The organism is Nonomuraea sp. B208, from assembly GCF_057536035.1.
In genome coordinates this window covers 1-55,913 of sequence record NZ_BAAJOU010000023.1, presented here as the reverse complement: position 1 = coordinate 55,913, position 55,913 = coordinate 1, and the positions used below count along the sequence as shown (strand labels likewise).

General features: G+C 71.8%; 53 protein-coding genes (1 of these 53 running past the window's edge). 34 read left to right on the top strand and 19 right to left on the bottom strand.

The features are described 5' to 3' along the window. Positions 1-2,124 carry the 5' portion of a glycoside hydrolase family 18 protein gene (locus AC27IY_RS24085; protein WP_487179243.1) on the bottom strand. 96 nt of this gene lie to the left of the window's left edge, so the window shows 2,124 of its 2,220 coding nt (coding positions 1-2,124); the start codon lies at positions 2,122-2,124; its stop codon lies beyond the left edge, outside the window. A gap of 202 nt (positions 2,125-2,326) precedes the next feature. Further along, positions 2,327-3,580, bottom strand: coding sequence for an SGNH/GDSL hydrolase family protein (locus AC27IY_RS24080; RefSeq protein WP_487179242.1), 1,254 nt, complete (start codon positions 3,578-3,580; stop codon positions 2,327-2,329). A 468-nt stretch (positions 3,581-4,048) separates the two neighbouring features. Here AC27IY_RS24080 and AC27IY_RS24075 point away from each other — a divergent pair, with 468 nt between their 5' ends. Beyond that, positions 4,049-5,740 (top strand): carbohydrate binding domain-containing protein, encoded by a 1,692-nt coding sequence (locus AC27IY_RS24075; protein WP_487179241.1) that lies wholly within the window; start codon positions 4,049-4,051, stop codon positions 5,738-5,740. Between the two features lie 133 nt (positions 5,741-5,873). Then, positions 5,874-7,058, top strand: a complete 1,185-nt coding sequence (locus AC27IY_RS24070; RefSeq protein WP_487179240.1) for a DUF2786 domain-containing protein — start codon at positions 5,874-5,876, stop codon at positions 7,056-7,058. A 103-nt stretch (positions 7,059-7,161) separates the two neighbouring features. Here the strand turns inward: AC27IY_RS24070 and AC27IY_RS24065 are convergent, their stop codons facing one another. After that, positions 7,162-7,332, bottom strand: coding sequence for a hypothetical protein (locus tag AC27IY_RS24065; protein ID WP_487179239.1), 171 nt, complete (start codon positions 7,330-7,332; stop codon positions 7,162-7,164). A gap of 118 nt (positions 7,333-7,450) precedes the next feature. On the opposite strand from AC27IY_RS24065, the gene AC27IY_RS24060 reads away from it, so the two are divergent. Continuing rightward, positions 7,451-8,128 carry a TetR/AcrR family transcriptional regulator gene (locus tag AC27IY_RS24060; RefSeq protein WP_487179238.1) on the top strand — a complete coding sequence of 226 codons (678 nt, stop codon included), beginning with the start codon at positions 7,451-7,453 and terminating at the stop codon, positions 8,126-8,128. Here the strand turns inward: AC27IY_RS24060 and AC27IY_RS24055 are convergent. Both AC27IY_RS24055 and AC27IY_RS24050 read right to left on the bottom strand, forming a co-directional pair. Continuing rightward, the gene (locus tag AC27IY_RS24055) at positions 8,114-8,719 is read right to left on the bottom strand and encodes a GNAT family N-acetyltransferase (protein ID WP_487179237.1); all 606 of its coding nucleotides are present in this window, start codon (positions 8,717-8,719) and stop codon (positions 8,114-8,116) included. The genes AC27IY_RS24060 and AC27IY_RS24055 overlap by 15 nt on opposite strands. After that, a complete protein-coding gene (locus AC27IY_RS24050) occupies positions 8,716-9,393 on the bottom strand; it encodes an NUDIX domain-containing protein (RefSeq protein ID WP_487179236.1) in 678 nt (225 codons plus the stop codon). The genes AC27IY_RS24055 and AC27IY_RS24050 overlap by 4 nt, the downstream gene beginning before the upstream one ends. 130 nt (positions 9,394-9,523) lie before the next feature. Between AC27IY_RS24050 and AC27IY_RS24045 the strand changes: the two genes are divergently transcribed. Continuing rightward, positions 9,524-10,273 (top strand): DeoR/GlpR family DNA-binding transcription regulator, encoded by a 750-nt coding sequence (locus AC27IY_RS24045; protein WP_449944184.1) that lies wholly within the window; start codon positions 9,524-9,526, stop codon positions 10,271-10,273. Positions 10,274-10,347: 74 nt separating this feature from the next. Here AC27IY_RS24045 and AC27IY_RS24040 read toward each other — a convergent pair whose 3' ends face one another. Then, on the bottom strand, positions 10,348-12,126 hold the full coding sequence (locus AC27IY_RS24040) for an acetolactate synthase large subunit (protein ID WP_487179235.1): 1,779 nt from the start codon (positions 12,124-12,126) through the stop codon (positions 10,348-10,350). Between the two features lie 275 nt (positions 12,127-12,401). Then, complete coding sequence (locus AC27IY_RS24035) at positions 12,402-12,956, bottom strand: hypothetical protein (RefSeq protein ID WP_487179234.1); 555 nt, start codon at positions 12,954-12,956, stop codon at positions 12,402-12,404. Between the two features lie 204 nt (positions 12,957-13,160). On the opposite strand from AC27IY_RS24035, the gene AC27IY_RS24030 reads away from it, so the two are divergent. Beyond that, positions 13,161-13,691: a hypothetical protein gene (locus AC27IY_RS24030; protein WP_423472778.1), complete on the top strand. Its 531-nt coding sequence runs from the start codon at positions 13,161-13,163 to the stop codon at positions 13,689-13,691. Positions 13,692-13,715: 24 nt separating this feature from the next. Here the strand turns inward: AC27IY_RS24030 and AC27IY_RS24025 are convergent, their stop codons facing one another. After that, positions 13,716-14,234 (bottom strand): DUF6624 domain-containing protein, encoded by a 519-nt coding sequence (locus AC27IY_RS24025; RefSeq protein ID WP_449944174.1) that lies wholly within the window; start codon positions 14,232-14,234, stop codon positions 13,716-13,718. A gap of 16 nt (positions 14,235-14,250) precedes the next feature. Continuing rightward, on the bottom strand, positions 14,251-15,264 hold the full coding sequence (locus AC27IY_RS24020; protein ID WP_487179233.1) for a LacI family DNA-binding transcriptional regulator: 1,014 nt from the start codon (positions 15,262-15,264) through the stop codon (positions 14,251-14,253). Positions 15,265-15,489: 225 nt separating this feature from the next. Here AC27IY_RS24020 and AC27IY_RS24015 point away from each other — a divergent pair, with 225 nt between their 5' ends. The 4 genes from AC27IY_RS24015 to AC27IY_RS24000 are packed head-to-tail and all read left to right on the top strand — an operon-like array spanning position 15,490 to position 20,782. Next, a complete protein-coding gene (locus tag AC27IY_RS24015; RefSeq protein WP_487179232.1) occupies positions 15,490-16,563 on the top strand; it encodes a sugar ABC transporter substrate-binding protein in 1,074 nt (357 codons plus the stop codon). Further along, positions 16,553-18,061, top strand: a complete 1,509-nt coding sequence (locus AC27IY_RS24010) for a sugar ABC transporter ATP-binding protein (protein WP_487179231.1) — start codon at positions 16,553-16,555, stop codon at positions 18,059-18,061. The genes AC27IY_RS24015 and AC27IY_RS24010 overlap by 11 nt, the downstream gene beginning before the upstream one ends. Beyond that, positions 18,054-19,040 (top strand): ABC transporter permease, encoded by a 987-nt coding sequence (locus AC27IY_RS24005; protein ID WP_344204050.1) that lies wholly within the window; start codon positions 18,054-18,056, stop codon positions 19,038-19,040. The genes AC27IY_RS24010 and AC27IY_RS24005 overlap by 8 nt, the downstream gene beginning before the upstream one ends. After that, on the top strand, positions 19,040-20,782 hold the full coding sequence (locus AC27IY_RS24000; protein WP_487179230.1) for a CocE/NonD family hydrolase: 1,743 nt from the start codon (positions 19,040-19,042) through the stop codon (positions 20,780-20,782). The genes AC27IY_RS24005 and AC27IY_RS24000 overlap by 1 nt, the downstream gene beginning before the upstream one ends. A gap of 71 nt (positions 20,783-20,853) precedes the next feature. Here the strand turns inward: AC27IY_RS24000 and AC27IY_RS23995 are convergent, their stop codons facing one another. Beyond that, positions 20,854-21,831 carry an acyl-CoA desaturase gene (locus tag AC27IY_RS23995; protein WP_487179229.1) on the bottom strand — a complete coding sequence of 326 codons (978 nt, stop codon included), beginning with the start codon at positions 21,829-21,831 and terminating at the stop codon, positions 20,854-20,856. A 210-nt stretch (positions 21,832-22,041) separates the two neighbouring features. Between AC27IY_RS23995 and AC27IY_RS23990 the strand changes: the two genes are divergently transcribed. From AC27IY_RS23990 to AC27IY_RS23930, 13 genes are all read left to right on the top strand, one after another. Continuing rightward, on the top strand, positions 22,042-23,331 hold the full coding sequence (locus AC27IY_RS23990; RefSeq protein WP_487179228.1) for a cytochrome P450: 1,290 nt from the start codon (positions 22,042-22,044) through the stop codon (positions 23,329-23,331). Positions 23,332-23,333: 2 nt separating this feature from the next. Continuing rightward, positions 23,334-24,914: a peroxidase family protein gene (locus AC27IY_RS23985; protein ID WP_487179227.1), complete on the top strand. Its 1,581-nt coding sequence runs from the start codon at positions 23,334-23,336 to the stop codon at positions 24,912-24,914. After that, positions 24,911-27,034, top strand: a complete 2,124-nt coding sequence (locus AC27IY_RS23980) for a hypothetical protein (RefSeq protein ID WP_487179226.1) — start codon at positions 24,911-24,913, stop codon at positions 27,032-27,034. The genes AC27IY_RS23985 and AC27IY_RS23980 overlap by 4 nt, the downstream gene beginning before the upstream one ends. Before the next feature lie 10 nt (positions 27,035-27,044). Beyond that, entirely contained in the window at positions 27,045-27,269 is a 225-nt protein-coding gene (locus AC27IY_RS23975; RefSeq protein ID WP_487179225.1) for a hypothetical protein, read from the top strand. Positions 27,270-27,364: 95 nt separating this feature from the next. Next, on the top strand, positions 27,365-27,700 hold the full coding sequence (locus tag AC27IY_RS23970) for a PadR family transcriptional regulator (RefSeq protein ID WP_344204064.1): 336 nt from the start codon (positions 27,365-27,367) through the stop codon (positions 27,698-27,700). After that, a complete protein-coding gene (locus tag AC27IY_RS23965) occupies positions 27,697-28,095 on the top strand; it encodes a DUF1048 domain-containing protein (protein ID WP_423444758.1) in 399 nt (132 codons plus the stop codon). Before AC27IY_RS23970 ends, AC27IY_RS23965 begins: the two co-directional genes overlap by 4 nt. After that, on the top strand, positions 28,095-28,859 hold the full coding sequence (locus tag AC27IY_RS23960; protein ID WP_487179224.1) for an ABC transporter ATP-binding protein: 765 nt from the start codon (positions 28,095-28,097) through the stop codon (positions 28,857-28,859). Before AC27IY_RS23965 ends, AC27IY_RS23960 begins: the two co-directional genes overlap by 1 nt. A 9-nt stretch (positions 28,860-28,868) precedes the next feature. Then, positions 28,869-29,633, top strand: a complete 765-nt coding sequence (locus AC27IY_RS23955) for an ABC transporter permease (protein WP_423444762.1) — start codon at positions 28,869-28,871, stop codon at positions 29,631-29,633. 63 nt (positions 29,634-29,696) lie between these two features. After that, positions 29,697-30,926 (top strand): cytochrome P450, encoded by a 1,230-nt coding sequence (locus tag AC27IY_RS23950; RefSeq protein ID WP_449944145.1) that lies wholly within the window; start codon positions 29,697-29,699, stop codon positions 30,924-30,926. Between the two features lie 7 nt (positions 30,927-30,933). Then, complete coding sequence (locus tag AC27IY_RS23945; protein ID WP_344204074.1) at positions 30,934-31,203, top strand: metal-sensitive transcriptional regulator; 270 nt, start codon at positions 30,934-30,936, stop codon at positions 31,201-31,203. A gap of 72 nt (positions 31,204-31,275) precedes the next feature. Further along, entirely contained in the window at positions 31,276-32,589 is a 1,314-nt protein-coding gene (locus AC27IY_RS23940) for an MBL fold metallo-hydrolase (protein ID WP_487179223.1), read from the top strand. A gap of 12 nt (positions 32,590-32,601) precedes the next feature. After that, positions 32,602-33,174, top strand: a complete 573-nt coding sequence (locus AC27IY_RS23935; protein ID WP_487179222.1) for a rhodanese-like domain-containing protein — start codon at positions 32,602-32,604, stop codon at positions 33,172-33,174. Between the two features lie 120 nt (positions 33,175-33,294). After that, on the top strand, positions 33,295-34,173 hold the full coding sequence (locus tag AC27IY_RS23930; protein WP_487179221.1) for a GerMN domain-containing protein: 879 nt from the start codon (positions 33,295-33,297) through the stop codon (positions 34,171-34,173). A 29-nt stretch (positions 34,174-34,202) separates the two neighbouring features. Here AC27IY_RS23930 and AC27IY_RS23925 read toward each other — a convergent pair whose 3' ends face one another. Then, the gene (locus AC27IY_RS23925) at positions 34,203-34,844 is read right to left on the bottom strand and encodes a DUF305 domain-containing protein (RefSeq protein ID WP_487179220.1); all 642 of its coding nucleotides are present in this window, start codon (positions 34,842-34,844) and stop codon (positions 34,203-34,205) included. Between the two features lie 143 nt (positions 34,845-34,987). On the opposite strand from AC27IY_RS23925, the gene AC27IY_RS23920 reads away from it, so the two are divergent. Both AC27IY_RS23920 and AC27IY_RS23915 read left to right on the top strand, forming a co-directional pair. Next, the gene (locus AC27IY_RS23920) at positions 34,988-35,920 is read left to right on the top strand and encodes a ferritin family protein (RefSeq protein WP_487179219.1); all 933 of its coding nucleotides are present in this window, start codon (positions 34,988-34,990) and stop codon (positions 35,918-35,920) included. Between the two features lie 21 nt (positions 35,921-35,941). After that, the gene (locus tag AC27IY_RS23915) at positions 35,942-36,424 is read left to right on the top strand and encodes a DUF2231 domain-containing protein (RefSeq protein WP_487179218.1); all 483 of its coding nucleotides are present in this window, start codon (positions 35,942-35,944) and stop codon (positions 36,422-36,424) included. A gap of 16 nt (positions 36,425-36,440) precedes the next feature. On the opposite strand, the gene nhaA is transcribed toward AC27IY_RS23915, so the two are convergent. Then, entirely contained in the window at positions 36,441-37,733 is a 1,293-nt protein-coding gene (gene nhaA / locus AC27IY_RS23910; protein ID WP_487179217.1) for a Na+/H+ antiporter NhaA, read from the bottom strand. 257 nt (positions 37,734-37,990) lie between these two features. On the opposite strand from nhaA, the gene AC27IY_RS23905 reads away from it, so the two are divergent. Continuing rightward, a complete protein-coding gene (locus tag AC27IY_RS23905; RefSeq protein WP_487179216.1) occupies positions 37,991-38,896 on the top strand; it encodes a universal stress protein in 906 nt (301 codons plus the stop codon). A gap of 171 nt (positions 38,897-39,067) precedes the next feature. Here AC27IY_RS23905 and AC27IY_RS23900 read toward each other — a convergent pair whose 3' ends face one another. Further along, positions 39,068-41,602, bottom strand: coding sequence for a DUF262 domain-containing protein (locus AC27IY_RS23900; protein WP_487179215.1), 2,535 nt, complete (start codon positions 41,600-41,602; stop codon positions 39,068-39,070). 111 nt (positions 41,603-41,713) lie between these two features. Next, entirely contained in the window at positions 41,714-42,310 is a 597-nt protein-coding gene (locus tag AC27IY_RS23895) for a TetR/AcrR family transcriptional regulator (RefSeq protein WP_487179214.1), read from the bottom strand. Between the two features lie 88 nt (positions 42,311-42,398). Between AC27IY_RS23895 and AC27IY_RS23890 the strand changes: the two genes are divergently transcribed. Continuing rightward, a complete protein-coding gene (locus AC27IY_RS23890) occupies positions 42,399-42,806 on the top strand; it encodes a VOC family protein (protein ID WP_487179213.1) in 408 nt (135 codons plus the stop codon). Between the two features lie 81 nt (positions 42,807-42,887). Further along, a complete protein-coding gene (locus AC27IY_RS23885; RefSeq protein ID WP_487179212.1) occupies positions 42,888-43,937 on the top strand; it encodes a zinc-dependent alcohol dehydrogenase family protein in 1,050 nt (349 codons plus the stop codon). Positions 43,938-44,019: 82 nt separating this feature from the next. Here AC27IY_RS23885 and AC27IY_RS23880 read toward each other — a convergent pair whose 3' ends face one another. Further along, positions 44,020-44,865, bottom strand: a complete 846-nt coding sequence (locus tag AC27IY_RS23880; protein ID WP_423444833.1) for an alpha/beta fold hydrolase — start codon at positions 44,863-44,865, stop codon at positions 44,020-44,022. A gap of 65 nt (positions 44,866-44,930) precedes the next feature. On the opposite strand from AC27IY_RS23880, the gene AC27IY_RS23875 reads away from it, so the two are divergent. Continuing rightward, positions 44,931-45,470 carry a helix-turn-helix domain-containing protein gene (locus tag AC27IY_RS23875; protein ID WP_371249163.1) on the top strand — a complete coding sequence of 180 codons (540 nt, stop codon included), beginning with the start codon at positions 44,931-44,933 and terminating at the stop codon, positions 45,468-45,470. Positions 45,471-45,482: 12 nt separating this feature from the next. Here the strand turns inward: AC27IY_RS23875 and AC27IY_RS23870 are convergent, their stop codons facing one another. Both AC27IY_RS23870 and AC27IY_RS23865 read right to left on the bottom strand, forming a co-directional pair. Further along, positions 45,483-46,421: a hypothetical protein gene (locus AC27IY_RS23870; protein WP_487179211.1), complete on the bottom strand. Its 939-nt coding sequence runs from the start codon at positions 46,419-46,421 to the stop codon at positions 45,483-45,485. A 542-nt stretch (positions 46,422-46,963) separates the two neighbouring features. Then, the gene (locus AC27IY_RS23865) at positions 46,964-47,590 is read right to left on the bottom strand and encodes a LysE family translocator (RefSeq protein ID WP_487179210.1); all 627 of its coding nucleotides are present in this window, start codon (positions 47,588-47,590) and stop codon (positions 46,964-46,966) included. 58 nt (positions 47,591-47,648) lie between these two features. Between AC27IY_RS23865 and AC27IY_RS23860 the strand changes: the two genes are divergently transcribed. Continuing rightward, positions 47,649-49,010: an aminotransferase-like domain-containing protein gene (locus AC27IY_RS23860; protein ID WP_487179209.1), complete on the top strand. Its 1,362-nt coding sequence runs from the start codon at positions 47,649-47,651 to the stop codon at positions 49,008-49,010. 145 nt (positions 49,011-49,155) lie between these two features. Here the strand turns inward: AC27IY_RS23860 and AC27IY_RS23855 are convergent, their stop codons facing one another. Next, positions 49,156-49,794, bottom strand: coding sequence for a class I SAM-dependent methyltransferase (locus AC27IY_RS23855; RefSeq protein ID WP_487179208.1), 639 nt, complete (start codon positions 49,792-49,794; stop codon positions 49,156-49,158). 157 nt (positions 49,795-49,951) lie between these two features. Here AC27IY_RS23855 and AC27IY_RS23850 point away from each other — a divergent pair, with 157 nt between their 5' ends. The 5 genes from AC27IY_RS23850 to AC27IY_RS23830 all read left to right on the top strand — a co-directional run bounded on the left by AC27IY_RS23850 (position 49,952) and on the right by AC27IY_RS23830 (position 55,445). After that, positions 49,952-51,229 carry a hypothetical protein gene (locus tag AC27IY_RS23850; protein ID WP_487179207.1) on the top strand — a complete coding sequence of 426 codons (1,278 nt, stop codon included), beginning with the start codon at positions 49,952-49,954 and terminating at the stop codon, positions 51,227-51,229. A 315-nt stretch (positions 51,230-51,544) separates the two neighbouring features. Next, entirely contained in the window at positions 51,545-52,570 is a 1,026-nt protein-coding gene (locus tag AC27IY_RS23845; protein ID WP_487179206.1) for an ABC transporter substrate-binding protein, read from the top strand. Next, entirely contained in the window at positions 52,567-53,667 is a 1,101-nt protein-coding gene (locus AC27IY_RS23840) for a FecCD family ABC transporter permease (RefSeq protein ID WP_364458474.1), read from the top strand. The genes AC27IY_RS23845 and AC27IY_RS23840 overlap by 4 nt, the downstream gene beginning before the upstream one ends. Further along, entirely contained in the window at positions 53,664-54,407 is a 744-nt protein-coding gene (locus AC27IY_RS23835) for an ABC transporter ATP-binding protein (RefSeq protein WP_487179205.1), read from the top strand. Before AC27IY_RS23840 ends, AC27IY_RS23835 begins: the two co-directional genes overlap by 4 nt. Before the next feature lie 24 nt (positions 54,408-54,431). Continuing rightward, positions 54,432-55,445, top strand: coding sequence for an NAD-dependent epimerase/dehydratase family protein (locus tag AC27IY_RS23830; protein WP_487179204.1), 1,014 nt, complete (start codon positions 54,432-54,434; stop codon positions 55,443-55,445). Here AC27IY_RS23830 and AC27IY_RS23825 read toward each other — a convergent pair. After that, the coding region (locus AC27IY_RS23825) for a cytochrome P450 (protein WP_487179203.1) at positions 55,435-55,913 on the bottom strand (479 nt) is incomplete at its 5' end. The genes AC27IY_RS23830 and AC27IY_RS23825 overlap by 11 nt on opposite strands.

Sequence of the window (55,913 nt, the reverse complement as noted above, 5' to 3'; positions counted from 1 at the left end):
GGTCGGCAGCTTCAGCGCCTCCGAGGTCGCGGTGGCCCAGCCGTCGGCGTCCGCGGTCACCGTCACGTACCGGCCGGCGGAGAAGGTGAAGCGCCCGCGCACGGTGGCGGCCACCGGCTGCCCGCTCTCCTTGTCCACGACGCGCAGCCGCACCTTGGCCGCGCCCGCCTCCAGCGTCACCGCCATCGACTCCACGACCATGGGACGCAGGTCGGTGGCCGCGGTCGTCACGGTCACCGGATCGGAGGCGGGCCCGCGGCGCCCGGCCACGTCCACGGGCACGATCCGGTACCGGTAGGTGGTGCCGGGCAGCAGGCCGGTGTCGGTGTGGCTGAGCCCGCGCGCCTTCCCCGCGAGCGTGCCGGGGCCGGGGGTGAAGCCGGGTTCGGTCGACCGGTGCACCTCGTAGAAGTCGACCTCGGTGTCGTCGTACGCCCGCCCGTACGTCAGATCGACCGTGGCGTGGTCGAACGCGACCGCCTCCGGCGGCGAGGCCACGCCCGTGGGCGGCCGGGAGTCGGCGGGCGGCTCGGGCCAGCGCGCCGAGGGGCCCCAGACCGTGGGCAGCTCGCGGTAGGAGTCGTAGTGGTGCAGCGCGATCCCGGCGAAGGCCGGGCTGCCCGAGAACGCCTGGCCGACCTTCGCCAGCTCCGCCTCCAGCGCGTCCCTGCCCTCCTCGCGGAAGGTGATGGTGGCCGGGTCGCCGCTCGTCGCGATGTCGAGGGTCTCCACCCCGACGACCACGGAGAGCGGCTTGCCGATCCGCTCGGCGTAGGCCAGCTCGCCGGCCGCCTGGGCGATGATGCCGGCGCTGCCGTCCGCCTGGTCGCGGTAGTCCATGATCGCGATGTAGTCGCTGAGGTCCTGGACGTGCTCGGCCAGGGTGCGGGTGGTCCCGCCGTACGTGATGTCCGTGCAGCAGGCGGAGGTGTCCAGCCAGCGCGGCACGGCGGGGCCGAACAGCAGGGGCTGCCCCGACGCGTCACGCCGCGCGATCATCGCGCGGAGCGTGTCCAGCCACTGGATCTGCAGGTCGGGCTTCGAGCTGGTGAACCACGGCAGGATGTACGGCTCGATGTCGACGTTGATCCCGTCGAACCGCTCGGCCGGTTTCGACGACAGGTTGTAGTCGAGGACGCGCTCCATCTCCCCCACGGCGCGGTCGCGGTAGCGGGAGAGCGTCCCCAGATAGGGCGGGCGCGTCCCGCCGGCCACGGTGGCGTGCACCTTCATGCCCCGGCCGTGCGCCCAGGCCACGAGGTCGCGCAGCTCCGGGCGCGCGTCCTTGATGATGTCCCGCCCCATGTACGTGTCCACGCCCAGGTACATGGTCGAACCGGGCGGGAGGACCGTCTCCAGCAGGCGGCGCGACCCCGGGTTGAGCACCAGGTTGTAGCTGGCCTTCTCCCAGATCCACATCGCCCGGTCCTGCCGGTGCGGCTCCGGGCGGCTCTTCTTCGCCGCGCCGAGGGCGACGTACCGGGTGGCCGACCTGGTGACGTGGCCGCGCGCGTCGGTGGCCTCCGCCTCCAGGCTCGCCATGACGTCGCCGTACCTGGCGGGGTTCACCAGCGTGACGTACCGGCCCGCGGCCCCACTGGCGCGCTGCCAGGGGCCGCCGTTGACGCGGACCCGTACCGAGCGCACGTCCGTCCCGGCGACGCGCACCCGGACGGGCGTGGGCCGGGTGAGGCGCGCCTCGTCGGCCGGCTCGGTGATCTCCACCTCCGGCTTCGCGGCCCGGGGGTTGTCCACGCGCAGGGTGAGCGGCGGCGACCAGGTGCCGTACCGCGTCTGCGCGACCGTCGCCTTCGCGTAGACCTCGATCTCGCCGTCCATCTCGCCGACGTCGAGGTCGTGGGTCCAGGTCCCGGTGTCGTCGGCGTCCGGGTCGCTGACCCTGGCCCGCTCGATGCGCTCCCCGTTCACCACGAGGGACACGTCGTACGCGCCGGTGAAGCGCCCGGCCAGCCGTACGACGCCGGGTCCCGACTCCGAGGAGTCGATGGTCACCGACGGCGGGTCGGCCGCGCGGGCGACGCCCGGGACGGCCCCGACGAGCGGCACGGCGAGCGGCACGGCGAGCACGAGCGCGCCGACGGTTCTCCACAACGCTGCGGGCACGGAAGCCACCTCCTTTGGGAATGAATTGGTGCCGGAAACCGCCTGTTCCCGGCACCCGATTCACGAGATGGCCGAAACGATAGCCCCGAAAGTGTTGGGGAAAAATGGCATGTATTCCGTCCCCGGGGGGACGAGCCCGGTCCGATCGCCTGCCCCGCGACGCGTCCGGCTCCGTACAGCCGGACGCGAAGCGGAGGAGGCCTCAGGAGATGGTGAGCGTGCCGTTCGCGTTACGGGCGCACGTGACGATCGTGCGCGGCGCCGCGGCGACCGCGCCGGCCAGGCACTGGCCGAGGACCGTGTGGCCCGCGGCGTTGGGGTGCCACGACTCCTGGCAGGTCTGGAAGTAGGTGACGCAGGTGTTCGCCGCCCGCTGGATGCCGATCTTGTCCCAGCCGGACAGGCTGGTGATGAACGTGCCGGACGGCCCGTCCTGCACCCGGACCGGCGTGGCGAGCGCACCCGCCGGGCTGCCGGGGTTCTCGCAGAGCCTGGCCCCGTCGAAAGCCCGCTGGACGTCCAGCACGCGCAGGTCGGCGGCCGGGCGTTCGGCTGCCAGCGTGGTGTACGCGTTCCTGACCAGGGAGCCGAGGTTCTGGGAGAACACGTGCCCGGGGGCGAGGCTCGCCCGGTGGATGGGGCACCCGGCGGCGTAGCGCTCGGCGCCGAGGGCGCGGAACTTGTCGCGGGTGTCGTCGCGGCCGTCCTCCTCGTGGTACTGCTGGGCGAGCTCGGGCGGCAGCGGATTGGTGTAGGTCTGCAGGATCACCTGGTGGGCGCCGTCGGCGTCGACCTGGGCGAGGGTGTCGAGGATCTGGCGCAGGGCCGCGGTGGTCTCGGCGGTGGCGGCGGCGACCTCGGCGTCGGTGGCCAGGTCCGCGGCGGTGCAGGGCTTCTGCGGCACCTCGCCCTTCAGATAGGCCCAGAACTCCCACCAGCCCGTCCAGGCGTCGGCGATGAAGCGGTTGGCGCACAGCGTGGCCACGTCGCCGAAGGTGAACTGGGTGTTGTTGGAGCCGAGGCCGACGAGCACGACGTCGATGTCGTGCGTCTGGGCGACGGCGCGCAGCTGGTCGAGCTGCGAGGCGACGGCGCGGCCCTCGGCCCGGGCGCTGGAGGGGGCAGCGATGTCGGCGGGCTGGGCGCCGGAGCACGCGAGGTTGAAGCGTTGCTGGATGCCCGGGAGCGACGCCGTGAACACCGAGGCGTTCGCCGACCGGTGACAGAAGTAGGCGTTGCTGTTGGCCGCCGACCAGCCGGGGAAGGCCTGCGCCGTGCCGGAGGCGTCGACGACGGGCAGGTAGTCCCCCGCGCCCTCCCCGCTGACGAAGCTGTCGCCGAGCACGACGGCGGCGGTGGGCAGAGCCGCCTGCGCCGGCCCGCTCTGCATGACCTGGATGCCCGCCGCGCTCACCAGGAGCATGACTACCGCGGCGGCACGCTGAAGTAACCCCATAACCACCTCATTTCCTACTAAATGCGTACGAAATACGCATGGATGGATCACAACATGCCGCACCGGCGGCGTCAACATGACCGTATTCTTTTCGCAATATTCTGAAAGATTGCGAAGCCAGTTCCACTCACCGAGGAGACTTCGGCCTTGCTCCCGCGCCTTCGGAGCCATGAAAGGTGCCCGCAAGAACTGCAGCGCCATATCTGGATAAATCGTCATATTGTACGCATACCCCGACATTTACCCCGGGTAAGGCTGCAAAGTATTGCACGACCCTTGATCGCCGAGTAACTTCCAGGCAACACCGAGGAAATCCGAACGCGGAGGTTCTGATGGTGCCCCTCCCCCACGGTGATGCCAGAGCGCCGCCGGCACGGCCACGAGCAGCCTCGAAAGCAGAACGGGCCGGGTGTTGGCCCACCCAGCCCGTTGATGGGACCCCATCCTCACGTTTCTGGAGATCCCCGTATGAAACTCTACAAAGCATTCGCCGCCACCGCATTAGCGGCGGCGAGCGGCATCGCCGTGCCCGTGCTGAACCAAGCCCCCGCCCACGCCGCCTCCGGCGTCGGCGTGATCGCCAACCTGTGGAACTGGAACTGGAACTCGGTGGCCAGGGAATGCACCGAAGTGCTCGGCCCGGCCGGGTACGGCGCGGTGCAGGTGTCACCGCCCCAGGACTCGATGACCAAGGGCGGCACGGTCTGGTGGGACATCTACCAGCCCGCCCGCTACGAGCTGACCAGCAAGTTCGGCGACGAGGCCGCGTTCAGGCGCATGGTCGACACCTGCAGAGGCGCCGGCGTGAAGGTCCAGGTGGACACGGTCGTCAACCACATGACCGGCCAGGGCGCCACCAGCTACGGCGGCTACACCTTCAGCAAGTACGACTACCCGGGCCTCTACTCCTCCCAGGACTTCCACCAGCCCACCTGCCAGATCAACCAGGGCGACTACCGCAACGACGCCTGGCGGGTCCAGAACTGCGAGCTGGTGAGCCTGTCGGATCTGAACACCGGGTCCGAGTACGTCCGGGGCAAGATCGCCGGCTACATGAACAAGCTGACCTCGCTCGGCGTGTCCGGCTTCCGCATCGACGCCGCCAAGCACATCAACCCCGGCGACCTGGCCGCCATCAAGGCCAAGCTCGTCGGCTCGCCCTACATCCACCAGGAGGTCATCCAAGGCGACCAGGAGGCCGTCCAGCCGAGCCAGTACACCGGCGTCGGCGACGTCGACGAGTTCGTCTACGGCCGTAAGCTGCGGGAACAGTTCACCGGCCAGATCAAGAACCTCCGCACCTTCGGGGAGAGCTGGGGTCTGTCGGCGCCCAGCGACAAGGCCGTGGTGTTCGTCGACAACCACGACACCGAGCGGGGCGGCTCCACGCTCACCTACAGGAGCGGCGACACGTACAGGCTGGCCAACCTCTTCATGCTCGCCTGGCCGTTCGGCACCCCCCAGGTGTACGCCTCCTACACCTGGAACAACAGCGAGGCGGGCCCGCCCTCGGCGGGCGGCGGATACGTCACCGACGTCAACTGCTCCAACGGCCAGTGGACCTGCTTCGACCGGCAGGTCTCCGGCATGGTGGGCTTCTACAACGCCGTCAAGGGCGCCGGCGTCGCCAACTGGACCGACAACGGGAACAACCTGATCGCCTTCAGCCGCGGCGACAAGGGCTGGGTCGCCATCAACAACGAGGGCGGCGCCGTCACCCAGACCTTCACCACCGGCCTGCCCGCCGGCACGTACCCGAACGTGGCGGGCACCGGCACCGTGACGGTCGACTCCAGCGGCAGGGCGACGGTCACCGTGCCCGCCAAGAGCGCGGTCGCCCTCCACACCGGCTCAACCCCCCAGCCGAACGACAAGCAGGCCACCGTCTACTACAGGACAGGCTGGGCCACGGCCAACATCCACTATGGCATCAACGGCACCTGGACCACCGTGCCAGGAGTGCCGATGGAAACGGCCTGCACCGGCTGGAAGAAGAAGACCATCACCCTCGCCAACGCCACCAGCCTCAAAGCCGCCTTCAACAACGGCTCAGGCACCTGGGACAACAACAACGGCAACGACTACACCCTCAGCACGGGCACCTCCACCGTCAAGGACGGCATCGTCACCGCCAACGCGCCCAACCCCTGCGGGAGCTGATGCCCCGTGCTGCCCCCGTCCCGCCTGTTCCACGACGGGCGGGACGGCGACGGCCCGGGCGCCCGCTCCGCCCTCTGCATCGGCTCCGTCGCGGTAGAGTCCTGGCGGACTTTCTTCGAGGTGGGCGGCACGGGTGAGCAAGGCCAATGAGCTGATCGGCGCGGCGATGGAGGCCCTTGCCGCCGAGGATCAGGCGGCCTTCGACGCCGCCGCCGCCTTCCTGGCCGACCGCGACGACGCCGATCGCGTGCTAGTGGAGGCCATTACCGGAGCGATCTCGACGCTGTGGCGCAACGGCTGGCAGCCGGCCGACGTGGTCAGGGTCGCGGCCAGGCGGCTGACCGACTGGCATGGGCGGGCGGCGGCCGACCTCATCGCCTGGGAGATGCGGGCCTACGCGCCGGCCACCGTGGACGAGCGCTGGCGCGACCAGCTCGCCCGCCTGGAGGCCACGGTGTGGTGGAAGGGCGGCTACCTGGCGGCGCGGCAGGCGCGCGACCGGGCCGGCCGGCTGGTGACCGTCTCCGGCGTGCTGGAACTGCTGGCCTTGCTGACCGGGCTGCCCCGGCTGGAGACGTTGAGCCCGCCGCCCGGGGCCGCCCGCCGTACGGTCCGGGCACGCGCGCACGCGGTCAGTGAGAAGACGCTCACGCGGGTGCGGGCGCTGCTCGCCAAGGCGGAGTCGACCGCGTACGAGGCCGAGGCGGAGACGTTCATGTCGGCGGCGCAGAGCTTGATGGCGAAGTACAGCATCGACGCGGCGATGCTGGACGCGCAGCCGGGCGGCGGTGACGCCCCGGCGGGCATCCGGATCGGCATCGACGCGCCGTACGAGCAGCCCAAGGCCGTGCTGCTCAACCTGGTCGCCGAGGCCAACCGGTGCCGGGTGATCTGGTCGCAGGAGCTGGGGTTCGCCACCGTGATGGGGTTCCGGGCGGATCTGTCCTGGGTGGAGATGCTGTTCACCTCGCTGCTGGTGCAGGCGCAGACCTCGCTGGTGAACTCGGGCACCAAGAAGCACGGCAACGGCCGGTCGCGGAACAAGACGTTCCGCCAGTCGTTCCTGTCGGCGTTCGCCTCCAGAATCGGGGAGCGGCTCGCCGAGGCCACGGCCGACGCGGTCGCACAGGAGAGCGCCAGCCGTGGCACCGACCTGGTGCCGGTGCTGGCGGCCCGCGAGCAGGAGGTGGAGCAGGCGGTCGAGCGCCTGTTCCCGAACCTGGTCTCGCACGCGATCCGCACGTCCTGGGACCGGGAGGGCTGGGCGGCGGGCCGTACCGCCGCCGACCAGGCCAGCCTTGAGGCACGGGAGCGATGACGCGCCGGATGAGGTGATCGTCCAGTGGCGGCCGCCGTCAGGTGCTTCCGGCCGCTGCGTGTCGTCGATATTCGCCCGGCGGCAGAGGCCGGGCCGATGAGCCCTACTTCTGCCACCCGTTGGTGGTCAGGCTCGGGTCGGTGGCCGCGTTCAGCAGCCGCCGGGCCCAACCGTAGGTCATCGGCAGCCAGTTGAAGTCGTGATCCGGTCCGACGATGCCGGCCAGCTCGATCAGCTTCATCATCTCCACCACGGCGGCGAGCGGCTTGGCCACGTGCCACGCGCTGCACATCCGTTCCGGGGCGACAGTGCCGGTCGGGGGCCGTACGGGGAGTCACAGACGCCCCGGCGCCACCAGCGTTGCGGAGCATGTGCTCTGCTAAGCTCCGAGGATGGCCCGGCCGCGCACCCATGATCTCGATCAGTTGCTGGACGTCGCCGAGCGGCTGGTGGCCGACCACGGCCCCGAGCGGTTCACCGTGCGAGGGCTCGCGGCCGCCTCCGGAGTGTCGAACGGAGCCATCTATCACGCGTTCGGCTCCCTGCCCGTGCTGCTCGGGCGGCTGTGGCTGAGGGCCGCGGAAGAGTTCCTCGACCTGCAGACCGAGCTCGCCGACGCCGCGTACGAAGCCGGCGGCCCCGGCGCGGCGACCGAGGCGGTGGTGGCCGCGGCGGGGACGCCCGCGGTGTTCGCCGACCGCCGGCCCGCCGCGGCCCGGATGCTCATCTCGGTACGCCGCGACCAGCTCCTCGGTCCCGAGGTGCCCGAGGAGCTGACCGAGGCGATGTTCGCCCTGGACAAACGGCTGGTGGCGCTGCTGATCCGCCTGTCGCAGGGGCTCTGGGGCCGCGCCGACGGGGCCGGCGTCGAGGTGATCACGGTGTGCGTGGTCGACCTCCCGACGGCGCTGTTCCGCCGTACCCTGACCGCCCCGACCGCCGACGGCAGGCCCGTGATCACGGAGGACTGCCGTGAACGCCTGCGCGCCGCGGTCCGCGCGGTCCTCACCCTCCCCCCTCCTCCGCCGAAGACGCGGCCGGCCCCGGCGAAGCCGTCACCGCCCCGCTGAACCAGGCGGGTACGGCCGGCGGTCGCGCCGGCGGGCCGCGCTCAGGCGGTACAGCACATGGCGGCGGAGCCGGTGACCGGGCGGCAGGACCGGATGGTCGAAGTCGCCGGCGGTGTCGTGGATCATGCCGAGGCGTTCCATGACGGCGCTGGAGCGCGTGTTGACCGTCGCGGTGAAGGAGACCACCTCCTCCAGGCCGAGCCGGTCGAAGGCGAAGTCGAGCGCGGCGGTGGCGGCTTCGGTGGCGTACCCGTGACCCCAGGCCCGGCGGCTCAGCCGCCAGGCGATCTCGACGGCCGGCAGGAACGGCGCCTCGAACGCGGGCCGGTGCAGCCCGGTGAAGCCGATGAACTCGCCGGTCTCCTGGAGCTCCAGCGCCCAGCGTCCCCAGCCCTGACTGGCGATCGCGTCGTCACTGGCGGCCGCGAACGCGTCGCTCTCGGCGCCGCTGAGCGTGGCGGGGAAGTGTTCCATGACGGACGGGTCGGCGTTGAGCGTGGCGAAGGGCTCCAGGTCGGAGGGGCGCCAGGGGCGCAGCAGCAGCCGCTCGGTGCGCAGCTCGGCCGGCGGCAGGAGGGTGGGAAGGTTCACCGGGACAGATCCTCCGTCTCAGGGGAGAAGGGGCCGTGCAGCGCGGCCCACTGCAGCAGCATGATGGTCTTGGCGTCGGCGATGCCGCCGTCGCGGACGAGGCGGAGCGCATGGTCGAAGCCGAGCTCGACGACCTCGATGTCCTCGCCCTCCTCGGCGATCCCGCCGCCGCGCGAGGCGCGGGTGGTGGAGTCGTAGGGGGCGGCGTAGAAGTGCAGGCGTTCGGTGACCGAGCCGGGGCTCATGTAGACGGTGAAGACGTGCTCGACCTCGCCGATCGCGTGGCCGGTCTCCTCCGCGGCCTCGCGGCGGATGGCCTCCTCCGGGCTCTCGCCGTCGAGCAGTCCGGCGGCGGTCTCCAGCAGCATTCCGTCGGCGTGCCCGTTGACGTAGGCGGGGTAGCGGAACTGGCGAGTCAGCAGGACGGTACGGCGGGCGACGTCGTACAGCAGGACCGTCGCGCCGTTGCCGCGGTCGTAGGTCTCCCGTTCCTGCGTGCTCCAGCGGCCGTCGGCGTGCCGGTAGTCGAAGGTGGTGGTGCGCAGCACGTACCAGTTGCAGGACAGCAGCCGCACGTCGCGCACCCGGACCCGGGGGTTGCCGGTGAGGTCGCGTCCCACCTGGTCCAGGCCGGTGCGACCGCGCCGGTCCGGTGTGTCGAGTCCCGCGGTCACGATGCCGTGCCGGCGGGGCCGCGCCGAGGACGGGCAGGGCCGTCTCCCGACCGGCGAGGGCTTGCGATAGGAATCATCACGTGGCGGAACTATAATGGGAAAAAGTCGGAACGAGCAAGGAGAAACGTGCATGCTGGCCGCGCAACGCAGGGACCTGCTGCTGACCCGCCTCCAGAGGGACGGCCGGATCATCGCCAAGGACCTCGCCGCCGAGCTCGGCCTGTCGGAGGACAGCATCCGTCGTGACCTGCGCGACCTGGCCGCCGCCGGCCTGTGCCAGCGCGTGTACGGCGGCGCGCTGCCCGCCTCCCCCGCGATCGCCGACTACGCCACCCGCCAGGGCGTCGAGGTTCCCGGCAAGCAGCGCGTGGCCGCGGCCGCTGCCGCGCTCGTCGAGCCCGGCAGCACCGCGATCCTCGACGGCGGCACCACGGCCCTCGCGGTCGCCCGCGCGCTCCCGCTCGACCTGCGCGCCACCGTCGTCACCCACAGCCCGACGGTGGCCGGCGCCCTGGCCGGCCACCACGACGTGGAGGTCTACCTGATCGGCGGGCGCTTGTTCAAGCACTCGATGGTGGCCTGCGGCGCGGCGGCGGTGGAGGCGGCCCGCGCGGTCAACGCCGACCTCTTCCTGCTCGGCGTGACGGGTGTACATCCCGAGACCGGGCTGACCACGGACGACGCCGACGAGGCCGCGATGAAGCGCGCCCTCGCGCGGCAGGCCGCCGACACCTATGTGCTGGCCAGTTCGGAGAAGATCGGCGCGGCGTCCCGGTTCGCCGTCCTGCCGCTGACGGAGGTGGCCGGCGTCGTCACCGACGCCGACCCGGGCAACGCCACCGTGCGGGCGCTCGGCGTGCCGGTCATCGAGGCCACCTGACCGCCGCGACTCAGCCGTCCCGCATGATCCTGCACGTTTTCTTTCCTTCGTCGTACGGGCGCCGCAGCATGCGACTATTCATCCCCGTTCTCCCACTTCGGCGCCATGTCCCGGGCGATCTTGATGTCGTCGTTGCTCGTACCTGCCGGGACCATCGGCCACACCAGGGCGTCCTGGTGGACGACGAAGTCGATCACGACGGGGACATCGGTGATCTCCATGGCCTTCCTGATCACGTCGTCCACGTCCTCCGGGCGCTCGCACCGCAGGCCCACACAGCCGAAGGCGTCCGCCAGCTTGACGAAGTCCGGGATGCGGCGCGTCGCCCGCAGGTCGGTGTTGGAGTAACGCTGGTCGTAGAAGAGCGTCTGCCACTGGCGGACCATGCCGAGGTTGCCGTTGTTGATGACGGCGACCTTGATCGGCACACCTTCCAGGGCGCAGGTGGCGAGCTCCTGGTTGGTCATCTGGAAGCAGCCGTCGCCGTCGATGGCCCAGACCGTGCTCTCCGGGCGGCCCATCTTCGCGCCCATCGCGGCCGGGACGGCGAAGCCCATCGTGCCGGCGCCGCCGGAGTTGATGAACGTGCCGGGGTTCTCGTAGTCGATGAACTGCGAGGCCCACATCTGGTGCTGGCCGACACCGGCCACGTAGTAGGCGTCAGGACCGACGATCGCGCTCAGCCGCTCCATCACGTATTGAGGGGCCAGCGAGCCGTCCTCGAACGTCTCATAACCCAGCGGGTAGGTCTCCTTGTAGCCGTTGAGCAGCCGCCACCACTCGTCATGGTCGCCCGCCTGGACGGCCGCGATGAGGTCGATCAGGACCTCCTTGCAGTCGCCCACGATCGGCACGTCGGCGTGGCGGTTCTTGGAGATCTCGGCCGGGTCGATGTCGGCGTGCACGACCTTCGCGTACGGCGCGAACGTCGACAGGTCACCGGTGACCCGCTCGTCGAACCGCACGCCCAAGCCGATGATCAGATCGGACTGCTGCAGCGCGCCCACGGCCCCGACGGTGCCGTGCATGCCGGGCATGCCCATGTGCTGCGGATGGCCGTCGGGGAACGTGCCACGGGCCATCAGCGTGGTCACGACCGGGATGTTCGTCAGCTCGGCGAACCGCAGCAACTCGGCCGAGGCCCGCGCCTTGTGGACGCCGCCGCCGACGTACAGGACCGGCCGCCGCGACTCGGCGATCAGCTTGGCCGCCTGGCGGATCTGCCTGATGTGCGGCTTGGTGACCGGCCGGTAGCCGGGCAACCGCATGACCGGCGGCCACGAGAAGACCGTCTCGGACGGTAACGCGTCCTTGGTGATGTCCACCAGGACGGGGCCGGGGCGGCCGGTGGAGGCGATGTGGAACGCCTCCATGATCGTACGGGCGATGTCAGCGGGATCGGTCACCAGGAAGTTGTGCTTGGTGATCGGCAGCGTGATGCCGGAGATGTCGGCCTCCTGGAAGGAGTCCGTGCCGATCATCGGCGCGGCCACCTGCCCCGTGATCGCCACGATCGGCACGGAGTCCATGAAGGCGTCGGCGATCGGCGTCACCAGGTTCGTCGCGCCGGGGCCACTGGTCGCCATGCACACCCCGACCTTGCCGGTGGCCTGCGCGTATCCCTCGGCCGCGTGCCCGGCGCCCTGCTCGTGCCTGACGAGCACGTGCCGGACCTTGACCGAGTCGTAGAGGGGATCGTAGGCGGGCAGGATGTTGCCGCCGGGGATCCCGAACACGGTGTCCACTCCCATCTGTTCCAAAGCCCTGACCAGGGCCTGTGCACCTGTCATCCGTTCGGTCATCGACTCGTTCCTCAAGTGGCTGCTCGATCGCGGGCATAAAAAAAGCCCCATCCCACCGGAGCGGTGGGCCTGGGGCGGCGCGCAGGTCGTCGTGCTTCGCTATCGGCCTGTGCGCCGGCGAAGTACTACGAGGAGTTCACTGCGAAGCATGGCCCACACCATAGCCGCTCCGAACGCCTCAACGTCAACTGCGTCATGGCATAAGCACAGCTTGGGGGTCAGCCAAAAAAGACAGGGCTACGTATGAGCGGGCGCCGTCCGGCACGCTGGACCCATGACGCGAACGATCGGCCTGTTGGGCGGCATGAGCTGGGAATCCTCCTCGATCAGGGCCGGAGGTCGGTGAACGTGAGGACGGTCGGGCCGGTGCTGCCGCCGTAGCCCGGCGCGAGGCAGTCGAGGAGCGGCCTGATCGGGTTGTGGAGGGTGACGCCTTCGGAGGTCACGGTGTCGCCGGCGAACCTGCCCGCCGTGACGGTGCCGACGACGGCGAAGGCCGACTGGCCGGCGACCAGGTTGAGCGTGAGGGTGTAGCTGATCGTCGAGGTCTCGCCGGTGTTCCAGGTCACTGTCTCGGTCGCGGGCATGGAGCCGGAGAGGCAGCCCAGGCTCCCGTGGCCGGAGATCGTCGAGGCGCCTGAGGAGATGTCCGGGTCGCTCGACACGCAGGCCGGGTAGGTTCCGGTGCCTGTCATGGTCACGGCCTGCTCGGCCAGGCGTAGCTTCGGCGAGAAGGCCAGGGTGTTGGTCCCGCCGATCGAGCAGATGACGTCCTGGGCGATCGCGTGCGCGGGGCCGGCGATCGCCAGGCCCAGCGGGCAGAGCAGCGCGAGGACGGCGGCACACACCGCGGTCCTGACAGAGGTGATTCTGGTGGGCATACGGCGTCCCTTTCGCGACGAGGCGGAGCAGGCGCTGAAGGATCGGTTCTCCCCTGACCCCCACCAGGACAGTAGATATCACTCAGCGTGTTGACAAGGTACGAATCTGCAACCTTCATGGCCATATCGAGGAGCCGACGATGAAGGCTGTCATGTCTTCGTAGCCGCAATGGTTCCGTTCATCCCCCGGCAGGGAGAGCCCCGGTGACCTTACGTTCCTCTCGGCAGAGCCGAAGCATCCGCGTCCTGACGGCCCTCCTGGCCGTCGCCGCCCTCGTCATGGTCGTCCGTCCCGCCCAAGCAGCCGTGCCCACGCAGTGCCAGGGAAGCGAGACCGTCACGTACAGCCCGGGGGTCACCTTCACGCCGCAGAACATCGAGATCACGGTGAGCGGCCGGTTCAGCTCCTGTCTCGGCGGCACGGGCCAGGTGACGAGCGGGACGTACGGGGAGCAGTTCACCATCTTCGTCGGCTGCACCGACCTCTTCGACGGGTTCGAGGGGCAGCGGGTCGTCGAGTGGAACACCGGTGACAGCAGCGTCATCGAAGGCACCGGCAGCAGCACCGCCGCGGCCGGCCAGGTCGTCACCACGTTCACCGGCACCGTCGCGCAGGGCCGCTTCCAGGGCGCGTCCGCGGTGCAGACGGTCACGCTCGTGCAGCCGGGGTTGCTGCAGTGCCTCACCACCGGCTTCACCAGGGCGACCGGGCTGACGACGCTCACCATCGGCTGAGCCGCCATGCCCCGCCGGCTGTTCTCAGCCCTGCTCGTACCGGCGCATGTGCCGGTCGTACTCGGCGTGCGGCTCCAGCCCCACCTCGGCGCGGCGCTCGTCAAGGTGCCCGGGATCCTCGATGGGGTGCGGGCCGAACCCGCCTTCGGCGGTCTGCCGGTACTGCGTGCCGTACACCTGAGGACGCCCCTCGCCCACGCGGACGCGGTCGACCAGGTACGCGAGGTGCCGCGGAGCCGCCTGCCCCCGGGCGACGGCGTCGCGCAGCAGCGGCAGGCAGCGGCGCTGGAAGTCGCGATCGTGGTCGGCGTGCTGAGCCAGCAGCCAGGCCGCCTGAGCGGCGTTCTCACCGACGAGGTCGTGTCCGGGCCAGCCGTGCTCGTCGATGACCCGCTTGAGGAACGCGGTGTTGTCGGCGTCCACCCGCTCCCACTCCTCGCGCAGCTCCGCCGTCAGTGGCTCCCCCACCGGGAGGCTCAGCCGCACCTGCTGGTCGCGTTCCATCCGCGCCAGCAGCTCGTCGCGTAACTCCGGATCGAGCACATCCTCTCCTCTCGGATCAGCCGCGTACGGTGGAGGCCCGCACGATCACCTCCGGCGCGAACAGGACCTGCCGGTGCCGGTGCTGTTCGCCGATGTCGATCTCCTCGAGCAGGAGTTCGGCGGCCACCCGCCCCAGCTCCCGGCGCGGCTGCCGGATCGAGCTGAGCGGTACGGTGGCCGCCGCCGCGTAGTCGATGTCGTCGTAGCCGATGATGGCGATGTCGTCCGGGACGCGCAGGCCGAGCGTGGACAGGCCCTGCATCATGCCGAGGGCGAGGGTGTCGTTGGCGCAGAACAGGGCGGTGGGCCTGGCGCGCCGGGGCAGGGCGGCCAGGTGTTCGGCGGCGTGCCGCCCGGAGGCGAAGCTGAGCGAGGGCACCTGGATCAGCTCCAGGGACGCGCCGTCGCCGGCGTCCGCCACGGCCGCGGCGGCTCCCTTGTGCCGTCCGGCCACCTGGCTGCTGCCGCTGGGACCGCCGACGAAGGCGAGCTTCCGGTGTCCCTGCCCGAGCAGGTGCTCGGCCGCCATCCTGCCGCCCAGGTGGTCGTCCACCGCGGCCGCGCAGCGGTGCAGGTTGGCGGAGACGTGGGCGAGCAGCACCGCGGGGGTGCCGCGCTCGATGAGCTGGTCGAGCCGGTCGTTCTCCCCGTCCACGGGCGTGATCAGGATGCCCTGGACGCGTTGTTCCTCCAGATGGTCGAGGTAGCGGCGCTCGCGCGGGCCGTCGTGGTCGCTGTTGCACAGGGTGACCATCATGCCGTTGGCCTCGGCCACGGTCTGCACCCCTGCCGCGACGTCGGTGCAGAAGGGGTTGGTGACGTCGGGGACGACCAGCCCCATCGTCCGGGTGCGGCCGGAGCGCAGCGCGCGGGCGGACTCGTTGCGGACGAAGCCGAGCTCGTTCATGGCGCTGAGCACCCGCTGCCGGGTGGCCGGCGCGACCGCGTGCGGCCGGTTCAGGACGTTGCTGACCGTGCCGATCGACACGCTGGCCAGCTGTGCGACCTCCTTGATGCTCGCTATCGCCACGGCCCCTCACAGCTGCGCATCGGACAACACAGGATCTTGAGCGGCAGAAGCCTACTACACGCCTCGCCGATGCTTTGAAACGTAATAACGACCCCCTGCTCCCCGCAACATCTTCGTGACCTGGAAATCCTCCTGTAACCCTTGACGCGCTCTTCACGGCAAACCTAGCCTCTCCTGCCAGGCGGTTTAAAACGTTTCATACCCCCAGCCGCCTGAGGAGGCACAGTGAACGGCTCTTGGAAGCGAGCCGGCCGCTTCGGCGCGGCCCTCGCCCTCGTCCTCGCCGGGGCTCTCGCCTGCGGCGACAACGCCACGAGCACCCCGGAACAGCCCGCGTCGGCCGGCACCGGGACGACCACCGCCGCACCTCCCAGCCCCCCGGCCGGAGTGGTGGAGTTCCAGCAGGCGGAGCCGGGCAGCGGCAAGGGCATCACGATCGGCTTCACCCAGCTCTCGCTCGCCTCCGGGTTCCCCCAGGACGTGCAGAAGGGCGTCGAGGAGCAGGCGAAACGGGCCGGCGCGGAGCTGATCACCTGTGACTCCAAGATGGACGCGGCGAAGGCTCTGGACTGTGCCAACCTGTTCAAAACCCGCGGCGCCCAGGGTCTCATAACGTTTCAAGCGGACACCAACGCCGCTCCCCGCATCTGCGCCGCGGGACCGGCCGTGCCAGTGCTCGCGGTGGACATCTCGCAGAAGCCGTGCGAGACGTCGTTCGTCGGCGCCGCCAACGCCTACGCGGGCCAGCTGATCGGCTACGAGCTCGGCAAGCACTTCAAGGAGAAGTTCGACTGCAAGTACGACGCCTTCGTCTCGCTGGAGGCGCTGCAGGTCGGCGAGGTCAACGAGCAGCGCATGGGCGGCATCCGGCAGGGCTTCGCGAGCGTCTGCGGCGAGGTGCGGAACCTGCGCAAACTGGACGCCGGCGGCGCGGGCGGTGACGTCGCGCAGAAGCTCATGACCGACACCCTCACGGCGCTGCCCGGCCGGCACCACATCATCCTGGTCGGCATCAACGAGGACGGCATCCTCGGCGCGCTGGCCGCGGCCCGCGCGCAGAACCGTACGAACGACCTCTACCTGGGCGTGCAGAACTTCAACCCCAAGAACTGCGTCATCTACCAGCACCCCAACTGGATCGGCAGCGTCGCCTACTTCCCCGAGCGTTACGGCGAGATCCTGGTCCCCAACCTGATCAAGGCCGTCAAGGGCGAGAAGCTCCCGGCGCAGCTCCTCGTCCCGCACCTGGTGATCAACAAGGCCAACGCCAAGCAGAACTACCCCGACTATGCCTGCTGAGCAGCCCCCCTTCCTGCGGGCGCGCGGCATCCGCAAGTCGTTCGGCGCGGTCGAGGTCCTGCACGGAGTGGACCTCGCCGTCGCCCCCGGCACGGTGCTGGCGCTGCTCGGCGAGAACGGCGCGGGCAAGTCCACCCTGGTGCGCATCCTCGCCGGCGACCTGCAGGCCGACGCCGGCGAGATCGCCCTGGACGGAACGCCCACCGGCATCAGGGACGTCGCGGCCGCCCGCGCCCTCGGCATCAAGCTCATCTACCAGGAGATCAGCGACGCTCCCCCGCTGAGCGTGGCGGAGAACATCGTCCTCGGGGCCTGGCCCGCCCGCGGCGGCCTCGTCAGGAGCCGCGAGAGCCGGGCCCGCGCCCGCGACGTGCTCGACATGCTGGGCGTGGACCTGCCGCTGGAGGCCGCCGTGGGCACCCTGCGGCTCGGCGAGCGGCAGCTCGTCGAGATCGCCCGCGCGCTCACCGGGCAGGGCCGCTGCCTGATCTTCGACGAGCCCACCGCGGCGCTGTCGGACGCCGAGACCGAGCGGCTGTTCGAGGTGATCGACGGGCTGCGCCGGCGCGGGGTCGCGATCATGTACATCACTCACCGGCTGGACGAGGTGTTCCGCATCGCCGACGAGGTGGCCGTGCTGCGCGACGGCCACATCACGCTGCACGAGCAGGTCGCCGACGTGGGCAAGGACCTGGTCATCGAGGCGATGGTCGGCCGCGCGGTGCACCACCAGACCCGCGAGGAGCGCGAGGCTCCCGCCGGCGAGCCTCTGGTGTCCCTGCGGGGCGCGGCGAGCGGTGGCGCGTACCAGGGCGTCGACCTCGCCGTACGCCCCGGCGAGATCGTCGCCCTGTACGGCAAGGTCGGCTCGGGCGCCTCGGAGGTGGCCGAGACCGTCTTCGGCATGCGGTCGCTGGAGGCGGGCACGCTGGACGTCGGCGGCCGTACGGTCCGCTTCCGCCATTCGGCCGACGCCATCGCCGCCGGCGTGGGCTGCCTGCCGGGCGACCGGCAGCGGGAGGCGATGTTCCGCTCCCGCTCGGTGGCCGAGAACCTGGCCGCCCCGAGCTGGCGTGGCCTGGCCCGCGCGGGCTTCCTGAGCAGCGGCGGTGAGGCGTCGGCCTACCGGCGCTGGCACGACAAGCTGCGCATCCGCTCCACCAGCGACCCCGGCCAGCAGATCTGGACGCTGTCGGGCGGCAACCAGCAGAAGGTGGTGCTCGGCCGCTGGCTGGAGCACGGATCGAAGGTCATGGTCCTGGTCGAGCCGACCAGGGGCGTGGACGTGGGCGCCCGGCAGGAGATCTACCGGGCCGTGCGCGCCCTCGCCGAGCAGGGCAGCGCGGTGATGGTGGCGACCTCCGACTACGAGGACGTCGTCGAGCTGGCGGACCGCGCGGTCGTCATGGTACGCGGCAGAACCGTGGCCGAGTTCACCGGAGCCGCCATCGGGGTGGAGGCCCTGACCGGGGCGGCAGGAGGAGTGATCGATGAGTGAGACGCTGACCGCGCAGGCCCCGGCGCCGGAGGCGGCCAGGCCGAAGACCAGGCGGCGGGCGCCCGAGACGCTCGCGCTGCTGGTCTTCCTCGTGGCGGAGGTCATCTTCTTCTCCGTGAAGTCCCCCTATTTCCTGAACTGGGACAACTGGGGGAACATCCTGACCGCGGTGTCGATCACCGGCGTGCTCGCGATGGCCGGCACGCTGGTGATGGTCGGCGGCCAGTTCGACCTGTCGGTCGGGTCCGGCGTGGCGTTCGTCGGGATCGTGCTGGTGCAGGCCGCGCCGGTGCTCGGCATCTGGCCGGCGCTGGGGCTGGCGGTGCTGGCCGGGCTCGGCATCGGGCTGCTCAACGGTTTCCTCGTCACCGTGGTCGGGGTCAACGCGCTGATCACGACGCTGGGCATGCTCGGCATCTTCCGCGGCCTCACGCTCGTCATCGGCAAGGGGCAGAGCATCTTCATCGAGGGCTTCGACTGGGCGACGGCGCGGCCCTTCCTCGGCATCCCGATGCCGGCCATCGTGCTGGTCGTGGTCGTCGCGGTGTTCTTCGTGCTCATGCGCTTCACCGTCTTCGGCCGCAAGGTCTACGCGATCGGCGCCAACCCGGTCGCGGCCCGGCTGGTGGGCATCCGCGTCAACCGGGTGCTGTTCGCCGGGTTCCTGCTGTCGGGGGCGTGCATGGCGCTGGCCGGGCTGATGGTCACCTCGCAGCTCGGCTCCAGCTCCGCCAACACCGGCGTGGGCCTGGAGCTGGCCGTGGTCACCGCGGTCATCCTGGGCGGCACCAGCCTGTCCGGCGGCACCGGCACCATCGGCGGCACGGTGGTGGGCCTGCTCATCGTGGGCGTGCTCAGCAACGGGCTGACGCTGCTGAACGTGGACTCGTCCTGGCAGCAGGTCGCGACCGGCGTGCTGCTCATCCTGGCCGTGGCCGTGGACCGCCTGCGCCAGACGTACATGAGGAGGAACGGCTGATGAGCTTCGGGGTACGGGTCGAGCGCGGGGTCGCCGTACCGATGCGCGACGGCACGGTGCTGCGTGCCGACGTGTGGCATCCGGCCGAGGGCGGGCCGTGGCCGACGCTGCTGCAGCGGCTGCCGTACGACAAGTCGTCGTCGTTCATGGCCCAGCACATCGTCGGGCTGGAGCCGCTGCAGGCCGTCGAGGCCGGCTTCGCCGTCGTCGTCCAGGACACCCGGGGCCGCTACAGCTCGGGCGGCGGCTTCAACCCCTACCTGGACGAGACCGAGGACGGCCTGGACACCATCGCCTGGGTGCGCACGCAGCCGTTCTGCGACGGCCAGGTCGGCATGTACGGCGCCTCCTACATCGGCGCCACCCAGCTCCTGGCCGCCCGCGCCGCGCCCGAGGGCCTGATCGCGATCGCCCCGCAGCTCACCGCCGCCGAGTACCACGACGTGTGGTCCTACTCGGGCGGCGCCCTCCAGCTCGGCTTCCTGCTGCTGTGGATCGCCGAGTCGCTGGCCCCGGTGGACCTGCTGCGCCGCCCGGCCGGCCCGGAACGCGACCGGGCGCAGGCCACGCTGCTGGAGATCCTGCGCGACCCGCACGCCGCCTACACCCGGCTGCCGCTGGACCGCGACGAGCTGGCCGAGCTGGCTCCGTACTATCGCGAGTGGCTCAGCCACCCCGACAGGGACGTGTTCTGGCAGCTCATCGACCCGAGCGGCGCGCACGGGCGGATGAACGTGGCCGGGCTGCACATCGGCGGCTGGCACGACATCTTCCTGCCCGGCACCCTGCGCAACTACGCGGGCCTCCGCTCCCACGCGCCGTCGGAGTGGGCCCGCCAGAACCAGCACCTCATCGTCGGCCCCTGGGCGCACGGCAACCTCGGCGACTACCAGGGCGACCTGTGGTACGGCTACGGCGGCGCCTCGGCCGCGCTCGACCTGACCGCCACGCACCTGGAGTTCTTCCGCGCCGCGGCCGAGGGCCGCCCGGCCGAGCTGCCGCCCGTGAAGATCTTCGTGATGGGCGCGAACGCGTGGCGCGAGGAGATGGAGTGGCCGCTGTCGCGCGCCAAGGACACCGCCTTCTACCTGCGCAGCGGCGGCGGTGCGAACTCGGCCGCCGGCGACGGCCGCCTCGACCGCGCCGCGCCGTCCCCGGACGAGCCCGCCGACCACTACCTCGCCGACCCGGCCGACCCGGTGCCGACGGCGGGCGGCGCGACGTTCCTGCCCGGCGTGCTGTTCGGCCGCAACTCCGGACAGAAGGAGCAGTCAGCCGTCGAGCGGCGCCGGGACGTGCTCGTCTACACCAGCCCGCCGCTGGAGTCCGACCTGGAGGTGACCGGCGAGGTGGTGATCGAGCTGCACGCCGCCTCCAGCGCCGAGGACTGCGACTGGACCGCCCGCCTGGTGGACGTCCACCCCGACGGCACCGCGTACGGCGTGGTGGACGGCATTCTGCGCGCCCGCTACCGACACGGCACCCACCGGCAGGTGCCGCTCACGCCCGGCGAGCCCGAGCTCTTCCGCTTCCCGCTCGGCTCGACCAGCCAGGTCTTCAAGGCCGGTCACCGCATCCGGCTGCAGGTGGCCAGCTCCAACTTCCCCCGTTTCGACCGCAACCCCCAGCGGTGGACGCCGCCCGCGACCGCCCGCCAGGAGGACCTGCGCCCGGCCCGGCAGACCGTCTTCCACGACGGCCTGCGCGCCAGCCGCCTCATCCTGCCCGTCATCGAGTCCTGACGCCGGTCGAGCCGGTCACCTGCCCGGCCGCGCGCAGCAGCAGCCCCAGGAAGAAGGCGTGCTCGGGGTTGTCACGGCCAGGCGCCCGGCGGTGGGGCCGCCTCCGGGACGCCGGGAGCGCGGCCGGCGCGGAGGGTCGTCAGCCGGTCGGCGCTCGGCCAGCGCACGCCGTGGGCCCAGCCCGCCCGCTCGAACCAGCGGATCAGCCGCGCGCTGGGGTCGAGCTGGCCCCTGAGCACGCCGTGCCGGGCGCAGGTCGGCTCCACGTGGTGCCAGTTGTGCCAGCCTTCGCCGAGCGTCAGCATCGCCACCCACCACACGTTCGACGAACGGTCCCTGGTGCGGAACGGGCGATCGCCGAAGGTGTGGGCGATCGAGTTGACCGACCAGGTGACGTGGTGCACCACGGCGTAGCGGATCAGGCCGCCCCACAGGAGCGCGCTCCACGCGCCCGCCCACGACATCGACCACAGCCCGCCGGCGGCGGCCGGGAGCGCGAACGACAGGAGGACGACCGCCGGGTAGGCGCCGTCGAAACGCCGCACGTCCGGGTCGTTCAGCAGGTCGGGCACCCAGTGCCGGCGGCTGGAGCGGCGCTGGGCCGTGTAGAACCAGCCGATGTGGGCGTGCAGCATGCCTCGCAGGAGCGCGAGGCCGCTGTCGCCGTAGCGCCACGGCGAGTGCGGGTCGCCTTCGCGGTCGGCGTACTTGTGGTGGCGGCGGTGCTCGGCGGCCCACAGCGTGAGCGGGCCCTCGACGGCCATGCCGCCGGCCAGCATGAGCGCGATCCTGAGCGCCCGGTTGGCCTTGAAGGCGCGGTGGGTGAAGAGGCGGTGGTAGCCGATGGCGATCCCGAAGATGCTCACCAGGTACATCACGACCGCGATGACCAGGTCGCGAGGGCCGACGCCCCAGCCCCAGGCGGCCGGCACCGCGAGGGCCAGCAGCACCACGGGCAGGAGCACCAGGACGACCAGATAGGCGAGGCGGCGGCCGGTGGTGACCGTCACCGTCTCCGCCGTGGCCGGCCGCGGCATGGGTGAGGTCACGTTTCCTCCCGGGCGGTTCAGGACGAGCGGGCTCCTTATTCAACGGCGACGCCCATGGCGTGCGGCAATGCCCTGAGAGTAACGGGATGATTACCGTGAGGAAGCAAAACCGTGGACTCGGCTGCCATGAAGAAAAGGGGTGATCTAGATTGTGATTGCACAACGTGATCATCACGGTACGCTCCGAAACCAGGCGGAAAGGTCCACGGAATGGGTTCTGTCGAGCAGGCGACCACGGGCGGCCATCTGGAGAGATACGAGGAGGCGCTGGCCAGGGACCCGATGGCCGCGTTCGGCCTGGTCCGGGAGTGGATGCGCACCGACTGGCGGAGCCTGTTCGCCGAGCTGCGCGAGCAGCGTCCCGTCTTCGTCACCCCCGCCTTCACGGTGGTGACCCGCTTCGCCGACGTCGTCGAGGTGCTCTCCCACGAGCAGGTCTTCTCGGTACGCGCCTTCGGCCCGCGCCTCGACGCCGCGCTGGGCGCCCCGTTCATGCTGGCCAGGGACGCCACGCCGATGAACTGGCGGGAGAAGGGCCTGATGCAGCTCATGCTCGACCCGAGGGACGCGGGCGACGTGCGCGAGCTGGCCGGCCGCCTCGCCGACGAGCTGCTCGACGCCGCCCGGCCGGACGGGCGGATCGAAGCGGTGCACGGGCTGTTCCGCCCCGTCGCCCTCGGCGTGTGCGCACGATACTTCGGCGTTCCCGGCCCCGATCCGCAGACCCTGGGCCGGTGGACGCGGGCCGTCGTCGCCGACGGCTTCGCCAACTTCCTCGGCGATCCCGACCTCCAGGCCGCGTCCGTCGCGGCGGGCGCCGAGCTGGTCGCCCATCTGCGTGACCGCCTCGCCGAGCAGCGGGCCGCGCTGCGGAACGGACGTGACCTTCCCGACGACGTCTTCGCCCGCCTCGTCCGCTCCTCCCTGCCGCCCGGGTTGGGCGTGACCGACGACCGGATCGTGACCAACATGGCCGGGCTGCCGCTGGGCTTCGTGGAGAGCGCGCCGGGGGCCATGGTCGAGGCGGTCGAGCAGCTGCTGCTGCGCCCGTACGTGGTCGCCGAGGCCACGGCCGCCGCCGGGGACCCCGAGCGGTTCGATCCGTACGTCTGGGAGGCGCTGCGGTTCAGCCCGTTCTTCAAGCTGATCCCCCGGCTGTGCGAGCGCGACCACGTCCTGGCCGCCGGCACCCCGCGCAGCACGGTCATCCCCGCGGGCACGTTCGTGCTCGCGGCGCCGGCTTCCGCCATGTTCGACGCGGACGTGGTGCCGGAGCCCGAGGAGTTCCGCCTCGACCGCCCGCGCCACCATCAGCTGTTCTTCGGCTCCGGGCATCACGCCTGTCTCGGCGTGCACGTGGCCCTGCCGGTGATAGCCGAGACCGTACGCCGCCTGCTGCTGCGTCCCGGCGTCCGTCCGGCGGGCCGCGTCGAGCGCACGCTCGGGATCTTCCCCGACGCCTTCGAGCTCGGCTTCGGCGACGGCGGGAGGGAAGGCTGACGATGGCGCGCAGCCGAGCACGCAGCATCGCCACGGACGGCCTGGCCAACCGGCTCAGGTTCCTGGCCCTGACCAACGGCCGGCCACTGTGGGAGCTCCTGCAGACCAGCCGGGGGCTCCGGAGCCGGATCAACGCCTCGCTGATCGACACCGCGGTCCGCGAGATGCCCCCGCGCCCCGAGCCGCTGAGCACCATGGCCGGATACACCTCGTGGGCCTCGCTGACCGATCGCACCTACAGCGGCAGGCACCTGCCCCCGGTCCCCGGCCGCGAGGGGAACCGGCCCTCTCCCGAGATCGCGGGCGGCCTGTTCGCCCGTGGCGAGTCCATGATCCCCTGTCCGCGTTCGACGGTGCTCTTCGCGTACTTCGCCCAGTGGTTCACCGACGGTTTCCTGCGCGGCGACACCAACATCCCGCGCGACCCGCGCAAGAACAGCTCCAACCACCACATCGACCTCAACCAGCTGTACGGACTCAACGAGACGGCGACGGCCGCGCTGCGCACGTTCGAGGGCGGGCTGCTCAAGAGCCAGCTGATCAACGGCGGCGAGTTCCCGCCCTACCTGTGCGAGAACGGCGCGATCAAGCCGGAGTTCGCCCCGCTGAGCGTCATCCGCTTCGACCGGCTCTCCGGCGCGCAGCGCGACACGCTGTTCGCCACCGGCAGCGACCGGGGCAACGGCCAGATCGGCTTCACCATGCTCACGGTGCTGTTCCTGCGCGAGCACAACCGGGTGGCGCGGCTGCTCGCCCGGGAACATCCGCGCTGGGACGACGAGCGGCTGTTCCAGACGGCCCGCAACATCCTCATCGTGCTGCTGATCAAACTGGTCGTCGAGGAGTACATCAACCACATCACCCCCTACCACTTCCGCTTCACCCTGGACCCGAAGCTGCCGGCGCGGCTGGACCGCTCGCCCTGGCACCGGCAGAACTGGGCCTCGGTGGAGTTCAACCTCGTCTACCGCTGGCACAGCCTGATCCCGTCCCACCTGGCGGTGGGCGGGCGCGAGCTGCCGATGGCCGAGACCTTCTTCGGCAGCGCGCTGATCCCCGGCCCCGGCCTCGGGCGGCTGTTCGAGGACGCCTCCTGCCAGCGGGCCGGCCGCATCGGCCTGTTCAACACCGACCCGGTCCTGCGCGAGATCGACGTGGCCAGCATCGCCGACTCGCGGGCGCTCGACCTGGCCCCGTACAACAGCTACCGCGAGCACTGCCGCTTCCCCCGCGTGCGGACGTTCGAGCAGATCTCCGGCGACCGGCGGGTCAGCGGGGCGCTGCGCGAGCTCTACCGCGGCGTGGACGACGTGGACCTGTACGTCGGGCTGTTCGCCGAGGAACCCGGCTCCCCCGCCGCGATCCTGCCCCCGCTGCTGACCAAGATCATCGCCATCGACGCCTTCTCCCAGGCGCTCACCAACCCGCTGCTGGCTCCCCGGATCTTCAACGCCGCCACGTTCTCCCCCACGGGCATGCGGGTCATCGCCGCCACGCGCACGCTGTCGGACGTGCTGCGCCGCAACACGCCGGAGGACCCGGCCCCCCGCCTGGTCAGCATGTCCCGGCGGATCCGGCCGTGACCGGGCAGGACGCCAGGCAGTTGCGCGCCGCGGCCCGCGAGCTGGTCGACGTCGCGCTCACCATCCAGGACGCGGCGGCCCACGCCACCGCCGCGCTCACCGACGGCGCGCTGCTGCGCGCCCTGCCGCACGCGCCCTCGGCGGCCCGGCCCGCCTACCGCGCGCTGCTGCGGGCCACGACGAACGGCCGAGGCCTCGGGTGCGCGTTCACCGGCGGCGGCCGGCTGTCCACCGCGGCCGCCAAGGCCGGCGCGATGCTGGGGGCCGAGAGCCTGGCCGTACGCGTGCTGGCCACGTCGCTGCGGCTGCGCGTGGCCGCCGTGGCGGTCGCCCACCCCGAGCTGACCGACGACCCCATGATCTCCAGGCTCATCGACGCGGCCGCCGCCGACCGGGACCTGGAGGCCGTCCGGGCCCTGCGCGCCCTGCTCAAGGACCGTGGCGCGGTGCGCGCGCTCAGCCAGCTCGCCCCGGTCTTCGGCGAGGTCCTCGCGCTGCGCGCGCTGCTGGACGAGAACCCGCTCAACGACGCCGCCGCCTGGCTCATCGCGACCGGCAAGGGCTTCGCCACCGCCGATCCGATCACGGGGATGAGCAACCGGGCCATCGCGGTCCTCGACACCGGCGAAGGGGCCGCGCGCCGGATCGAGCTGACCGCGGCCGAGTCGGCCCGGCTGTGCGCGCGGGGGTCGCTGCTCGGCTTCCTCGGCAACATCAGCATGCTCGGCACCAACGGGCGGGCCCTCATCCAGAGCGTCGAAGGGCCCGACGGGGTGATCCGGCACGTCCTCCAGGCGCCCGGCATGCGCGTGGGACATCCCGACGGCGAGTCGCCCCAGGACCTGCTGGGCGCGTTCAGCAGCGCCGTCCTGGCCGGCAGCCCCTACAGCCGCGCCCTGGCCGAGGCCGTCGCCGACTACGGGCTGCCCGCGGGCGCGGAGCTGGCGCTCGTCGGGCACAGCGCGGGCGGGGCGGCGATCATGAACCTGGCGCAGGACCCCGGCTTCTGCGCCCGTCACACCGTCACCCACGCCGTCGCCGTCGGCTCGCCCGTCGACTTCAAACGCCCCGCCGACCCGCGCACCTGGGTGGCCAGCGTCACCAACCAGCACGACATCATCCCCACCCTCGACGGGCAGGGCGCCGGCACCTGCTTCGACCTGCACCCCGACTGGTACGTCGTCGACTACGGCGACGCCACCCACCTGTTCCCGCTCTGCCACGGCATCGACCACTACCGCGCCAACCTCGCCGACGACCTGCCCGAGGCTCGCGAGCACATCGACGAGCGGCTCACGCCGTTCCGGGGGCGGGTCGTGCGGTCCCAGGCGTACCTGTTGTTCGACCGCGCGCCCGATCCGGAGGGGTTCCCCTTCCTGACCGTGCCCACCCGCGCCGTGGACGGTCCCGAAGGGGCCGTCGAGCTGCCGATCAGGTGCCGTGACGGCGACGCGCTCACGGCGTACTTCGCCGCGCACCCGGCCGTGGCGGCCGGGCTGCTGGAGGGCGCCGGGCTCGGGCCCGCCGTACGGGTGGCGGGCCGCGCGCTGGTCGCCGTGCACGCCGCCGCGAACCGGCGCACCACGGCGGGCGGCTACGCGGAGCTGCAGGTCGGCGTCGTCGTGCCCGGCCCGTTCCGCCGTTCCCCGGCCGGTTTCGACCTGCTGCGGGCGGCGGACCTGCGCCGCTCCGGCAGCTTCCTCGTCGGCTCCGCCGTCGACACCCCGGTCGTCCACGCCCTCGGTCCCCGGCTGTGGGGCGGCGAGACGTACCTGACGCCCCTGGAGCTCCGGCTCGGAGCCCGGTCCGCCCACGTCACCGCCGATTCGATCCTCACCCTGCGCGGGCGGCTCGGGCCCGGACTGCCACTGAACGATCCCGGCCTGGTCGGCTACGCCCGCGAGGCCGGCGCCGTGCTGCGGTCCTGCGTACGGACCCGCGGCCGGGCCCGGCTGCACGCGGCGCCGTCGCTGCGGCTGACCGTCGCGCCGCGGTCGGCCCACCCGCTGGCCGACCGGCTCCGCGAGCTGGGGCTCGACGGCGCCCGCCCGCTGCTGTGCCTGTCCGCCACCACCCGCCAGGCGCTCCGGGACGCCGCCGTCCCGGTGCCGCCGCGCTGACGGAGGAGCCATGTCCGCCGAGATCGCCGCGCACGCCGAAGTCCTGCGTGCGGACGCCCGCGCCCTCGCCGCCTGCGCCGAACGCCTGCGCGCGATCGAGGCCCGGCTGCAGGCCGCCGGCGGGGCGCCGGACTGGCTGCACGCGTCGGTGACCGCCCACCTCGCGGCCTGCGCGGCCGCCGCCGCCGACCTGGAGACCGCCGCGGAGCACCTGCGCCGCTACGCGAGCGCCTGACCCCGGTCCCACTATTCGGTGTTGCTAGGTACTGGTAGTCAGTGTTACTTTGTACCAGTAGTCAGCAATACGGAGTAGCCGGAAGGAGGTCTTCCATGGGCAAGCTCGTGACGGAGATGCTCAAGGGAACGCTGGAGGGCATCGTCCTGGCGATCCTGGGCCGCCGGCCCGCCTACGGCTACGAGATCACGGCCTGGCTGCGCGACCAGGGCTTCTCCGACATCGCCGAGGGCACCATCTACGCCCTGCTGGTCCGCGTCGAGCAGCGCGGCCTGGTCGACGTACGGAAGGTCCCGTCGGAGAAGGGGCCGCCGCGCAAGGTCTACTCCCTCAACGCCCAGGGACGGGAGTACCTGGAGGAGTTCTGGCAGACCTGGAGCTTCCTCGCCGGACGGCTCGAACAACTTCACAAGGAAGGCCCGCAGACATGACCGCGGAACCCGGCGAGCCCAAGAGCCGCTACCTGCACTACCTGGAGATCCTCACCGGACCGCTGGAGGAGAAGAAGCGCTGGCGGCAGTACAAGGCGCGAGTCAAGCAGCTGCCCGACAACTACCGCGTCGCGGTCGAGGCCCTGGAGCGCTACCTGATGCACTTCGGACCGGCCGACGGGGCCGGCGCGATGACGATGTACGAGGACGCGGCCGACCTGTTCGAGCAGGGCGCGGCCGACGGCACCCCGATCCGCGACCTCTTCGGGGACGACCCCATCGAGTTCGCCGAGGCGTTCATGGCCAACTACCCCCTCGGCCAGTACAGGAGACGCGAGCGCGAGCGCTTCACCAGCGCCGTCGACCGCGCCGCAGAACAGGACAGGACACAGTGATGACCACCCGGCAACCCCCCGCCATCCAGGTGCACGGCCTGGAGAAGTCCTACAAGGACCTGCACGTGCTGCGCGGCGTCGACTTCGACGTGGCGCGGGGCAGCATCTTCGCCCTGCTCGGCTCCAACGGGGCGGGCAAGACCACCGCCGTGAAGATCCTGTCCACGCTGCTCAAGCCGGACGCCGGCACCGCCCGCGTCAACGGCTTCGACGTGGTCGCCCAGGCCGCCGAGGTGCGCGAGTCGATCAGCCTCACCGGGCAGTTCGCCGCCGTGGACGAGATTCTCACCGGCCGGGAGAACCTCGTGCTGGTCGCCCGCCTGCGGCATCTCAAGGACCCGGGCGGGATCGCCGACGAGTTGCTCCGCCGGTTCTCGCTGACGGAGGCGGGCGGGCGGAGGGTGGCGACGTACTCCGGTGGCATGCGCCGCCGCCTCGACATCGCGATGAGCCTGATCGGCGACCCGCCGGTCATCTTCCTCGACGAGCCCACCACGGGGCTCGACCCGCAGGCCCGCATCGAGGTCTGGCAGGCCGTCAAGGACCTGGCCGCGGGCGGCACCACGGTGCTGCTGACCACGCAGTACCTCGACGAGGCCGAACAGCTCGCCGACCGGATCGCGATCCTGCACGAGGGCCGCATCATCGTCAACGGCACCCTCGACGAGCTCAAGCGGCTGCTGCCGCCCGCCAAGGTCGAATACGTCGAAAAGCAGCCGACCCTTGAGGACGTCTTCCTCTCCCTCGTCGGCACGAAGGCATAAGGAGCCACGATGGCCAGGCATTTCTTCGGCGACACCACCGTCCTGCTGGGGCGGTCCCTGCGCCACATCACGCGCAGCCCCGACACCATCATCACCACCGCGATCATGCCGGTCGCCATGATGCTGATGTTCGTGTACGTGTTCGGCGGCGCGATCAGCACGGGGTCGGGCACGCCGTACGTGAACTACATGCTGCCCGGCATCCTGCTCATCACGGTCGCCTCCGGCATCGCCTACACCGCGTACCGGCTGTTCATGGACCTGCGGGGCGGCATCTTCGAGCGCTTCCAGTCCATGCCGACCGCGCGCTCGTCGGTGCTGTGGGCGCACGTGCTGACCTCGCTGGTCGCCAACCTGGTCTCGCTCGTGGTCGTGATGCTCGTGGCCCTGCTCATGGGCTTCCGCTCGGGGGCGGGAGTGCTCGCGTGGCTGGCGGTGGCGGGCATCCTGACGCTGTTCACCCTGGCGCTGACCTGGATCGCCGTCATCCCCGGTCTCACCGCCAAGACGCTGGAGGGCGCGAGCGCGTTCTCCTACCCGCTCATCTTCCTGCCCTTCCTCAGCTCGGCCTTCGTGCCCACCGGCACCATGCCCGGCCCGCTGCGCGTCTTCGCCGAGAACCAGCCGGTGACCTCGATCGTCAACGCCATCCGCGCCCTGTTCGCCGGGCAGCCGGTGGGCGACGACATCTGGGTCGCGCTGGCCTGGTGCGTCGGGATCCTCGCCGTCGCGTACGGCTTCGCCATGAGGACCTACCGCCGCAGGATCGCCTGAGACGTCCATCGACGCAGGACCCGCATGCCCTCAGACGCGACATATCTTGAACGAGGAGAGATCATGGCCGACTTCCCCCACACCCTCGCCGCGATGCCCACCACGCGCCGGCCCGGCTGCCCCTTCGACCCGCCCGAGGAGCTGATCGAGGCCCGCGCGCGGAGCCCGATCAGCCGTTTCCCCTTCCCCGACGGGCACCAGGGCTGGCTGGTCACCGGTTACGACCTGACCCGCGCGATCCTGGCCGACCCCCGGTTCAGCTCCCGCAGGGAGCTCATGAAACACCACCCGACCATCGATTTCGGCGACATCGAGGTCCCCCCGGCCCCACCCGGCGAGTTCCTGCTCATGGACGAGCCGCAGCACAGCCGCTACCGCAAGCCCCTGGTCGGCAAGTTCACCGTCCGCCGGATGCGGCTGCTGACCGAGCGCGTCGAGCAGATCACCGCCGAGCACCTGGACGCCATGGAGCAGGCCGGACCGGCGGCCGACCTGGTGACCGCCTTCGCCAAGCCCATCCCCGCCGTCGTCATCTGCGAGCTGCTCGGCGTGCCGTACGAGGACCGGGCCTTCTTCCAGGAGAACGTGGACAAGTTCCTCGGCGGCGAGGCCAGTGACGAGGAGGTGATGGCCGCCTACCTCGCCACTCAGCGGTATCTCGCCGAGCTGGTGGCCGCCAAGCGCGCCAACCCGACCGACGACGTGCTCAGCGACCTGCTCGACAGCGACCTGACCGACGAGGAGCTGCAGGGCATGGCCCTGATCCTGCTGTCGGCCGGGTTCGACACCACCGCCAACATGCTCGCGCTGGGCACCTTCGCGCTGCTCCAGAACCCCGACCAGCTCGCCGCCCTCCGCGACGACCCCGCCCTCACCGACCAGGCCGTCGAAGAACTGCTGCGCTACCTGTCCGTCGCCAAGCAGTTCTTCCGGGTCGCCCTGGAAGACGTCGAGCTGGCCGGCCAGACCATCGAGGCGGGCACGATGGTCATCCTGTCCCTCAACACCGCCAACCGCGACCCCGAGCGCTTCCCCGACCCCCACGCCCTCGACCTGCGCCGGCGGGACGGCGGCCACCTGGCCTTCAGCCACGGCGTCCACCAGTGCCTGGGCCAGCAGCTGGCCCGCGTCGAGATGCGCGTCGCCTTCCCCGCGCTGTTCGACCGCTTCCCCACGCTCCGCCTGGCCGTGCCGGCCGAGGAGGTGCCCCTGCGCCCGGAGGCGGCGGACATCTACGGGGTCAAGAGCCTCCCGGTCACCTGGGACGCGGCCACAGTACCCCCCGGGGTATAGTGGGCGCATGGAGCTGAACGAGAGCACGGTGGGCGACGCGCTGACCCGCCTCAAGCGGGCGCACGGCCAGCTGGCCGGGGTCATCGCGATGATCGAGGCGGGCGAGGACTGCACGAAGGTCCTCACCCAGCTCGCGGCCGTCTCCAAGGCGCTCGACCGGGCCGGCTTCAAGATCGTCGCCACCGGCCTGAGGCACTGCCAGGACAGCGAGCGGCGCGGCGACGAGCCGCCCATGAGCGTCGCGGAGCTGGAGAAGCTCTTCCTGGCGCTCGCCTGACACCCTGCGGCCACGGGAACTCCGTGGCCGCGTCCTTTTGACCTTCATATACCCCAGGGGGTATTTCACACCATGGACATCCTGTCGTTCCGTACGCCCGGTCTGGGCGACCAGACCTACCTGCTGATCCACGACGGCCGAGGGGTGCTCGTCGATCCGCAGCGCGACATCGGCCGCTTCCTCGACGCCGCCGCCGAGCGGGACGTCGAGCTGCGGTTCGTGCTGGAGACCCACCTGCACAACGACTACGTCTCCGGCGCCGGGCAGGCCGCCGAGCGCACCGGGGCCGAGCTGGTGCTGCCCGCCGCCGCGGCCCCCGCCTACCCGCACACGCCCGCCTTCCACCTGGAGGACCTCGACGGCGGCGGCGGCCTGACCGTACGGCCCGTGCACACGCCCGGCCACACCCCGGAGCACACCAGCTACCTGGTGCTCATCGACGGCGCGCCGGTCGCGCTGTTCTCCGGCGGCAGCCTGCTGGTCGCCTCGGCCGGACGGCCCGACCTGCTCGGGCCCGAACGCGCCCGTTCCCTGGCCCGTCTGCAGCACCTCTCGCTGCGCCGGCTGGCCGCGCTGCCGCCCGGCACCGCCCTCTACCCCACCCACGGCCAAGGCTCCTTCTGCACGGCGACCGGCGCGGGCCGCCTGACCTCCACCATCGGTACGGAGCTGACGGACAACCCGCTGCTGGCCATCGACGATCCGGAGGAGTTCGCCGACGCCCTGCTGGCCGATCCGATGCCCGTCCCGGCCTTCTACCGGCACATGGGCCCGGCCAACACGCTCGGCGTCCCGCCCATGCCGCCCACCGGCGTGCCCGAGCTCAGCGAGCCCGCCGGCCGGGTCGTGGACCTCCGCCCGCGCCACGTCCAGGCCGAGGGCATGCTGCCCGGCTCGTACGGCATCGAGATGGACGACGACTTCGGCAGCTGGACCGGCTGGCTGCTCCCCCGCGGCGAGCCGATCACGCTGGTCGCCGAGCCCGGCCAGGAGATCGCCGAGGCCGTCACCCAGCTCGCCCGGATCGGCGTCGACACCGTCCAGGGCGTCGTACGGGATCTGGGCGAGAACGCCACACAGACCTACCGGCTCGTGGACCTCGACGCCTTCGTCCGGCTCCTGCGCCGGCCGGACGCCCAGTTCCTGGACGTGCGGATGCCCAGCGAGTGGGAGCAGGCACGACTGCCGGGCGCGGTCGAGCGTTTCCTGCCCGACCTGTTCACCCGGGGCGTCCCCGCCGCGCTCGACCAGGAGCGGCCGGTGCTCGTCGCCTGCGCCTCCGGCCGCCGCGCCGCCATCGCCGCCGCGTACCTCGCCGGCCAGGGCTACCGGCCGGTCGCGCTCACCGGAGCGGGCGTCGCCGACGCCCTTGAGAAGATCAAATAGGAGAGAACACCGATGTCCTCCATCGACGCCGCCGCCGCTCGCGCGCTGATCGCGGCCGACCCTGACGTCCTCGTCGTGGACGTGCGTACCCCGGCCGAGTACGGCACGGCGCACATCGACGGCGCCGTCAACCTGCCGCTCGACCAGGTCGACGCGCATCTGCGGCGGATCGTCGCCGACGCGGGCGGCCGGCTGCTGCTCGTCTGCCAGTCCGGCCGGCGCGCCGAACGTGCCCGCGCGGCGCTCAGCGACGCCGGGCTGTCCGACGCCGTGGTCCTGGACGGCGGCATGAACGCCTGGATCGCCTCCGGCTTGCCCGTCAACCGGGGCCGGGCCCGCTGGCCCCTGGAGCGCCAGGTCCGGCTCGTCGCCGGGAGCATCGTGCTCGCCTCGGTCGTGGCGAGCCTCTGGATCCCGGCCGTGGTGCTGGTGGCCGGGTTCGTGGGGGCGGGTCTGACGTTCGCGGCGGTCACCGACACCTGCGCCATGGGGCTGCTGCTGGCCAGGCTGCCCTACAACCGGGCCGGCGGGGTGGACGTCGACGACGTACTCAGCCGTCTGGGCGCCTCTCGGGCGGGCGGTTGAGTGCTCGCCCGCCGCGACCGGGCAGGTCACCTGGTGCAGCACGCCCTGGGTGATATTTGCCGGTATCTTCCTGTGACGTCTTGGTGCACCCTGAGATCAGGAGCACTCACGGGGAAAGAGATGATCGCCATGCTCCCGGTCCGCCCTCTCATCGCCACCGCGATGGTCGCCGCCGCCACGGGTCTGCTTGCCGCGCCCGCGCAGGCCGTCCAGCGGCCGGCAGCCACACCCGTCCTGGTGGGCATCCGCGCCTCACACCACGAGGGCGTGGATCGGCTGGTCTTCGAGTTCCGGGGCCGCGTCCCCGCTCAGCGCGACATCCGGTACGTGTCCGAGCTGATCGCCGACGGATCCGGCAAGCCCGTGACCGCCGCGGGAAACGCGCTGCTGCAGATCCGCTTCGGTCAGGCCGCCGGCCATGACCGGCGCGGCGACGTGACGTACGGGCCGGTGCGCCGGACGTACGCGCTGCCCGGCGTCGTCCAGGTGGTCAACACCGGCGACTTCGAGGCGACGCTCACCTTCGGGGCCGGGCTGGCCAGGCGCGTGCCCTTCCGGGTCCACACGCTGACCGGGCCGAGCCGCGTCGTCATCGACCTCGCGACCCCCTACCGTACGGTGCCGGTCCGCGCCTACTTCATGAACGCCGGCCGCCACGCCACGGCGGTGTCACGTCCGGTCGCCGCGCCCGCCACCGCGTACGGCGCGCTGCAACGGCTGTTCGCCGGCCCGACGCAGGCGGAGAAGGCGCAGGGGCTGCGTTTCGTCAGCTCCAAGGCAACCGGCTTCAGCAAGCTCACCATCAGGAACGGCATCGCCAGGGTCTACCTGACGGGCCGGGTCGCCGGCGGCGGGGCGGCGTTCACCGTGGCCGACCAGATCAGGCCGACGCTCAAGCAGTTCCCGTCCGTCAAGTGGGTGAAGATCTACGACGCGGCGGGCACGACGCAGCAGCCGGACGGCCCGACGGACTCCGTCCCGCAGTCCCTGGAGCCGTGACCGCGCAGGCCACGGCCTGGGACGACGGGTCAGTGCGGCCCGCGCGGCCCCGGTGTCATACCGGGCATTCCTGGCCCTCGCGGGAAGCAGGGCAGGCTCTGCTCCCCGAACCACTGGGTCAGGTACCGCCACATCGTCCGGACCTCCGCCCGTTGGTCGTCGCGCACCTTGCGGGCGAAGCCGGCGACCTCGGCATGCCGCGCCTCGCCGTGCATGAGGAGCTGCTGCGACATCATGATCGCCATCATGTGGTGCGGGATCATGTGCCGCAGGAACGTCTGGTCGAGCTGATCCCCGGAAAGCCCCGACAGGTCGGGCATCGTGGTTTCGCGCGGGCTCGGCGCCGGGCTTCTCGGATACCACCGTTCCAGCCAGCCCTTCATCTCGCCGACCTCGGCGGTCTGCGTGGTGACGATGGACTGCCCGAGCTGCCGCATCTCGGGCCGCTCGGAACGCCGCAACTGACGGGCCGCCGTGATGGCGTCCTCGTGGTGCGGCACCATCTGCGACAGGTAGTCATACTCGCTGGTGACGGGATGCGGCTGGCCGGCTCCCGGGCAGGTCGGTTGGCACGAAGGACCCTGGGCCGTCGCCGTGCCCCCGGGACCCACGGCGACGGCGGCCAGGACTGCTCCGGCGGCCATCGCGGTCTTCGTACAGCGTCGCTTCATGCGTCCCCCTGACGCCGATCCCACACCTACCCGGGCCCTCATCCTTCACTTGGTTTTGCCGTATCGACCGTTATCGACTACCCGGTCCAGGCAAGCCCTCCCCTGATGGCCGTAGGTATCCGTACCCGGCCGGGGAGGTCGAAATGATCACCTTGTCCGCACGCGCCCTCATCACCGGCGCTTTCACCATCGCACTGAGCACGCCCATGGGCGGCGCGCTGGCCGCGTCCGCCTCACCGGTGGACCCGCCCAGTCCACAGACCCAGAAGGATCTCGACCAGTCGATGCGCGGTGAGGCGTTCGCCAACGCCTCCTACCGTCTGTACGCGGCCCAGGCCGAGCGGGAGAACCTGCCGTCGGTGGCCCGGCTGTTCGAGCGCACCGCCGACGTCGAGCTGGGCGAGCACTTCAGGGAATCGGCCGCGCTGGCCGGCCTCGTGCACGGCGACGCCGAGAACCTGCGCGCCGCGCAGGCCGGGGAGATCTACGAGTCCCGCACCATGTATCCCGGCTTCGCCAAGGAGGCCAAGGCAGGGAGCGACAGCCGGGCGGCCGCACGCTTCTCCGAGGTCGCCCGCGACGAAGGCAGGCACGCGCGGGCGTTCGGCGCCGCGCTGCGCGCCGTCGAGTCCGGCCGGGGCACGCTGCCGAAACCGCCGAAGGCCGAGGCGGAGCAGGTCCCGCAGGGGCCACCCGAGGTCCGCGCGCAGCGGACCAGGACCGCCCTGGACCAGGCGCTGCACGGCGAGGCCTTCGCGTACGCCAAGTACCGGCAGTACGCCGAGCACGCCGAGAACCCTGCCGTGGCGAAACTGTTCCGCGGCACCGCCGACGTGGAGCTGCACGAGCACTTCGCCGGTGAGGCCAAGCTCGCCGGGCTGGTCGGCGACACGCGCGCCAACCTCACCAAGGCCGTCGCCGGCGAACGCTACGAGTCCGAGACCATGTATCCGACCTTCGCCAAGCGCGCCGAGGCGGCGGGCGACACCCAGGCGGCCGAGCGCTTCTCGAACGACGCCGAGGACGAGGCCGGACACGCCCGCGCCTTCCAGCAGGCGCTGGACGAGCTGTCCTGACCATTCGACAGGAAACGGAACATGTTCTTCGGACTGCCCTTGCACCCGCTGGTCGTGCACGCGGCCGTCGTCTGCCTGCCGCTCGCGGCGCTCGGCACCATCATGATGGCGTTCTGGCCCGCGGCGGCCCGCCGGCTGTGGCCGGCGGTGCTGTTCGTCGCCACCATCGCGCTGATCGCCGTACCGCTGGCGATCAGCAGCGGCGAGATGCTGGCGGACACGGTCGGGGAGAACGAGCTCATCGAGGCCCACGAGGAGCAGGGCGAGCAGGTGCTGCCGTTCGTCATCGTGCTCTGGCTGGCCGCGCTGGGCCTCTCTCTGGCGACCCGGTTCAGGGGACGCCGCGGGCGCTCGGCAGCCCCCGACGGGGCCGTCGCGCGACCGCGGTGGCACGCCGGCGCGATCATCGTCCTGGCGCTCCTGGCCCTGGCCGGCGGGGTGGGCGGCACCGTCGCCATCGTGCGGGCGGGCCACAGCGGAGCCCAGTCCGTCTGGACCAAGTGAGGTTCCGCGCCGGCGTTCAGGAGGTCTGGTAGAGGTCGGGGACGCCGTCGCCGTCGGCGTCGGCGCTCTCCGCCTCGTGGACGCGCCGGTGGGCACGGGCCCGCAGCCGCAGGATCACCGTCGCGAAAAGCGCGGCGGCGAGCGATCCGGCCAGCACCGCCACCTTGACCGGCTCCGCGCCGGCCGCGCCGAACGCCAGCTCCCCGATCAGCAGCGACACGGTGAATCCGATGCCGCCCAGGACGGCCAGTCCCAGCAGGTCGATCCAGGCCAGGCCCTCGGCCAGGGTGGCGCGGGTGAAGCGGGCCACCAGCCAGGTCGCGGCCAGGATGCCGAGCGGTTTGCCCACGAGCAGCCCGGCCACGATCCCGGCCGCGACCGGCTCGGTCAGCGTCCCGGCCAGGCCGCTCAGCCCGCCGAGCGCGACCCCGGCCGAGAAGAACGCGAAGACGGGGACGGCGATCCCCGCCGAGATCGGCCGGAACCGGTGTTCGAAGTGCTCGGCCGGCCCCGTCCCGTGTCCGTTCCCGTTCTTCCGCGACAGGACGGGGACGGTCAGCGCCAGCAGCACCCCGGCCACGGTGGCGTGCACGCCGGAGGCGTGCACCAGCCCCCAGGTGGCGAGCGCCGGCGGCAGCAGCAGCCACCACGCCCGCACTCCCCGCTGGACCAGCGCGCCGAAGACCGCGAGCGGGACGAGGGCGCCCAGCAGCGGCAGCACCGCCAGGTGCGAGGTGTAGAAGACGGCGATGACGACGATGGCGATGAGGTCGTCCACCACGGCCAGGGTCAGCAGGAAGGTACGCAGCGCGTCCGGCAGGGAGCGGCCGATCACCGCCAGCACCGCCAGCGCGAACGCGATGTCGGTGGCCGTGGGGATCGCCCACCCCTGCCCCGCCCCCGCCGGACCCGCGATCGCCAGGTACACCAGGGCGGGCACGACGACCCCGCCGAAGGCCGCCGCCACCGGCACCGCGGCCCGCCACGGGTCGCGCAGGTCGCCGGCGACGAACTCGCGTTTCAGCTCCAGCCCCGCCACGAAGAAGAAGATCGCCAGCAGGCCGTCCGCGGCCCAGGTGGCCAGATCGAGGTTCAGGTGCAGCGCGGCGGGCCCGACCTCGATCGCGCGCAGCTCCTGGTACGTCTGCGCCCACGGCGAGTTGGCCCAGATGAGCGCGGCCAGCGCGGCGGCCAGCAACAGCGCGCCGCCGATGGTCTCCTTGCGCAGGATGTCGGCGATGCGGCGCGCCTCGGGCCAGCTGCTCCGGCGGAACAGGCGTGGCGCGTTACGGGTCGGGGTGCCGGGCATGGGTCTCCGCTCGTGAGAGGGTACGGGTCGATCACCTGCCGACCAGACTTCCCGGCACACCTGGTAACAACGTATCAAAACGGGCAAACAACGAGGTTCAGCGGGTGCCGTGGCCACGCGGACGCGGGCCCGCCGGGGGCTTCCCGGCGCACCAGGCTCAGATACCAGCGCGGCGGGCCGAGCCTTTGCCCTCCCGTGGGCTGGCTCCACCGGCCCCGGGGCAGGCAGGACCAGAGGGTTCCTACCCGGAGGTGGCGGTGAACGACGGCCAGGCCGGCCGGCCCGTCCTGGTCGGCTACGACGACTCGACCGAGAGCCGGCACGCGCTGCGCTGGGCGGTCGAGGAGGCGCGGCTGCGGAGGCTGCCCGTGCTGGTCTGTCATGCCCTGCACTGGCCGTACGCCACCAAGCCCGTCTCCGCCGAGATGATGGCGCAGATCGAGCAGGTGGCGCAGGTGGTCGTGGACGAGGGCGTCCACCGTGCGCGCGAGCTCGCCCCCGAGGTGGACGCGCGGGGGCTCCTCGCGCGGGGCACCCCCGCCGCGGTCCTCCTGGAGGTCGGGCGGGAGGCGGAGCTGACGGTGCTGGGATCGCGCGGGCAGGGCGGGTTCGACGACCTGCGGGTGGGGTCGGCGGCCGTCCAGGTGCCCGCCCACTGCGTCACCCCGGTCGTCGTCGTACGCCCGGAGCTCCGGCCGCCCGCCGCCGGCGCCGTCCGGGTCGTGGCCGGCCTGGACGGCTCGCCCGCCTGCCGTACGGCCCTGGACTTCGCCCTGGACGAGGCCGCGCTGCGCCTCGGCACCGTGACGGCGCTGTGCTGCTGGACGGAGTGCGGATCGTCGTCCTGGCCGGATCCGCTGCCCTTCGTGGACTCCCACGCGCTGCGCAGAGGAGCCGAGGACCGCTTCCGCGAGGTCGTGACCCGCCTGGCCGGCCGGCACCCGGACGTGCCGGTGACCACCGAGTTCGTGCCGGAACGCCCGCAGCGCGCGCTGCTCGCCGCCGCCGAGGACGCCGCGCTGCTCGTGCTCGGCAACCGGGGGAACGAGTCCCGCTCGTGCCTGCTCCTGGGGCCGGTCACGCAGAGCGCACTGGCCGAAGCCGGATGCCCGGTCGCGGTGACCCCGGCGTCCGTCCTGCGACCGAGGGTCCCACCGGACTGACCTCCGCGGAGCGAGTGGCCAGGAGCGAGGAACCGGGGACCGTCGGCGCCGGTGGAACGGATGGCCGGCCGGGCAGGAGGGCCGCGTGTCGGAGCGTGACAGGTTGCACTCCGAAGAATCGTCCCGCAAGCCACCCGGCTCAGGTCACTTCGCCGGGTGGGTGGGCTGCGGTCACCCCTCCTGCTCGTCCGACGCGGTCACCGTCGCCATGAACCAGTCGAGCGCCGCGACGACGACGTCGAACACGGCGACGTTCGCCAACTGGGTGTTCTTGATGGAGGGATACAGCTCCAGCTTGGCGACGGGGATGTCCACGCCGGGTGCGTCGTTGAGCCGCTGCCGGAGCTCCTCGCGCAGTGCCGGGTCGTCGAACGGCTTGCGTTTGCGCAGCACCCTGAAGGGGATCTCGGCGGTCTTGGCGTAGAAGCGGATGACGTTCGTGGTCTGTCCGCCGACCTTGATGATCGGCGCGCAGGAGGCGTTCGCGGACGTGCCGTACTGGAGCTCGCCGCCTCGTGAGCGCCAGTGTTCCAGCAGCCGTTGCACCGCGCCGGCGGCCTGCGGGCCGCTCGCCTCGTTGAGCTGGTGCAAGAAGCGCTCTTCCAGCGACGTCAGCGCTTGTGGCGACAGGGACCCGTCGCCCGCGGCCTCCGTCTCGGCCAGGTCCGCGGCGATGGGCAGGCCGAGGAGTTCGGCGATCTCGCGGGCGGTGATGTGCTGGTCCGCGGAGGCGCGTCCCGCGTCGTCGAAGACGATGCCCTCCGCGCGCAGCACCTCGTGGACGTCCCGGTCGTCGTCGGGATCGGTCCAGCGGAAACTCTCGGAGACCTGCCCGGACCTGCTGAGGACCCGGTGGGCGTTGAGCACGGGGACGGTCGCCAGATGGACGCCGACGGGCACCGGATGCGAGCCGATCAGCTCGGCGACGTCCGAGTACGAGGTCCAGGTCGCGGCGGGCAGGGCCGCCACGGCGCTGTGCAGCAGTGTCCAGTCGCGGGAGGCCGCGCTCCCGCGGCCGGACTCCTCGGGCCCCGGCCAGATGGCGATCGCGCGGTCGGCGAGCCGGTCGGCGCGGGCCAGGATCTCGGCCTTGCCCCAGCGCTCGCAGGCGGCGATCTCCTGGTTCATGACCAGGCCGCTCTGACCCAGCTGATGCCGCTTGGCGGCGAAGGAGTTGTTGCTCAGCTCCGCGTTGTAGCCGCTGAGCGTGAGGTTGCCCAGCGTGTGCACGAGCTGCCGGTGCAGAAGATCGGCGTCGTCGCCCCCGTGGGAGAGCTCGCTCAGCCAGTCGGCGGTCATGGACTGCGGCAGGACGTGCTCGATGGTGATGCGCTTGTCGGCCAGGTCCACCCGCTCCTTGCTGCCCAGCGACTCCTCGATGCGCCGCAGGATGAGCTTCTGCTGCACCGTACGGCCTTGCCAGTAGAAGGCGCGGCTGCGGATCTCCTCCCGCAGCTGGGCGTCCGAAGGCCAGTACAGCCTGGCGGGTGACAGCGCGGTTCGTACCGCTTGCGGCACGTCCTCCTCGGCGACCAGCTGGACGGCGAGCCGTTGGAAGATCCGGTTGAGGTTGCCCGTGGTCACCCCCGCGATCAGGCGGCGCACGAGGAAGCTCTCGACGTACGTCAGCGCCTCGCCCACCTCCTCGTCGCCGATGTGGTCGTCCTCCCGCAGTTCGAGCAGGCGCATCACCAGCGGGTAGGCCGTGGACGCCTGCCACTCCTTGAGGAAGCGCAGCCGTCCGGCGAACGGCAGGTCCTCGGAGGGGAACAGGATCTGCCTGAGGTGCCGCGCGCGACGGTGCAGGTCCTGGACGTACGCCTCGACCTGGCTCTCGTCGCCGGACAGCGTCAGAAGCAGCTGCTGATGCCCCCGGTAGACGGCGTTGTACTGGGCCTCGCCACCCTCCCGCAGGACCAGCACCAGGTACATCAGTTGTTCCATGGCCTTGGCGTCCAGCTGGTCCTGGATCGGCTTCCAGTACGCGTCGTAGACGTGCTGACCACGGGTGGGCAGGCACATGAAGACGTAGTTGCGGATGAGGTCCACCTGGCTGAGCCGCATGCCCGTGTTGTTGATCGACTCGAAGATGCGGAACGCGTTGTCGTCCTTCTCCACCAGGATCTGCACGAGATTGAGCCGGTCCAGCAGCACCGACTCCACGCGCGCGACGTCGTGCGGGTCGGCCGGGTCGTCGAACTCCTTCAGCATGCCGCGGAAGAACTGGTAGGCGTTGCCGATCAGACTGTCGGACCTGCCGTCCGACGCGCCGTCCACGCACGCTTTGAACGCCGCCCGGTCGCCCTGCGTGGGCAGGAGCCGGTAGCGCAGCTCGCCCTGCTGGAACTTGTTGATCAGGTGCAGCTCGTTGATCCGCTCGCGGGCGCTGGGCTCCTCGGCGACCAGGTGATCTCTGATGGCGCAGAGGGCGAGCATCAGAGTGGTGAGACGCTGCTGGCCGTCCACGATGATCCACTGGGAGCGGCTCGGCGCCAGCTCCGGGCCGGGGGCGAGGACGACCGATCCCATGAAGTGGCTGGGGGCGTCCTGCCGTTGCTCGGCCAGTACGTCGACCTGGGCGGTGATGTCCGTCCACAGCTGAGTGAGCTGGGGGCGCTCCCAGGTGTATTGGCGCTGGTAGAGGGGGACCAGTAATTGCTGGTCGCCCTGGATGAGCTTGCGAAGGGTGGTTTCGTTGGCCTTCATGCCGCCCCGTTCACGTCGTAAGCGAGCAGTGTCTTTGCAGGCACAGTAAGTTACGGCGGTTGATCGGCAGCCGCAAGGTTCGTGCGGCGGGAGGCACCTCGGGATGTGTCCTCATGATCCGGGCGGGGCGGGCGATGCACGCAGGGCGTCGAGGAGGCGGGACAGCGCCGCCTGGGTGTCAGCCGGGTCGGCCGGGGCGGACTGCGCGAGCCACAGCGCGGCCTCGTTCATCGCTCCCGACAGCAGCCGGGCCAGGGGTGCGACCGGCTGGGCGGGGAGGGTGCCGTCCGCGATGAGCACGGTCAGGGCGTCGGTCAGGTGCCGGACGCTGGTGGCCTCGTCGATCGCGCGCCAGTCGTTCCAGCCGAGCACCGCGGGGCCGTCGATCAGCATGATCCGCTGCACCTCCGCGTCGGCGCCGGCCGCGACGAACGCCGCGCAGCCCGCCTTGAGCTGCGCCCACGGGTCGTCCTCCGCCTCGGCGGCCTCGGCCACCCGTCCGGCCACCTCGCGTTGCACCTCTTCCAGTACGGCGCGGAAGAGGTCGGTCTTGCCGGTGAAGTGGTGGTAGAGGGCGCCTTTGGTGACGCCGGACTCTCGTACGAGCTCCGCCAGCCCGACCCCGGCGTAGCCCCGGGCTGCGAACAGACGCCTCGCCGTGTCGAGCAGCACGCGGCGCGTCCGCTCCTTCTGTTCGGTCCTGGTCATTCCGCACCTCTTTGACATACCGACGGTATCTCAAATAGCGTACGCCGACATACCGACGGTATGTGAACGCAACGAGGAGGAGAAGCGCATGGAGCTGAGCAGCGTGTATCCGGTGGTGTGCACTGCGGACCTGGCCGCGTCGAAGGACTTCTACGTCCGGTTGTTCGGTTATGAGGTGACCTTCGAGGCCGACTGGTACGTGAGCCTGCGCCGCGGGCCGTATGAGCTCGCCCTGCTCGACCACCAGCACCCGACGCTGCCCGCGGCCTACCGCCGGCCGGTCGCGGGGCTGCTGCTCAACTTCGAGGTCGACGACGTCGACGCCGAGTGGGAGCGTCTCGTCGTCCACGAGGGCCTGACGCCGGAGCTGGAGCTGCGCGACGAGGACTTCGGCCAGCGCCACTTCATCGTCGCCGATCCGAACGGCGTGCTCGTGGACGTGATCACGCCGATCGCGCCGTCGGAGGAGTACGCGGCCCAGTACGCGTCCTCCTGAGGCGGCGCGAACGAGGACCTTCGTCCCTTCTCCCGCCCCGCCGTCAGGGGTGATGGTGGAGGAAAGGACAAGGAGGTCCTGATGAAGGCGCTGATTTATCACGGGCCAGGCCGGCGCGCCTGGGAGGAGACTCCGGATCCGCGGATCGTCGAGCCGGCGGACGCGATCGTGCGCGTGGACGCCGTCACGATCTGCGGCACCGACCTGCACATCCTCAAGGGCGACGTCCCCGCCGTCGAGCCCGGCCGGATCCTCGGCCACGAGGCCGTCGGCACCGTCATGGCGACCGGCGACGCGGTCACCACCGTCGAGCAGGGCGAGCGGGTGCTGGTCTCCTGCATCACCGCGTGCGGCCGCTGCCGCTACTGCCGCACCGGGATGTACGGGCAGTGCCTCGGCGGCGGCGGCTGGATCCTCGGCCACCGCATCGACGGCGCCCAGGCCGAGTACGTCCGCGTCCCGTTCGCCGACACGTCCACGTACGCGCTGCCCGAGGGGGTGAGCGACGAGGCGGCGCTCATGCTCGCCGACATCCTGCCCACCTCGTACGAGGTCGGCGTACTCAACGGCCGGGTGCGGCCGGGCGACGTCGTCGTCGTGGTCGGCGCCGGGCCCATCGGCCTGGCGGCCATCACGACCGCGCAACTGTTCACGCCCAGCCACATCGTCGCCGTCGACCTGGCCGCGTCGAGGCTGGAGGCCGCCAAACGGCTGGGCGCGGACGTCGTGGTCGGCGCGGGCGACGACCCTGCCGCCGCGGTGGCCGAGCTCACCCGCGGGCTCGGCGCGGACGTGGCCATCGAGGCGGTCGGCGTCCCCGACACCTTCGACCTGTGCACCCGGCTGGTCCGGCCCGGCGGGCACGTCGCCAACGTCGGCGTGCACGGCGCGCCCGTCACCCTGCACCTCGAAGACCTGTGGATCCGCAACCTGACCATCACCACCGGTCTCGTGGACACCCACTCCACCCCGGCCCTGCTCGACATGGTCGCCGCGGGCCGGCTCGACCCGGCCACCTTCATCACCCACCGGTTCGGGCTGCACGACATGGAGGCGGCCTACCAGACGTTCTCCGACGCGGCGGACACCGGGGCGCTGAAGGTCGTCCTGTCCAGGAGCGCCGACGGCTGACGTCCGTCTGCGACCCCGGGGCCGTCATCTGCGATCCCCGCCAGAGCTGGATGAGCGCGCTGTATGCCGTCAATCGGCGTGGTCAGAAGTCGCGGCGGAGGAGCCGGCATATCCGGTCGGCGACGAGATGTGGCTGCTCGGCCTGGACGAGATGCCCCGAGGCGACTTCCTCGTGGCGTCCGTCAGGCAAGGTCCCGGCGTAGCGGCGCTGGTGCTCGCGGACAGCGGCGTTCTGGCGCTCCCGCCCTCTGGCGGCGTGCGCCGCGGACAGCACGATCGTCGGGCATCCCGGGAGCTGGGGCGGCCGGGCGCGGAACCGCGGGACGGCGGCGGCCACCGCCTGCAACTCCCGGCGGGTCTGCAAGGTCCCGGCGGGGGTGAAGTCCTCGGCGAGCATGGCCTGGTAGGTGTCAGCGGGGAACAGGCGCCGGACGTTGCCGCTGAAGAGCCGCGCCAGAGGTCGGAAACGGGTGAGCGGCTGCGTCACCGCCAGCATGCGATCGATCTTCCTGGTGGTCCGGTCCCAGGTGTCGTACACCGGAGAGGTCTCCGGCAGAACGTCGACCAGCAGCAGGCCCCGCAGCCGGGGTCCCAGGCGCTCGGCGGCACGGCGGGCGACCAGGCCGCCCATGCTGTGCGCGACGAGCACGAAGTCGCCCGGGACGACGGCCCCGATCAGCGCGACCAGGTCAGCGGCCATGTCATCGACGCTGAGCGGCTGGGTGGTGCGGCCGCTGAGGGCGCGCCCGGCGCGGTCGTAGGCAACCAGCCGCGCCCTGTCGGCCAGCAGCGGCAGCACCGGGTCCCATGAGGTCCGGCCGCAGCCGGCGCCCGCCTCGAAGACCACCCGGTCCTGCCCCTGGCCGGACTCCTCGACATAGACGTGCCGGCCGTTCACCGGCACCAGCCGCCCGGGCATCTCGCGCATGCCGATCACCTCCGACTCACCGTTTTCATTTTGGATAACGGTATCGCACATGAAATCGTTCGACCATGGACCCTGTCGAGCAGCTGTTGCACCCCGTGCGGCTGCGCATCGTGCACGCCCTGTCCGCAGCGGACACGCTGACGATCACGCAGATGAGCGCCCGCATGCCCGACGTACCGAAGATCACGCTGTACCGGCAGGTCGCGCAGCTGACCGAGGGCGGGTTCCTGGAGGTGGACGGCGAGCAGCGGGTACGCGGCGCCGTCGAGCGCCGCTACCGGCTGCGTCAAGACCGGCCCACCATCGACGCCGACGCCGCCGCCGCGATGTCCCTCGACGACCACCGCCGGGGATTCGCCGCGTCCATGGCCGTCCTGATCGCCGAGTTCGACGCCTACCTGAGCCGCGACGGCGCCGATCCGGCCGCCGACTCGGTCTCCTATCGGCAGGGCACCCTGTGGCTCAGCCCGGACGAGCTCAACGCGATGACGGCCGACCTGCTCGCGGTGCTGCGCGACCGGCTGGACAACACACCCGCGCCAGGCCGCACGCCCTACCTCCTCAGCGCGATCCTGTTCCCCGCCGAACGACCGCCCGACGCATAGAGCCAGCGGGACTCAGCGGTAGCGGGCGATCATGGGGCCGAAGTCCCTGCCGTAGACGAGGCCGACCGCGTAGACCGTCCTCGTTCCTGGCACCGCGGTCACCGCGGAGACGTCGATCTCGCGTCCGCGGTTCGCCCCCGCCATCGGCGGGAGCTGGGTCCGGCTGCCGTCGGGCGCCACCCGGATGGCCGCGCCGAGGCCGCCTTCGTCGGCGTCCCAGTCGACCAGGATGATCCCGTCCGCGCCGTCAGCGCCGGCGGCGCTGACCGTCGGCGAGCCCGGCATCCACGACCATGCCCTGCCGTCCCAGTGCATGGTGATCGTGGTGCCCCTGCTCCCGTCCTCGTAGTCGAACACCTCGCGGGTGCCGATCGCCCACACGTTGCCGGGTGCGTGGGCGACGACCTGGGTGAGCGTGATCCTCGGGATGCTGCCGTCCGACCGGCCCGAGCTGTTGATCTCGTCGCTCGGAGTGCGGTCCTCAGGCGCGGGGACGAGCTGCCACGACCGGCCGTCCCAGCGCATGGTCGCCGCCTGTGATCCGGCGCTCCCCTCAGCGAGCGGCCGGCCGGTGCCGCCGACCGCCCAGACCTGATCGGGCGCCGCGGCCGACACCGACGCCGCCCAGGCGGGCAGGCGCATGACGGTCCATGCCCGCCCGTCCCAGTGCGCGGCGTGATCCCCCACCACCAGCCACACGTCGTCGGGCGCGAGGGCCGTGGCACCGGCCCGCTCGCCCGGGTCGTAGTCCATGTCCGGCAGCCGGACCGGGCTCCAGCGCTCGCCGTCCCAGTGGTGCGCGACCAGAGCGGTAGTGGCGGCGAAGACCCAGGCATCGCGCGGCCCCGTCGCCACGAGCGCGGGAAACCTCTCGTGGTCGCCGGCGTCCCACGTCACCTCGGGTGCCGGGCGCTCGCGCCAACGCCGGCCGTCGAAGTGCAGGAGCAGCACCTGGCCGACGCCTTCATTGGGGCTGCCGAGCGCCCACACATCGTGCGGTCCGCCGGCTGCGACCGCCCTCAGCCGTGTTCCGCGCTGACCGCCGGCATGCGCAAGCTCCCAGCCCCGGCCCCTGGCCGTGGCGATCGGAGAGGGATCGCGCGTTGCCGCGGTGACGCTGAGAGAGGTGGAGGTCCGCACGGGCGCGTCGCGGGGCGCCGCCGCGCCACCGCATCCCGCGCTCAGGACGGCGACCGCGCAGGACAGGGCCAGCCAGGTGCCGCCGCGGGCGCGGATCGCCTGAGCTGGTCGTTGATCCCGTTCTGCGGCTCCTCGCGATGCCGGTGCGGCGCTTTTCGCGAGAATCTCCGGATCCGACACCTACCACCCTTTCATGGCGTACGCGACCTTTCGGCAGTGTACGAAGGAGAACGCCGGCTCGCGCGTCTTCCGCTCAGGCGTCAGGTGAAGGCGCTGCTCGCAGGCCCGCTTCACGGCCGGCGCCACGCCTCGCCTTCCGGCGCGCGGTCAGCCGCCTTCAGGACACGGCTCCCCTACGGCGCGACGGCGAGTGTGACCGCGAGTACGGCGAGGAGGGATCCCATGACCAGGCGTTGCGCCCGGAGCCAGGCGGGGCGGGCGGCCAGGAATCCGGCGATGCCGCCGGCGGCCAGCACGATCGCGAGGTTGACCAGCAGGGCGACGGTGATCTGCACGCAGCCGAGCACGGTGCCCTGGAGCAGGATGTTCCCCTGGTCGAGGGCGATGAACTGCGGGATGACCGCGACGTAGAGCAGCGCGATCTTCGGGTTGAGCAGATTGGTCATCAGGCCCATGAGGAACAGCCGGCGCGGCGGTTCCGGCGGTACGTCCCGGGACGCGAAGACGGACAGCCCGCCGGGCTTGACCGTCTGCCAGGCCAGCCACAGCAGGTACAGCGCGCCCGCGACACGGATGACGGTGAGGAGCCCGGGGAGGGCGGCGAACAGCACGGCGAGGCCGAGGTTCGCGGCCACGAGGTAGACGAGGAACCCGGCGGCGACCCCGGCCAGGGAGATGACGCCGGCCCGCCGCCCCTGGCTCGTGCTCCGGGATATCAGGTACATCATGTTGGGCCCCGGTGACAGCACCATCCCAAGACCTATGGATGCCACGCCGAGCACCGCGGTTTGTTCGACCATGGAACGAAGCTATCGACCCCGCGATCTCGGTACAATATGGCAAATTGAAGTCGGAGCAATGAAGGGATTGGGTGGCCCCAAGGTGGAGGACTTCAGAGCAGTCGCCGACCTGATCGCCCGGGACATCGCGGCAGGGCGGCTGCGGCCGGGCGACCGGCTGCCGCCGCAGCGGGCGTTCGCGCGCGAGCACGGCATCGCCGGCTCCACCGCCGCCCGCGTCTACCAGGAGCTGACCCGCCGGGGCCTGACCGTGGGAGAGGTGGGCCGCGGCACGTTCGTCCGGGCCGCCGATCCGCGGCCGGGGCCGGCCCTGGCCGAGCCCGCCGGCAGCCGGATCGACCTGGAGCTCAACTACCCCGTCGTCCCCGGGCAGGCGAAGCTGCTCGCCGACGGCATCAACCCGCTGCTCCGCACCGACGTGCTGGAGTCGGTCATGCGGCCGGTCGGCGCGGCGGGCACCGCGTCGGCCCGCGGCGTGGTCGCCGATCTGCTCGCGCGCGGGCGCTGGCGCCCGGACCCCGAGCGGCTGCTGTTCGCGGGCAACGGCCGTCAGGCGATCGCGGCGGCCCTCTCCGCGTTCGTCCCTCCCGGCGGGCGGCTCGGGGTGGAGGAGCTCACGTACCCGGTGCTCAAGGGCATCGCGGCCCGCGCCGGCGTCACGCTCGTCCCGCTGCGGACCGACGCGGCGGGCCTCGATCCGGCGGACCTCGCGAACGCCGCGCGCAAGACCCCGCTGAAGGCCGTCTACGTCCAGCCGACCATGCACAACCCGCTGTCGATCAGCATGCCCGAAGAGCGCAGGGCCGAGCTCGCGAGCGTCCTCGCCCGCCTGGACCTGCTCGCGATCGAGGACGCGATCTGGTCGTTCCTCCGCGACGACCTGCCGCCCCTGGCCGCGTACGCCCCTGAGCACACGGTCCTCGTCGACAGCCTGTCCAAGCGGCTCGCGCCCGGCCTGTCGCTCGGCTTCGCGGTCCTGCCGCACGCCGCCGTCGCGTCCGTCGCGACGGCGCTGCGCTCGGGCGGGTGGACGCCGATGCGGTTCGCACTGGAGGCGGCCACCCGGTGGCTGAGCGACGACACGGCGCGGGCGGTGGCCCACGCCAAGCAGCAGGACGCGGCCATGCGCCAGGAGATCGCCGCGAGCCACCTCGCCGACTTCGCCGTGCGCAGCGATCCGCGTTCCTATTACTGCTGGTGGGAGCTGCCGGCGCCGTGGCGGGCCGACACGTTCGTGGCGGCCGCCGCGCGGCACGGCATCGCGGTCACCCCCGGGGCCGCGTTCGCGGTCGGGCGGAACAGCGCCCCCAACGCCGTCCGCCTCGGCCTCGCCTCACCCCCGCCGGAGACCCTCTCCCGGGCTCTGTCCGTCCTCGCCGGCCTCGCCCGGTCCACGCCGGACGACCTCCTCGCCGAGTGACCTCCATCCGGCCTCCTCGCCGAGTGACCCCCAACCGGCCTCCTCGCCGAGCGACCCCCAACCGGCCTCCTCGCCGAGCGACCCCCATCGGGCCTCCTCGCCGTGTGACCCCCAGCCGGCGCTCTCGGGCGGGAGATATGCGCCGCTACTTCCGGCGCATCAGCAGGCGGCCCTGGCGGAACCGCTCCCCCTCGTGCGGCTCGCGCAGCACCCGGCCGACCTCGGCGAAGCCGGCCGCGCCCGCCAGCGCGGCCAGCTCGTCGATCGGCCACCGGTACGCCGTCGTCACCTTGTGGTCGAAGGGCGTCACCGGCTCGTCTCCGGACTCGAAGAAGCCGAGCAGGAGATGGCCGCCCGGGGCCAGGACCCGGCGGAACTCCCTGATGTACGCCGGCAGCTCCTGTGGCGGCACGTGGATGACCGAGTACCAGGACACGATGCCCCGCAGCTCTTCGTCGGCCAGGTCCAGGGCGTCCATCGAGCCGACCTCGAAGCGCAGCTCCGGATACGCCTCACGGGCGATCTCGATCATCACCGGCGACAGGTCGAGGCCGAAGACGTCCAGTCCCAGCTTCCGCAGGTACGCCGTCACGTATCCGGGGCCGCAGCCGAGCTCGGCCACCGGTCCGCCCCCGCCGGTCCGTACGACCTCGGCGAACACCTCCAGCGCCGCGCGGTCCAGCGGCTGGTCGTCGAGCGCGTTCTGGAAGAGGCTGGCGTACAGGGCGGCGACGGCGTCGTAGGCGTTCACCGTGTCGGTGAGGTAGGAGGGGCGTTCGATCATGACGCGCCACCCTACCCGAGGGCCGCGGCCCCTACCCGGCCGTCGCTCCTCCGCGGCGGACGCGCGGATTTGGGTTGCGGGTGAGGGCTGATGCTCCATGCTGAGCGTGTCCCAGCATCGTCCATGCTCAGTCCATGCTCACCTGTGAGGAGCCCTCTTGACCCGGTACGCCGTCGATCGCAGCCGTAACGCCCTCATCGCCTCCTGGAACACCGGGGTGGGGGACACTGCGGCGGTCGTAGCCGATCTTCCCGCCGGGATGTCCAGTCACGACGCCCTCGCTCTGGCCAGGGCGCTGACGCGGCTCTCCGAGGTTTGCTGGCGGTGTTACACGCATCCGGCCAGCGCCGCCGGCAGTCAGGATGCCGGGTCCGAGGGTGAGCGCCGGCAGGCGGAGCGTGATGCCTTCGCCGTCGTTCTGACCGCGCTGACCAGTCCGAACCTGCCCTCGGACGGCTACCTGGCACGGTCCTTCGTACGGGTCGAGGAGGCCGCGCATCGGGTGGGGCGGGCCCTGCACGCGCTCGGGGCCGCCGAGCTGACCACTCGCGTCACCATCGACGTCGCCGCGGAACTGGCCGCCATCGAGCAGGCCGAGCTGGGCAATCTGGCCGAACGCGCCCGGCAGGCGGTCGCCCTCACCCGTGAGGACGCCTCCCCCGTCCAGGTGGCTCAGGCGAACAATCTGCTGCACGGCGATCCGTTCGGTCCTGAGACGCTCTTCACCGAGATCGATCCGGCCGCGGCCGCGGTCGCCGCCGCGCACTGGCTGGACGCGGCGGCCGCCGTCACCGCCGAGTACGCCGGGCTGCCCGCCACGCAGATCGTGGTCGAGGCCGACACCATCGAGGCGCTTCCTCACGAGACGCCCACCCTCGTCCTGGAGTTGATGGCCGACGGCGCCTCCCCTCGTCAGGCGGTGATGTCGCTGATCCGCGAGGCTCTGCGGGTCGCTGAGGGTGAGATCCCTGACCTCGCGCAGCTCCAGCAGCGGATCAACGCTGCCGAACGGCTGCTCGCCCAGTGGCGCGAGGACCAGCGCGAGCCGCGCCTGGACGCCCTCGGCCTGCGGCTCACTCCCCTGGACCCTGCTCGTCCCGCCCTCGATCTCCTGGAGGACCTGCTCAGTGGGATCCGTGGCTGCTGGTTGTTGTATGCGGAGTACGCCACAGAACGCGACGAGACGGATGTCTCCCAAAAGAAGGGCTCTGACGCGGAGAATCCTGACGCAGAGGGTCCTGACGTAGTGGCCCACGACGCAGAGGTCCACGACGCCGGAACCTCCGACGCTGAGGACCTTGACGCAGAGGACTCCGCCGCGGAGGGCCCCGACGTCGGGGACCTCGACGAGGAGGGGTGGCGGGAGCGCCGCATCGCGTCGTTCTTCGCCGAAGTCCGGCAGGCGGCGGCTGCGCGGCGCGACCGCCTGCTGTGACCCTCTTGGCGAGGCTCCCTGCAGTGCCCCTGCCGTGGCTCCCTGCAGTGCCCCTGCCGTGGTCCCCTGCAGTGCCCTGCCGTGGTTCCCTGCCGTGGTTCCCTGCTGAAGCCTCCTGCCGTAGCCCCCACTGAAGCCTCCCGCCGTAGCCCCCCACTGGAGCCTCCTGCTGCGGCCTCCTGCTGCGGCAGCGTGTGCCGGCGCCCGCCGTGATCCCGTAGGAGTTTATTGCGAGTTGCTCGCAACTGCGATTTATGAGCAGAATGTGGTGTTTTCTCAGCACGATCGACCGACCGCTCGCCCCCGGAGACCACCATGAGAAGGCTGCTCGTCCTCGTGACGGCTCTGACACTGACCGCCTGCGGGCAGGCGCCGGCCGTCCAGGAGGCCGCCCAACAGAACGGGCAGCAGAACGGGCAGGCGGCGCAGGCCGGGTTCCCGGTGACGGTCGAGAACTGCGGGCGGAAGCTCACCTTCGACCGGCCGCCCTCCAAGGTGGTGACCGGCTACCACCCCGCCCTGGAGACCCTGCTCGCCCTCGGTCTGGGCGACCGGATCGCCGGGCGCACGTTCTTCGGTGAGAGCGCGTTCCTGCCGGGACAGAAGGAGCAGTACGACAAGATCCCGCAGATCAGCGAGACGATCATGCTGCCGCAGAAGGAGGTCATGCTCGCCCAGGGCGCGGACTTCGTCCTGGACAACGCGATGGCGAGCTTCGACGCCGCCGGCGGTTACGCCACCGTCGAGGAGCTGGACGCGGCCGGCTCCCCCGTCTACATCCTGGGCGGCTGGTGCAGCCCCGAGGAGGTGCTCCGGTTCACGCTCGACGACACCTTCACCGACCTGCGCAACCTCGGCCGGATCTTCGGCGTCCCCGAAAGGGCGGAGAAGCTGGTCACCGAGTTGCAGGGACAGCTCGCCGACGTCAAGAAGCGGGTCGAGGGCCGTACGCCGGTCAAGGTGCTGGCCACCGACGGCGGCAAGGGCCCGGTCAACGCCTACGGCGGCGCCGGCGTCACGAACCAGATGATCACCATGGCGGGCGGCGTGAACGTGCTGGCCGGGGTCAAGGCCGACTACACCGAGGTGAGCGCCGAGGAGGTCAGCGCGTCCCAGCCGGAGGCGCTGCTGGTCAGCGACTACGCCACGCTGCGCGGCGAGGACACGCCGAGCTCGCCGACCAAGGCCGAGGAGGCGTTCGCCATCGCCAGGAACAGCCCCGCGGCCAAGGACCGACGCTACCTCGCCCTGCCCGTGGCGGCCCAGCACCCCGGCTACCGCAACCTCCTGGCCGTCACCGACCTCGCCCGGTTCCTGCACCCGGACGCCTTCGCGCAGTGACCGGCACCACCACGCGGAGCCCGGCGCCGGCCGGGCCGCCCGTCCTCCGTGACCGGCGTGCGCGCCGGTTCGTCCTGCTCGTCGTCGCGCTCGCCGTCGCCGCCGTCGCCTCGACCTGGCTCGCGGTGAGCATCGGCGCGGTGCCGGTCGCCCTGCCGCAGGCGTGGGGCATCGTGGCCGACCGGCTGGTGCCCGGCGCGGTGCCGCGTACGTGGACGCCTGTGCAGGAGCAGATCATCTGGGAGTTCCGGCTGCCGCGCGCGCTGCTGGCGCTGCTGGTCGGGGCCGGGCTGGCGGTGGTCGGGGCGGTGCTGCAGGCGCTGGTGCGCAACCCGCTCGCCGACCCGTTCCTGCTCGGCGTCTCCTCGGGGGCGTCGTTCGGGGCGGTGCTCGTGCTGATCCTGGGGGCCTCGGCGCTCGGCGGGCTGTCGTTGTCGGCCGCCGCCTTCGCCGGGTCGCTGCTGGCCCTCGGGCTGGTGTACGTGCTGGCGCAGCGGGCCGGGCGGCTCACGCCGTCGCGGCTGGTGCTGGCCGGGGTGGCGCTGGCGTACCTGTTCCAGGCCGCCTACAGCTTCGTGCTGCAGCTGGCGCAGAGCGGGCGGGCCGCGCAGCAGGTGCTCTTCTGGCTGATGGGCAGCCTCGGCGGGGCCCGCTGGCACCTGCTGCCGCTGCCCGCCGTGGTGCTCGCCGTCGGGGTGGCGTACCTGCTGGTGCAGCACCGTCCGCTGAACGCGCTGGCCGCCGGGGAGGAGACGGCCGTCTCGCTCGGCGTGAACGTCAACCGTTTCCGCCTGACCCTGTTCGTGCTGACCTCGCTGCTGGTCGGCGTGATGGTGGCCACCAGCGGCGCGATCGCGTTCGTCGGGCTGATCGTGCCGCACGCCGCGCGCCTGCTCGTCGGCGCCGACCACCGCCGGGTGCTGCCCGTGACGGCCCTGCTCGGGGCCGTGTTCCTGCAGCTCGTCGACATCGCGGCGCGGACCGTCAACGCGCCGCAGGAGCTGGCGCTGAGCATCGTCACCGCGCTGTTCGGCGTGCCGTTCTTCCTGTGGCTGCTGCGCCGCCGCTCCGTGGACCGGGCGGTGACCGTCGGATGAGGCTCGGCCTGAAAGGGGTGGCCGTCACGCTGGACGGGCACCCGATCGTACGCGAGGCCGGCCTGGAGGTGGCCGACGGCGAGCTGGTCGGCCTGGTCGGGCCGAACGGCTGCGGCAAGTCCACCCTGCTCCGCGCCGTCTACCGGGCCCTGCGCCCGTCCGCCGGGCTCATCGCCGTGGACGGCGACGACGTGCACCGCCTGCCGGCCCGCGAGGCCGCCCGGCGTACCGCCGTCCTCGCCCAGGAGATCCCGGCCGACCTGGACTTCACGGTGGCGGAGATCGTCGCCATGGGCCGTACCCCTTACAAGGCGGACGCCGCCGCCGACGCGGCGGTGTGCGCCCGCGCGCTGGACCGGGTCGGCCTGCGCGGGGCCGCCGGACGGATCTTCGCCACCCTGTCCGGCGGCGAGAAACAGCGGGTCCTGCTCGCCCGCGCCCTCGCCCAGCAGACGCGGCTGCTCCTGCTCGACGAGCCCACCAGCCACCTCGACATCCGCCACCAGCTCGAACTCCTGCACCTGATCCGCGAGCTGGGGATCGCCACGCTGGCCGTGCTGCACGACCTCAACCAGGCCGCCGCCTTCTGCGACCGCCTCTACGTCATGAACGCGGGCCGCGTCGTGGCCGGCGGCCCGCCGGGCGAGGTCCTCACCCCCGGCCTGATCTCCGAGGTGTACGGGGTGCGCGCGGTGCGCCGTACCCAGCTCGTCTTCGAGCGGCTCCACGAGGAGCGGTGATCGGCGGCGGGTTAAGATCAACTGGTGACGGTTCACGGTCGGAGCGCCTTCATCATCGGCGGCACGGGCCAGATCGGCCGGGCCACCGCCGCCCGGCTCGCCGCGGCCGGCTACGCGGTCACCCTCGGTCAGCGCCGGCTCCGCCCGGACGCCGCCGCGCCGCACGGGGCGCGGCTCGTCCAGATCGACCGGGCCGACACCGAGGCACTGCTCGCCGCCCTCGACGGCCACGACCTGGTGGTGGACACGGTCGCGTTCAACCCCTACCACGGCGCGCAGCTCGCCCGGCTGGCGGGCCGGGTCGGCTCCCTGGTCGTCATCTCGTCGGGGGCGGTCTACCGCGCTCCCGGCCTGCCGGTGCCGATCCCGGAGACGTGGCCGACGATCGAGCGCGAGGCCCACGACTACCCGGCGGGGAAGGCGGCGCTGGAGCGCGTCCTGCTGGCGACGCCCGAACTGCCGGTCAGCATCCTGCGGACGGGCGTGCTGCACGGTCCCCACGGCACGTCGCTGGACCACTGGTGGTTCATCAAGCGGGCGCTGGACAAGCGGCCGTACGTCGTGATCGCCCAGGACGGCGGCAGCCGGTTCCCCACGACGGCGGTCGCGAACGTCGCCGAGCTGATCCGCCTGTGCGGCGAGCGGCCCGCGGCCCGGGTGCTCAACATCGCCGACGACCCGCTGACCGTCGCCGAGACCGCCGCCAGGATCTTCGCCGTCATGGGCCACGAGGCGGAGATCGTCACCTTCGCGGGCCCGTCGCGCCCCGACGGCGTGGGCTTCCATCCGTGGAACGTGGCCGAGCCGATCGTGTTCGACACCGCGCGGGCCCGCGCCGAGCTCGGCTACTCCCCCGCGCTCTCCTACGACGACGCGCTGCGCCAGGACGTCGAATGGGCCGTGCCCGCCGTACGCGCGGCCGAGGCCGCCGGCGGCGGCTGGCCGGACGTCTTCCCCGACCTGGTCGAACGGCACGGCCCCGACGTCTGGTTCCCGTACGCGGCCGAGGACGCCTACCTGGCCGGCCCTACCAGGTGACCGGCACCGCGTGCGGCCCGAAGAACGGGGCGTCGTAGGCGAACGGCACCTCCTCGAACGCGACCGCGAGGCGCAGCTCCGGCAGCCGGGTCACCAGCGTGCCGAGGGCGGCCCGCAGCTCGGCGCGGGCCAGGTTCGCGCCGACGCACTGGTGCACCCCGTGGCCGAAGGCGAGGTGGTGGTGGGCGGACCGGCGGATGTCGAACGTGTCGGGGCGCTCGAACGCCCGCTCGTCCCGGTTCGCGGAGGCCGCCAGCACCGTGAGGCGGTCGCCGGCCCGGATCCGCGCTGAACCGACCTCCAGGTCGGCGGTCGCGACCCGGTCGAAGCTGACCCAGTCCTGCACCGAGTGGAAGCGCAGCAGCTCCTCGACCGCGCCCGGCAGCAGGCCGGGGTCGGCGCGCAGCGCGGCCAGCTGCGCCGGGTGCCGCAGCAGCGTGAGCACGCCCAGGGAGAGCGTGTTCGCCG

Excerpts from the sequence above, each read along its gene's own strand:
- AC27IY_RS24080 (WP_487179242.1), bottom strand. The coding sequence starts at position 3,580 with ATGGGGTTACTTCAGCGTGCCGCCGCGGTAGTCATGCTCCTGGTGAGC.
- AC27IY_RS24075 (WP_487179241.1), top strand. The coding sequence starts at position 4,049 with ATGAAACTCTACAAAGCATTCGCCGCCACCGCATTAGCGGCGGCGAGC.
- AC27IY_RS24060 (WP_487179238.1), top strand. The coding sequence starts at position 7,451 with ATGGCCCGGCCGCGCACCCATGATCTCGATCAGTTGCTGGACGTCGCC.
- AC27IY_RS24045 (WP_449944184.1), top strand. The coding sequence starts at position 9,524 with ATGCTGGCCGCGCAACGCAGGGACCTGCTGCTGACCCGCCTCCAGAGG.
- AC27IY_RS24040 (WP_487179235.1), bottom strand. The coding sequence starts at position 12,126 with ATGGGGCTTTTTTTATGCCCGCGATCGAGCAGCCACTTGAGGAACGAG.
- AC27IY_RS24035 (WP_487179234.1), bottom strand. The coding sequence starts at position 12,956 with ATGCCCACCAGAATCACCTCTGTCAGGACCGCGGTGTGTGCCGCCGTC.
- AC27IY_RS24010 (WP_487179231.1), top strand. The coding sequence starts at position 16,553 with ATGCCTGCTGAGCAGCCCCCCTTCCTGCGGGCGCGCGGCATCCGCAAG.
- AC27IY_RS24005 (WP_344204050.1), top strand. The coding sequence starts at position 18,054 with ATGAGTGAGACGCTGACCGCGCAGGCCCCGGCGCCGGAGGCGGCCAGG.
- AC27IY_RS24000 (WP_487179230.1), top strand. The coding sequence starts at position 19,040 with ATGAGCTTCGGGGTACGGGTCGAGCGCGGGGTCGCCGTACCGATGCGC.
- AC27IY_RS23990 (WP_487179228.1), top strand. The coding sequence starts at position 22,042 with ATGGGTTCTGTCGAGCAGGCGACCACGGGCGGCCATCTGGAGAGATAC.
- AC27IY_RS23985 (WP_487179227.1), top strand. The coding sequence starts at position 23,334 with ATGGCGCGCAGCCGAGCACGCAGCATCGCCACGGACGGCCTGGCCAAC.
- AC27IY_RS23975 (WP_487179225.1), top strand. The coding sequence starts at position 27,045 with ATGTCCGCCGAGATCGCCGCGCACGCCGAAGTCCTGCGTGCGGACGCC.
- AC27IY_RS23970 (WP_344204064.1), top strand. The coding sequence starts at position 27,365 with ATGGGCAAGCTCGTGACGGAGATGCTCAAGGGAACGCTGGAGGGCATC.
- AC27IY_RS23965 (WP_423444758.1), top strand. The coding sequence starts at position 27,697 with ATGACCGCGGAACCCGGCGAGCCCAAGAGCCGCTACCTGCACTACCTG.
- AC27IY_RS23960 (WP_487179224.1), top strand. The coding sequence starts at position 28,095 with ATGACCACCCGGCAACCCCCCGCCATCCAGGTGCACGGCCTGGAGAAG.
- AC27IY_RS23955 (WP_423444762.1), top strand. The coding sequence starts at position 28,869 with ATGGCCAGGCATTTCTTCGGCGACACCACCGTCCTGCTGGGGCGGTCC.
- AC27IY_RS23950 (WP_449944145.1), top strand. The coding sequence starts at position 29,697 with ATGGCCGACTTCCCCCACACCCTCGCCGCGATGCCCACCACGCGCCGG.
- AC27IY_RS23945 (WP_344204074.1), top strand. The coding sequence starts at position 30,934 with ATGGAGCTGAACGAGAGCACGGTGGGCGACGCGCTGACCCGCCTCAAG.
- AC27IY_RS23940 (WP_487179223.1), top strand. The coding sequence starts at position 31,276 with ATGGACATCCTGTCGTTCCGTACGCCCGGTCTGGGCGACCAGACCTAC.
- AC27IY_RS23935 (WP_487179222.1), top strand. The coding sequence starts at position 32,602 with ATGTCCTCCATCGACGCCGCCGCCGCTCGCGCGCTGATCGCGGCCGAC.
- AC27IY_RS23930 (WP_487179221.1), top strand. The coding sequence starts at position 33,295 with ATGATCGCCATGCTCCCGGTCCGCCCTCTCATCGCCACCGCGATGGTC.
- AC27IY_RS23925 (WP_487179220.1), bottom strand. The coding sequence starts at position 34,844 with ATGAAGCGACGCTGTACGAAGACCGCGATGGCCGCCGGAGCAGTCCTG.
- AC27IY_RS23920 (WP_487179219.1), top strand. The coding sequence starts at position 34,988 with ATGATCACCTTGTCCGCACGCGCCCTCATCACCGGCGCTTTCACCATC.
- AC27IY_RS23915 (WP_487179218.1), top strand. The coding sequence starts at position 35,942 with ATGTTCTTCGGACTGCCCTTGCACCCGCTGGTCGTGCACGCGGCCGTC.
- nhaA (WP_487179217.1), bottom strand. The coding sequence starts at position 37,733 with ATGCCCGGCACCCCGACCCGTAACGCGCCACGCCTGTTCCGCCGGAGC.
- AC27IY_RS23900 (WP_487179215.1), bottom strand. The coding sequence starts at position 41,602 with ATGAAGGCCAACGAAACCACCCTTCGCAAGCTCATCCAGGGCGACCAG.
- AC27IY_RS23895 (WP_487179214.1), bottom strand. The coding sequence starts at position 42,310 with ATGACCAGGACCGAACAGAAGGAGCGGACGCGCCGCGTGCTGCTCGAC.
- AC27IY_RS23890 (WP_487179213.1), top strand. The coding sequence starts at position 42,399 with ATGGAGCTGAGCAGCGTGTATCCGGTGGTGTGCACTGCGGACCTGGCC.
- AC27IY_RS23885 (WP_487179212.1), top strand. The coding sequence starts at position 42,888 with ATGAAGGCGCTGATTTATCACGGGCCAGGCCGGCGCGCCTGGGAGGAG.
- AC27IY_RS23880 (WP_423444833.1), bottom strand. The coding sequence starts at position 44,865 with ATGCGCGAGATGCCCGGGCGGCTGGTGCCGGTGAACGGCCGGCACGTC.
- AC27IY_RS23875 (WP_371249163.1), top strand. The coding sequence starts at position 44,931 with ATGGACCCTGTCGAGCAGCTGTTGCACCCCGTGCGGCTGCGCATCGTG.
- AC27IY_RS23865 (WP_487179210.1), bottom strand. The coding sequence starts at position 47,590 with ATGGTCGAACAAACCGCGGTGCTCGGCGTGGCATCCATAGGTCTTGGG.
- AC27IY_RS23860 (WP_487179209.1), top strand. The coding sequence starts at position 47,649 with ATGAAGGGATTGGGTGGCCCCAAGGTGGAGGACTTCAGAGCAGTCGCC.
- AC27IY_RS23855 (WP_487179208.1), bottom strand. The coding sequence starts at position 49,794 with ATGATCGAACGCCCCTCCTACCTCACCGACACGGTGAACGCCTACGAC.
- AC27IY_RS23845 (WP_487179206.1), top strand. The coding sequence starts at position 51,545 with ATGAGAAGGCTGCTCGTCCTCGTGACGGCTCTGACACTGACCGCCTGC.
- AC27IY_RS23835 (WP_487179205.1), top strand. The coding sequence starts at position 53,664 with ATGAGGCTCGGCCTGAAAGGGGTGGCCGTCACGCTGGACGGGCACCCG.